The organism is Lonsdalea quercina subsp. quercina (assembly GCF_000688695.1).
GTDB lineage: Bacteria > Pseudomonadota > Gammaproteobacteria > Enterobacterales > Enterobacteriaceae > Lonsdalea > Lonsdalea quercina_D.
The window spans coordinates 345,102-402,135 of record NZ_JIBQ01000005.1; the positions used below are offsets into that span (position 1 = coordinate 345,102).

A 57,034-nucleotide genomic window follows, 5' to 3' on the forward strand; every position below is an offset into this window, starting at 1 on the left:
ACTTACAACTTAATGTGCGTACGCATTAAGGTTGCCCGGTAACCGAGTGCAAACGCACTGTAATGACGACTAACCGGCGAAGAAGTTACTCCCCTTTGCGTGACTAAAGATAGGTGAAATATTGACCCCGGTCAAACTGACTTCGTCCTCTCTCGGCGGGCGCACGGCCGCGCTCCCGCCGGCTGTACTCACACAAGGGAAACGCAATGATGAGAAAAGCATTTACTGACGCGTTCTTTTAGGGGATAAACAGCGCAAATTTGCATTTTTACAGGAGAGGCTATGAGCCAACTCGATCTGGAAACGAGCACCTTGACGCTGGTGCGCTATCCCCTTTCGGCTCAGGAGACCGCACTGCAGGCCTGGGAAGCGGCCGACGAATATCTGTTGCGCGAACTGGCGGAAATGCCGTTGGGCGATGGACCCCGCCTGATTTTTAACGATGCGTTCGGCGCGCTGGCCTGTGGGTTACAAGCGCAATCGCCTTGCAGCATCAGCGATTCGACCCTCAGCCAACTGGCGACTCGGCACAATCTGGCGCTCAACGGTTTCGACGCCCAAGCGGTCACTTTGCTGGATAGCCTGTCGGATCTGCCCGCCGCTCCGGCGCTGGTCGTCATCAAAGTCCCGAAGACGCTGGCGCTGCTGGAGCATCAACTGCGGATGCTCAGCAAGGTGGTGACGCCGCAGACGGTTATCATTGCCGGGGCGAAAGCGCGCGACATTCATACTTCTACGCTTGCGTTGTTTGAACAGATCCTGGGGCCGACCCGGACCTCTCTGGCCTGGAAGAAGGCGCGCTTGATTCATTGCCAGCCCGACGGGCGGGAAGCCAGCGCCCCCTTGCCGCTAACGGAATGGCCGGTGCCCGAACACGGTTTCCAGATAGCCAATCACGCCAACGTCTTCGCGCGCGGCGGTCTGGATATCGGCGCGCGACTCTTCATGCAGCATTTACCGCAGGCGCTGGAAGGCAAGATTGTCGATCTGGGTTGTGGCAACGGCGTGGTAGGGCTGACCGCCCTTGATCTTAATCCGCAGGCCACCCTCAGCTTCCTGGATGAATCTTATATGGCGGTCGCCTCCAGCCGTAAGAATGTGGAGCTGAACCGGCCGCAAGATCTCGATCGTTGCGGGTTTGCGGTAAATAATTCGCTGTCCGGAATCGCCGACGGGAGTCTTCAGGCCGTACTGTGCAATCCGCCGTTTCATCAGCAGCAGGCGATTTCAGGCGATATCGCCTGGCAGATGTTCACGGATGCGAAGCGTTGTCTTAGCGTCGGCGGGGAGCTGCGGATTGTCGGCAATCGCCACCTGAACTATTTCCAGAAGCTGAAGCGCCTGTTCGGGAATTGCGAAACTATCGCGAGCAATCCGAAATTCGTCGTGCTGCGTGCTATCAAAAGCGCCGCCAAACGCCGCTAGCCCGGTAAACGAAGCCTGAGCCTGAATGGGCGATTTGTGGTCAAGTGAGACTGTCATTATAATTCGCGGGATATTCAGGCAAAGGAACCTCTATGTGTATTGATGAGTGGGAAGCGCGACTGGACAGTGCGCTGCAGGCGCTGGAGTCCAGCGTGCAGCAACAGCAGCAGCATTGGCGCGAGCATGTTCAGCAGCTCAATGCGCAATTGACGCTGGCCCGGGAGCAGGAAGCGGAACTGAGAGAGCAGATAGAAACGCTGGTGGCGCGGATGAATTCGGTTAGCGCGTCGCCGGAGCGCAATCCTCTGCTACAGAAGGTCAATGTGATCCGTACCCATATCGATGCGCTAGCCAAAGACGCCGAGGCGTTCTGCCAGTCTTTGCCCTGACAGGGGAAAGGAGAGGCGTCAGGCACTCTCCTTTATCTCTGCATCATTCTGTTAATCTTAATTTTTGCTTACGTAATTTTATCGCTCTGCCCACAAATGGCGGTTTTATCGCCGATTCTCCTTTCAAAGTTTTACCCTTGCTCTCATTACCTTAAGTTCTGTGACCTATACTCATCCCTGACAACGAATGATGAACAGCGTTAATGCTGATAAACCATATATGAGGGAAGTCTATGTCTAAATTAACCGCTATCGTGATTGCTTCCGCACTGGCTTTTGGCGCGGCTGGCTTTGCTAACGCACAAGACACTAAACCGGCGATGCCGCATGGCGAGCACATGATGAAGCATCATGGTTCGGGCGAGGGGATGGAACATGGCATGATGTTCAAAGGCCTGAACCTGACCGCAGATCAAAAGCAGAAAATTCACGAGATCATGGAGAGCGCCCGTAAAGATGCGCCTCGTCCGGCGCCGGAAGACCGCACCGCAATGCATGACGTCATCGCTGCCGACAGCTTCGATGCGGCCAAAGCCGAAAGCGTGGTAGACAAGATGGAAGAGGCCAGCAAAGCGCGTACGCTGAAGCATCTCGAAACGCAGAACAAGATTTATAATGTGTTAACGCCGGAACAGAAAAAACAGTTCAACGCGAACTTTGAAAAACGTCTGGCTAAAGGCGAACACGCGCCTAAAGCCGAACAATAATCATCGGCTCGTCAACCGCCGGAGTGACTTTTTCGTCACTCGGCGGTTTTTTTTGCCTGTCGTCTCACGCATGATCTGCGAGACGGCGGTTTTTTCGCGCTGCCGACGACATTTTCGCGCGGTGCGCCTTGACCTTTCCCCCGATGACAGGGGATATGTTTTTCTTTCTTCCACCATGATGAGGTCCTAGATAATGAAACATCGTCACTGGCTGTTAGTGGGTTTTCTTCTGGCTCCGTTAAGCGCGTTGGCGGCTGAAAGCATGCACGACGGTAACCACAAGTCCACGGATTCAACGGGGTTTGAGCAGGCTTATCAGCAAGATATGGAAAACATGCATCGCGATATGATGAAAAGTATGTCGACCCAGAACCCGGACGCCGCCTTTGCGCAAGGCATGATCGCACACCATCAGGGCGCGATCGCGATGGCGAAAACACAGCTGCGATTCGGCAAAGATCCTGAGCTGCGTAAATTGGCGGAAGACATCATCAAGGCGCAACAGCCGGAAATTGAACAGATGCAAAAATGGCTGGAGCAGCACCCAGGCCAATAATTGATGAGGCCAGACGGNCCGGATTGGTCCGTCTTTCCTTGCATGGCTAATAGGTCACCGTCACGGTAACCGTGTCGCTGTAGGCTCCCGCCGGTACATTGCTCTGATTCGGGTTGATTTTCGCGGTGTAGCTGATGTTTTGCGAATCCCCCGTTCCCGTCGCCCCGTAATGATTCTCGCTGGTCCACACGGTGCCGTCCGATCGGTAGAACTGATATTGCAATGAGTAGGTTGAGCCATTGATGAGCGCGTTCATCTGGCGCCAATTACCGCTGCCGGCGTTAAGGCTGCTGAGGCCGACGGTGTAGGTGGCATTGCGCGTACACCGGACGCTGAGCGCATTGCTGATGGTGGAAAAACTGCTGGGAAGCGCTTGGGTGCCGAAGTTAACGTCCGGCGCGCTGTCGATATAGCAGTCGTTGGTGACGACCATGGAGACCGGGACGACCGATGTATCCGTCCCCGTGGTATAGGCGCAGATGCCCAGCACTCCCACAAAGCAGATCTTGTAGTACCAGGACAGCGTAATGTTATCGGTGTAGGTGCCCGCGGCCACATTGGCGCCTGTCGACGTCCTGAGATAGATAGGCAGAGTCCCGTCGCTGGAGTTGAACAGCCCTAGCAACCCGAGCAGCGTGGTACTGCTCCATTTGATGGTATCCCCAATCGGATAGGTGGCGCTGCAGCCGGAGTCCTTGCAGATGGCGTAGGGAATGTATTCACCGGTACTGGCGTTATACAACTGCGGCGTGGAGCCGGAGGCGTTGCTGGTCGACGAAATGGTGGCGGTCACGGTGTTGGTGCTGATCAGCGAGAGCAGGCTGCCAGAGCAGGTAAACCCGCTGCCGGATTCCACCGTTTGCGCGGTGCTGGCGAGCGTAAATGAACTGATGGAACCGAACGACGAGCTGCTGGACGACGAGCTACAGCCAGCATAGGCGCTGGACAGGCCCGACATCCCCAAAAACAGCATCATAAGTAACCGAAACATAGTCATGTTATTCATCCTTTGAGGGCGCGGTATCCGGCCTCATTTCTGTAGCTGTACACACTTTCTCTCCCAGAATGGCGATGCCTGGCTTGTTATCCGGCAAATCGATATTCAATACGCAGGTACCACTGTCTGAACGCTGAACGCGCAGTTGGATGTGCGGCGTAACCTGTTCCATGAACACCTGACCGTCATAGCCGACGAGGGCGGTTTGTCCGCTGATGACATCCGTGACGTAAGAGCCCACCGGCAGCGGCGCTTTCTTGTCATCCACCAGATTGAGGTTGAACGAATGGACCTGCCGAACGTTGAATTTCACCAGCGCGCCGCTGCCTTCTTTGACTGCCACGCGTCGTTCAGTCTCGGGAGCATCGATCCCCAAAGGGAGTTCCAAGGTATCGATTTCAACGCGGGCCGGATAATAGGCGCTGACCCAAGGCACAAGGATGTGGCCGGTATTGCTGGTTGTGCCTACCTGCTGGTTTTCATATTTGACCGGAACATCGGGATAGCCTTCGGTGCTGACGACGATAAAGGCGTCGTTAATCTTATTGGCCGCAAAAAACGTGTCGTCCATGTACAGTACCGAACCGCTCAGATCGCCCCAGTAGTTGTAAGCCGAGGTAGCGCCGTACATGCCTGCCTGATAGGTCGCCCGCTGTGTTTTCCAGGTGAAGCTGGCCTGCCGGTCGTGGCTGTCGCCGCCCGAGTAGGCGAGGTTCCAGCCCAGACCGCCTTCTGTCGGCGTGGTGCGCGTCATTGACACGCGTTCGGTATATTCATCCATCGAGTTTTTTTGCACGCTGGCGGTAGCGGAGATGCCGTTGTCCAGCGGAACGATCATTTGCAGGAGCGCGCCGTAGCCGTGACTCCCGATGTTTTTATTCAATGAGAAGTACATGCTGGCCCTATCCCAAATTGACCAGCTGTAAGAGAGGTTGGCCAGACGAGTTCGGGTATCGTCATGCGCGCGAATGTCAAAATAGCCCAGTCCTAGCGTGCCGTTGCCGAGCCCGAAAGGCGTCGTACTGAAGGTTATCTGATCGGACTGTTTACTGAGGTGGCCGCCGCTGGAGGCCACGCTCAAATCCTGGTAGCGGGAACTGCGTTCGGCATGCTGCGCCGCAATCCCCATCGTATTCGCATAATAGGAGTAGCCCACGACGTACTGCTCGCCCTGACCGTTGTCCTGACTATGGCTGTAGGCGCTGCTCAACGTGCCCCAGTGGCCGATGGCGAGATCGCCGCCAACGCCGCCCAGCAGCAGATTTTCCGAGGTTTCGAGATGGCTCGACAGGGTTAGCCAGTTAGTCAGACCACGACGATAAATGCCGCTGGCCGCCGACTGACCGTAATCCGCGTCTTTCACGCCATAGTTGCGGCGCAAAATGCCGAGAGAGACATCGAAGTCATCCAATCCTTTACGTAATAAGGTGTTGGATACATAAAAGGGGACGCTGGTGGAAACCTGTCGTCCCAGCGCATCGGTAGTGATGACTGTCGCTTCGCCCGCCCCGTTGATATACGGCACATTGGTCAGCGTAAAAGGACCGGAATTCAGCGAGGTACTGCTGGCCTTGTAGCCATTGATAAACAGATCTACCGTGCTCGGCAACGGGTTCGCCCCGGCGTACTGAATCAACGGGTAGGTGACGATATCCGGGCGTACTGCAAAATCGCGGCTAAATCGTACGCCGCCCATCCGCACTGAATTGCTCCAGGTCAGCGAATTACTGATGAAATCTCCCGCCTGGAAGGTGTACATATCGTCGATATCGTTGTAGCGCCAAAAGGTGTCGTAGCGCAGATAGCCTTTGTTGCCGGTGTCCGTTTCAGTGTGGCCGAAGTAGTGTGAATAGGTCCCCGTGTTGGAGATGAGGGCGTAATCGTTAAACAGCCGCTGTTCCAGCCAGGTGGTCACGCTTTGCGAGGACTGATAGCCTTTGAAGTAATACGCATCGTAGTTGAACGCCAGACCGGGCGTGCTCTGCGCTTTTGTCGCCTCAACCATCATTCCGCTGTTGGCCGACTGCTCTGGCAGCCACTCGAGTGGAACGGTGAGCTTTAGCGACTGATTGCCGGCGTCATAATAAACCTTCACCTCGGGGAGCGCGTTGACGTCGACCCAGCCGGAGCGTTGCGTTCCGATATGAATGTAGTTTTTGGCTAAAACGCCCGACTCCACCGAGAAGTGCCCGCGATTGTACTGCACCGGAACCACCTGACGGTCGGAAACGCCGTTCACGATCAACGTCAGGTAATACGTGGTGTTCTCGACGGCGGGCGCAATCTGGGGCGGTTTGGGCAAATCGCCATACTCTTCCGCCGCGGCCGGCGGCCCGCCATAGGCTAAAACGAGAAGGGGGATGACCCCAATATGGCGCCGCAGCCAATATCCGTGGCATAAAATAAGCATTCTGTTCCCTCATTAAGGCGCGGGGCTGATGAGCGTTGGCTGGCGGTTATCGGCTAATTGGGCGTAGAGATGGCTTTGCATTGCAGGGCGTTTATTCGCAGGCAGCGGCCAGCGGACCTCCTGGCCTGGAAGGACGTAAGCGAAAAAGCCTTGAGCCAGCGAAATGGATGACTTGGTCGCGCGTGGCTTATCGCCGAAGAAGGTATTGCTCAGGCGTGCGTGGACGATGCCGCTATTTTTGATGGCGAGTTCAGTCTGATCGCCTTTGTGAATGAGGCGCCAACTGAGTAACGGCCGGGTCAGCATCGAGTCGTCCGCATGTTTATTTTTAGGCGGCTTGAGCTTGATGCCGTCGCCGGTCATAAACAACGGCAACAGATAACGCATCTGCAGCTTCAGTCCCGACTGTGTTTTATCGGCGGTGTTAAGCGTCGGGATTTCATCAATCACGATGCGATAAGTGCGTTCGGTTTGCGGCGCCACGGAGATCGTTTTCATGAGTCGGATCATCTGGCGCTGATTAGGCTGGACGGTGGCGAAAGGTGGGCTGGCGATAGCATCGGTCTGATTCGCGTAGCGATCCTTGCTGTCCTGCTGTTGCCAGGCCAGAACGCGGATCTGAAGTGTCACCGGCGATGAACCGCGGTTCTCCAGCCAGAGGGCGGATCCCTTTTCATCCGACTCGATGACCTGATAAATCGGCCAGACCAGCACCGAGCTGGCCGCCAGTGCGGAAGAGGTGAACAAACCGAGCAAAACTGCAAAGAGCGCTAAATGCCATTTTGTGAGTGTTTTTTCCATATTATCTATTTTTTCAATAAGTAAGTGTCACTGTAACCGTGTCCGTGTATGTGCCTGCCGAAGGTTGGTTGGTGGATGGAAATAGACGGCCATAGACCGGATAACTTTGCGTACCGCTGGGAAAGGACGAAACGCCATAGGCCAGGGAGCCGGTTCCCCAGACGATGCTGCGTCCGGCATCTTGATAGAGCTGATAGGCAATGGTGTCGCTGCTGTTGCTTCCCACCAGGTAGCGTGACGAACTGTTTCCGCCATTCACCCCATAGTCCATCGCAATGCTGATGGCGAGCCCAGGCGTGCAAGTCACGACGATAGAGCCGCCGCCGGTGGTGCTGGTGACGTCAATGTTGCTATCTAAAAAGGCCCTTTCGCCGAAGTTCAAGGTGCCTAAACTGGTGGTCGAACTGCTGGCGCTGCTGCCAAAGACGCAACCGCTGTCGGTGACCGCCGCTACCGTAAACTGTTTGCTGACGCTACTGGCCGTGGTACAGGGAGATGCGAACAGGCTGGCGAGGAGCGGCATCCACTGCCATAGACGCTTCCCCAAACTTGTTTCAAAAGTGAATCTCAATGCGTCTCTCCCTGGCTACATGTATTACCAGGACAGTGTGGCAGTCACAGTATCTGTATAAGTACCGGATGCCGGCGCGGTAGTAGACTGATCCGCCGGAGAAATACGGCCATAGATCGGGATGTTCTGCGCACTGCCGTCGGCATTCAGGGACAGAGAGCCGTTAATCGCGATTTCGGAGCTACGCCCGCTGTCGGAGTAGAGGTGGTAAGGAATGACGGTGCTGCCGCCGTTGGATGACAAATTACGAACCGAGGAAGTACCGTAGAGCCCGCCATCTAAAGCCAGGGAAGGGGACAGGCCATTACTACAAGTGATGGACACCGTGCTGCTGCCATCTTTACCGATAACGGTACCGTTGACGGCGTTGGTCAAGTCGGCGTATTCACCAAAGTTCAAGGTTCCCCATTCGTTCGTTCCGCTGGACGAATTATTGTTGGAAACCGTACAACCTTCACCAATGGTCAGCTGGACGCCGATCTCACCGGTTAATGAGCCGGTAGCCGCATGAGCTGCGCCAACAACAGACAACGTTAGCGCAGTGCTCAGTAGGGAAAGAGCAAGAGAACGTACTGTTTTCATATTATTCCTCAGTCATAGGTGACCACTTCTTTATATGTATCCTTATGACAAAGAGACATATATAGGTAGGGTAATTGAAATTTACAGCGCTTGTTATTAATAATGGTAAGCGATGATAGACGTTAAACAATTAAATGGCAGTATATTAATAACTATAGATTCATTATTAGTTGGATGAGTTTGCTCACTGCTCCTATTTTGTTTGGGTATATTAATTCAAATTATAGGGGGTCTGAGTACTAAGCCAAATTTAGAGGCTAATTAATTTTAATGTATCGTTTAATGCCGTACTTTTGATTTTAGATGCTGGTTTTTTGATCTTTTCTGGTTTAAAAGACTGACTTTTAGTATGGAATTAGAGTTGTAATCCCCTGCGTTTTTTCCTTGTTATGTACCGGCTAGCGGCCTTACTGCTCCGCATAGGGTGGATAAATGTTATTTATTGAAGTATTGAACTAAAAATAGTTAAGTTGGTTCATTAATCATCCTGCTTAGATAATGTTATATTCATGAGTCTAGATAACTATAGGATAAACTATCCTATTTCCCCCGTTATTTAATTCACGGTGGCTTACGATATATCAGCCATTCAATAATGGGACGGTGTCAAAAGACACCCTAAGTAAACAAGGTGAGGGAGGTGAGGAATCAATACCTGGACTTAATTTAATGCATCGCAAAGTCTATGCCCGTTTTATTCTCCGTTAAGCCGGAGACTTTCCCGTCTTATCCATTGCATTTATTTCTTCCTTATTATGAAGATGTTTATTTAACATGGACGGCATAGGGTTGCGCGCCACGTTTTCATTCTCACGCTCTCTTTACGGCAGCGTCGTGGCGAGTTGAGGTGTTGTTCGCATGGGTGGGGTAAATTCTGAATCAAGCACGCTTGGCGCCTCAGCTTGATTGATCTGCTACGCTCAGTTAGCCGTCCCCCGGCCAATATGATTCGAAGCGACTGCAGACGCATTGCCTGATGGATCGCTGCTATCGATCGAAATCGAGAAATTGATCTGAGGAAACGTTTATAGAATGAATAGAACTGATGCTTTCCCCATTTGCGTACCGCTATATCCAACCACCGGTTTGCGTTTTTTCCTAGCATATCGTTTATCTACATCATAACGAGTTGCGTAGGGAATATCTGCGCTTCACAGGGATAGTAAATATTTTCAAAAAGGATCGAAAGATCCTGTTCTGTAAAATTGTCCCTGAGTCGAATATTATTCAATTTTGCGTTATATCATGGCATAGATTAGGCAGGGATGAGTTATTTCACGTTTTTTACGAATAAAAAAGACGTTTTCATTTTTCAGAGAGGATTAATCATCCTCTCTAATGGTTACTTCGAATTTTTGAAAAGTGGTAAGCCTTGCGGTTTTCGCCATTCTTTTATGTATTTAGTTACACCATCAGGGGTGCATTGGTCATCTTCAAGTGTGTGAAAGAAAAGATCCGAAGCATCAGGATGAGATGTTATTTTTTCAAAATGTTCAAGTGGTTCATCAAGTTTTTCATCATTTTCTGCGATATTTTTACGGAAAATATCGTTTATAAATAGCTCAAATCATGTTCGGTATAGTCACTCAATTTGTTTTTAATACACATGATTACTGCTCTCTATGAATATAATTTTTGGCGCTGTGATATCTTGTCTGGGGTGACTACCAACATATAAAGTCTTAGGGTGTATGGGGGCTGACAGTGATTTGTCAGCCCTACATGATCATTTCGAGTCTTTAAATAACGGAAGGCCTTGCGACTTTCGCCATTCTAATACAAATTCAACTATTCCTTCGGGCGTCCCATCACATCCATTTTCTGGATAATATATAATTCCATTCCCACTGGGATGACCTACGATTTTTTCGAAGTGATGAACCCAAGCATAATGTTCATCTTCAGTTGATGAATTCGCCTCTACAATATCCTTAACAAATTGAAGGAAATCATCCTGCGTATAGTCATTTAAGTTTTGATATATGATTGTCATTTTCCCCTCTTAGAATGAATTATGCTATGCAGTTTCGGAAAAACGATAGACATATTATCCATGTCGTAAACAGCCCCTCCGTCAACTATACGTTCAATATGATGAATCTCAAATACAGCTCTTTTCCCTAACTGCTCTGAAGGTATTGCATAGGGAGATCGCCCTTTTGCGATCAGAGCTTTGTTAGCTGGCATGAATTGCTCTATTAGCTCGGGATTCTCAGCGACAACAAGCCATAGCGCCTTTCTGAATGCGTCAAATGTTTTAAATTCTCTTCCTCGTAGTTTATCGGCAACTTGGGCCGGTATTGGCGCACCTAGCTCCGAACTGGCGGCTTCCAGCCATTTCCCTTCGCTGGTCAGTACTTTTCCTTGTCCAGTCACGATGCCCGGCTCATCTCTTGCTGTCGATTTCAGGTAAACATAAATCGGCTTTATGCCTGAGTCCGCTGGGAATACCAGTATCCAGTCATTGAAGTCCCGCTCATCCGGCATCGGGAACGGCGGAGTTGTTGTCTCCTCTGTGCCGTCCGGGATCGGGTTTACCAGGATGGTCGGTTGATCGATAGGGGCGACCGGCGTCTCTGTCTGCGATATTGGCTCAGAGCCCTCCGGATTGGCGGGCGNCCAGGTGATTTTGGGGCCGTCGACGCCCGGTGAGGGCGTAAATTCATAGCGGCTTTGCTCGGGTTTCCACACCATATTCGCGACGCGCACACCTTCGTACGGCGTGCCTTCGCCGGTATGCACGCCGTAGACCTGCATATTACCGTGAATGTCGGGACGCCAGAAAAAACGCACGCGGGTCGTAGCGGTTTCTCCTGCCCAGCCTTTCTGCCGTAGTATGTCTTCCAGCCAGTGCTCATCACGTCCCGGTACCTTGTCGCTACCTTCGCCAACGGCAGGGCTGTACAACGCGGAAACCAGCACACCGAGTAAAGGCACCGTAGTTGATGCTGCCAGTGTGCCTTCAGTCAATGTCACTTGCCCCCAAACCTGCGTCATCGTGGTGACGGCGACTCGAGTTGCCACCGTATTTCCGGCAGACATCGTAGCGACGGGGACTGCTGCGGCGGCAACTGGCGTGATGGCTGATTTAGCCAATGGCGTCGGCGTTACTGCTATTTCCTTTGAGGACATCAGGTAATAAAGCGTTTTATACCAGGGCTCCGAGCCAGTGAGTTTACACTTTTTGGTGCTGTGATATCTTGTCTGGGATGACTACCGACATATAAAGTCTTAGGGTGTATGGGGGCTGACTGTGATTTGTCAGCCCAACATGATCATTTTGAGTCTTTAAATAACGGAAGGCCTTGCGATTTTCGCCACCTCTTTATCTCGTTGATCACACCTTCAGGTGAATCATCTCGATCATCGGGTGGGTTAAAAATTAGACCGTTACCTTCTGGGTGCTCGACAATTCTGTCAAAGTGAGAAACTAATTTCTCTATGTGATTTTTTAATTCTTTACCTTTCATATTTTTAGGGTTTTCAAAAAATTCTTTCAAAAAATCGATGAATTCATTCTCTGTATAATCGTTAATATTTTCTTTGAGTTTCATTTTTTATACTCTCATTTATGTATATCAATATGATTTCTAGGTGTGTTAACTCTCAGGTTATCGACGTCATACACTGGGCCGTCATATTGTATGTTTTTAACATGATGGAGCTCGAATGTTTTTCTTCCCCCGACTTGCTCTGACGGAATGGGGTAAGGTGCGTTTCCTGCCTGTATCAAAACCTGATTAGATCTTTTGAATTGTTCTAATAATTCAGGACATTCTGAAACAGCTAACCAAAATGCTTCTCTGAATGCGTCAAATGTTTTAAATTCTCTTCCGCGTAGTTTATCGGCAACTTGTGCCGGTATTGGTGCGCCCAGTCCTGAACTGGCGGCTTCCAGCCATTTTCCTTCGCCAGTCAGTATTTCTCCTTGTCCAGTCACGATACCCGGCTCATCTCTTGCTGTTGATTTCAGGTAAACATAAATCGGCTTTATGCCTGAGTCCGCCGGGAATACCAGTATCCAGTCATTGAAGTCCCGCTCATCCGGCATTGGGAACGGCGGAGTTGTTGTCTCCTCTGTGCCGTCCGGGATCGGGTGTACCAGGATGGTCGGTTGATCGATAGGGGCGACCGGCGTCTCTGTCTGCGATATTGGCTCAGAGCCCTCCGGATTGGCGGGCGGCCAGGTGATTTCGGGGCCGTCGACGCCCGGTGCGGGCGTAAATTCATAGCGGCTTTGCTCGGGTTTCCACACCATATTCGCAACGCGCACACCTTCGTACGGCGTGCCTTCGCCGGTATGCACGCCGTAGACCTGCATATTACCGTGAATGTCGGGACGCCAGAAAAAACGCACGCGGGTCGTAGCGGTTTCTCCTGCCCAGCCTTTCTGCCGTAGTGTGTCTTCCAGCCAGTGCTCATCACGTCCCGGCACCTTGTCGCTACCTTCGCCAACGGCAGGGCTGTACAACGCGGAAAACAGCACACCGAGTAAAGGCACCGTAGTTGATGCTGCCAGTGTGCCTTCAGTCAATGTCACTTGCCCCCAAACCTGTGTCATCGTGGTGACGGCGGCTCGGGTTGCCACCGTATTTCCGGCAGACATCGCAGCGACGGGGACTGCTGCGGCGGCAACTGGCGTGATGGCTGATTTAGCCAATGGCGTCGGCGTTACTGCTATTTCCTTTGAGGACATCAGGTAATAAAGCGTTTTATACCAGGGCTCCGAGCCAGTGAGTTGAACGGGGGTTGATGCCGCGGCCGGTTCAGTGAACTGAGAGGGCTTTTTCTTCTTCGCAGCTTGTGCGTGCTGCACCACCGGTTTGTTTGCGTGAGGGGGACGATACCCACAGCAATCGTCGAAGACAGGCTGAGCAAATAACGCCATCTGCCCAAAGTTATCAACCGTCTCTTTCTCCGTTCCCGCGTCTGTGCAGCCTTCACCGCGCAGGCAGGATTTCGCGAAAACCGGCGGGGTGGTCAACATAGGCGATAAAGCGAGGAGCGGATCACGCCGCTGGGCGGATTGTTGAGCACAGCCCGCTACCGGAGATTGATAAGGGGTATTCCCGATAATGACGTTACTGCTTCCGCTCACGATATTGCCGCCGCAGTTGATCTCGTCGCCGATACGGGCGGCTTGCTTACCGTTAATGATGACGGTAGAAGAGCCTGCAGCTATTTGACGCGGATGAAGACCGTGGGGCACGTTGGGGCAGGGGCAACCGTGGAGCTGAACGGCGTCACCTTGTCGTGCGGCGGGCTGGCCATTGATGATAACGTCATGACTACCTTCGACGACGGGAGTGGCTGGAAAACACGCGTGACCACTCCCTATATCGTTTAGACGGGCGGCTCCCGGCATAGTAATAATCCTTTTACTATAAAATTAACGATATCAATAGAATAGGGTGTTGTGTTGGAAAGGCTTGAGCCGTCCTGGCATAACCGGCGGCGTTGCATCATAGACCGATGATCAATTATTACACGGCTACCTATGTCCTGCCAGTGTGTCATGATTAAACGCTGCTGCGGGATATTGCCTGCTTTGCCAAACCGCCGCCTATGCCAAGAACAGCTGCTCTATCTCACGTGAAACGAATGGACTTTATCACCAGTGCCAGAATGTTAATTGTGGCGCCACCTTTGTGAGTCATGAAACCGTCGTGCGCTCCATCGTTGCTCCGGGGTTGATGAACATACCTCTCCGCATCCATCAAATGATGGCCAAGGGCATATGAATTTCTGACAAATGAATTCGCTACGGCGGGATGTTTATTGGGCTTGGGAAATTTTCTGCTGCCATTTTGTTGCCAATCTATATTTAAGCAACAAAAAAACCACTCTGAATGGAGTGGTTTAATTTGATGATTTTAGAGCTAAAATTTGGTGGCCCCTGTTGGGTTTGAACCAACGACCAAGCGATTATGAGTCGCCTGCTCTAACCACTGAGCTAAGGGGCCAGCGGGTGCTGATTATACGTTACCCTTTATAGGTAGGTCTATAGATGTACGGCCAGGTGGCGGTTTTCTACACAGGGCTAGTCTGTTGTTATTACTGCTGGAATTTGTCATAAACATCCGAGGCAACATAACGAGGTTGAGATGATTACGGATATTCTGGCTTCACATCTGCAGGTGGTTTTCTGTGGTATCAATCCGGGGCTTTCTACGGCTCATCACGGCTATCATTTCGCGAATGCCAACAATCGTTTCTGGCGGGTGATTTACCAGGCGGGGTTTACCGATCGCCAATTGGCGCCGGAAGAAGAGAGTCTCCTGCCGGATTATGGCTGTGGAATCACTATGCTAGTAGAGCGACCGACCGTAGAAGCCTCGGAGTTGGCTCGTCACGAGTTAAAGCAGGGTGGGGAGCTATTACGTGAAAAGATCATGCGATATCAGCCGCGAGCGCTCGCTGTGTTGGGCAAGCAGGCATATTCTCAGGCATTTGGTCGAAGTAAAGTGGACTGGGGTCGGCAAGACACTTCTCTGGGAGAGACTCAGGTGTGGGTTTTGCCGAGTCCAAGCGGCTTGAATCGCGCGACGCTGGACTCGCTAACGGCATCTTACCGGGAGCTATATCAGGCGTTGCATGCCTAGCGGCGGGATGAAATAAAGAAAACCCGGTCGCGCAGAACGCAGGACGATATGCAGGCAACCGGGGGATGCTGAATTAGTGGTTAAGCTCTTCCTGAGCCTGTTTCAGATCATGACGCGCCTCTTCCAGTTTGGCGGTTTTCTTACTCACTTTATCCGCTTTACCAGACTGTTTAGCCTCCTGAACTTCGCGTTCGAGCTCCTGAATCTTGTGCTGCTTCTCATCGACGTTTTGCTGACGCTTATGGAGCAGCGCGCTATCCGTGCAGTTCGCCTTTGCTTCCTTCAGCGCTTTTTCCAGTCCGGCAATACGGTTTTGATTACCGTGCGCTTTGGCCTGAGAGATTTCCTGCTCGATGTTGTGCTCTTTTGCCTGACAACCGCTCAGTGCGTGGTTGGCGGCGAAGGAAGAAAAGGAGAGTAATGCCGCAAGAGCGATGCCTGCGTTGAGGTAGTGGGTTTTCATCTGTTTTTGCCTGTATGTCTGTTGGAAGGGTAAGTATAGGATCGGCAAGCCGATCCTATACTTAAACAGACAGAATTAGTCGTCCAGGAAGCTGCGAAGCACTTCAGAACGGCTGGGGTGGCGCAGTTTACGCAGCGCTTTAGCTTCAATCTGACGGATACGTTCACGCGTCACGTCAAACTGTTTGCCGACCTCTTCCAGCGTGTGGTCAGTGTTCATGTCGATACCGAAGCGCATACGCAGCACTTTCGCTTCGCGCGCCGTCAGGCCCGCCAGAACGTCGTGCGTTGCAGAGCGCAGGCTTTCAGACGTGGCTGAGTCCAGCGGCAGCTCCAGCGTGGTATCTTCGATGAAGTCACCCAGATGCGAATCTTCGTCATCACCGATCGGTGTTTCCATCGAAATCGGCTCTTTAGCGATTTTCAACACTTTGCGGATCTTGTCTTCCGGCATCAGCATACGTTCCGCCAACTCTTCCGGAGTCGGTTCACGACCCATTTCCTGTAGCATCTGACGCGATATACGATTGAGTTTGTTGATGGTTTCAATCATATGCACCGGGATACGGATGGTACGCGCCTGGTCTGCGATGGAACGGGTGATGGCCTGACGAATCCACCATGTGGCGTAAGTTGAGAACTTGTAACCACGACGGTATTCGAATTTGTCTACGGCTTTCATCAGACCGATGTTCCCTTCCTGAATCAGATCCAGGAACTGCAGGCCGCGGTTGGTGTATTTCTTGGCGATGGAGATCACCAGACGCAGGTTAGCTTCGACCATCTCTTTCTTGGCACGACGCGCCTTCGCTTCACCAATTGACATACGACGGTTGATGTCTTTGACTTGTTCGATCGTCAGTCCGGTTTCTTCTTCGATCTGCTGCAGTTTCAACATGCTGCGATGAACGTCGTCCTGCACTTCGCGCAGTTTTTCGGACCAAGGTTTATTCATGGCCAAAGCGGCGTCGAACCACTTATCGTTGGTTTCGTTGCCGCCAAACAGCGTCACGAAGTTTTTCTTCGGCATTTTACACTGCTCGATGCAGTACTTCATGATCAGACGTTCCTGCGTACGCACGCGATCCATCATGGTGCGCATGCTGTTGACCAGGAAATCGAACTGTTTAGGTACCAGACGGAACTGTTTGAAGACCTCGGACAGATTCAGAATTTCCAGTGCGGCTTTAGCATGACTGCGACCGTTGGCCTTAATGGTCTGACGGGTCACTTCATACTGATCGCGCAGCTCGGTGAATTTCTGGCGAGCCAGTTCTGGATCGATGCTGTTGTCGTCATCGCTGTCGTCATCATCATCGTCGTCATCGTTATCATCGAGTTCTTTGCTAGGAAGCTCAGAGCCCACATGAGTCGCGGTAGGCGCGATGTCTTCTTCCGCATTGGGATCGACGAAGCCGGTGATCAGATCGGACAAGCGGCTTTCGCCTGCTTCAACGCGATCGTATTGATCCAGCAGATAAGTAATGGCTTCCGGATACTCGGCCACAGAGCACTGAACTTGGTTAATACCATCTTCAATGCGTTTGGCGATGTCGATTTCACCTTCACGGGTCAAAAGTTCAACGGTGCCCATTTCACGCATGTACATGCGCACTGGGTCGGTCGTGCGGCCAATTTCGGATTCAACGCTGGATAACACCTGCGCAGCTGCCTCTGCCGCATCTTCGTCTGCGTCATTGGTATTTTCTGCCAGCAGAAGATCATCTGCATCCGGTGCTTCTTCCATCACCTGGATGCCCATGTCATTAATCATCTGGATGATGTCTTCGATCTGGTCGGAGTCGATGATATCTTCCGGCAGATGGTCATTGACCTCAGCATAGGTCAGGTAGCCTTGCTCTTTACCACGGGTGACAAGAAGCTTGAGCTGTGACTGCGGGTTTTGCTCCATAAGACGGTATCCACACTTCAGAGTATTTGGGTTGGTGTCGGTCAGCGTAATCGCTGACAATAACAGTAGGGGTTTTTGCTATCGCCGCAGCCCCCGTCACGGCACTCTGTAGGGTTCAACCCTACTATTCATCGGCAATTAAGCCTCGGTAATCAGTTTTTTCTTGTAAGGGCCAGCTGCAATGACCAGAGTTCCTTTCGTTCTTCCGCGCTGAGCCCATGTGTTCTGTCTCGGGCTATCAGCGTGTCCAGACGAAGCTGCAGCAGTTGATCGTAAAGTTCAGCCAGGCTGATCCTGAATTTTTCCTCGATCTCCTCATCTACGATCATATGGTTCCAGGCGGCCATGGTTTCAAGCTGTTTGCGATATTGACTGTCGCGATATTTTTCCAACAACAGTCCCATGCTCATGCCTGGACTTTCATTGCAGGTCTGAACCAGATCGAGGAATAAGCCCAGTCCCGCCATTTTACTTTCGTCGCTGCCTTCCAGCGCCAGCGCCGGCACCTCGGCCGCCAGCCGGGGATTTTGTACTAAAAGCCCTATCAGTATACGCATAGTTGTGACTTTTAGCCGTGGAGGCTGATAAGACGATGAGTGCTCCGTCGTCTTGGGCATCAAACGATCAAGCTGAGAATCATCCAGAAATCCCATCTTTTTGCCCAACTGCTGGCGTAAATATAACCGCAGCGTTTCGCCCGGCACCTGACCGATCAGCGGCAGTGCCAACTTACTCAACTTGAAACGGCCATCCGGCGTGCTCATGTCGACCTGTTGCAACAGCGTGTCGAACAGGAATGAAGATAGCGGCATTGCCTGTTCGATACGCTGCTCAAAAGCGGCCTTTCCTTCCTGCCTCACCAGCGTGTCCGGGTCTTCGCCATCAGGTAAAAACATGAACAGCAGCTGGCGTCCATCGTCCAGATAAGGCAGGGCGGTTTCCAGCGCGCGCCGTGCCGCATCCCGCCCGGCTCTATCACCGTCGTAACAGCAGACAACACGGTCGGTGGCGCGGAAGAGCAGCTGAATGTGATCAGCGGTCGTTGACGTCCCCAGCGAAGCCACGGCATAGTCAATGCCGAACTGCGCCAGAGCGACGACGTCCATATACCCTTCAACCACCAGTAGCTGTCTGAGCTCGGGGTGTTTTTGCTGGGCTTCATACAGGCCGTAAAGCTGGCGACCCTTATGAAAGATTTCCGTTTCCGGCGAGTTAAGGTATTTGGGAACGCCGTCCCCCAATACTCGACCGCCAAAAGCGATCACGCGTCCTCGCTTGTCCCGGATAGGAAACATGACGCGCTCGCGGAAACGATCGTAAGTGCGCCCTTGATCGTTAGTCACCAACATGCCCGCATCGTTCAGCGTTCTTTTATCTTCGCTGCTGCGGCCAAAACGTTTTAACGCGTTATCCCAGCCGGGCGGCGCGCATCCAATCGCAAAATGCCTGATGATGTCGTCACTTAGACCACGTTTCGCCAGATAGGTTTTGGCTGGGGTGCCGGCGGGCTGATGTAGAGTATGTTGGTAATACGCGCTTAATTGTTCCATCAGCTCGTACAGGCTTTGCCGCTGATGACGTTCAAGCTGAGTGGGCCCCGAACCTGCCTCGTAAGGCNCCTCAAGGCCGTGCATGGTCGCCAGTTCCTCAATGCTTTCAACAAATTCCAGCCTGTCGAAATTCATCAAAAAATCGATGGCGTTACCATGGGCGCCGCAACCAAAGCAGTGATAGAACTGCTTATCGCCGTTAACGGTGAACGAAGGGGTCTTCTCGTGATGAAATGGACAACACGCGTGATAATTTTTGCCCTGTTTCTTCAGCTTCACGCGCGCGTCGATCAAGTCGACGATGTCGGTGCGAGCCAACAGGTCACCAATAAATACGCGTGGGATTCGTCCAGCCATAAGCCCCTGATTCATAGCTTATAAACGACAACAAGCCGCGCATTCCTTTCGGAAATGCACGGCCTTCGTATGCAACTGCTAAGTCTGCGGATTAATCACGCGATCGGAGGCGGCACCTCCTAAAATTAATACAGACGAGTGCGGCGTGCGTTTTCTCGAGCCAGTTTCTTCGCGTGGCGTTTTACTGCAGATGCTTTAGCGCGTTTACGTTCAGTAGTCGGTTTTTCATAAAACTCACGACGACGAACTTCGGCCAAAACTCCTGCTTTTTCGCAGGAACGCTTGAAGCGACGCAGAGCTACGTCGAACGGCTCGTTTTCACGTACTTTAATTACCGGCATGTGCCTCTCNCCTCAATAAATTCGGTTTGTCGCTGACCTGGTGCCAGCCTTTTCAAAATGGTGCGGAATTCTACTGCAACTACGAGGCCGTTGTAAAGCACTGCGGCAATAACAAACCTCGCGGTCTTATGTCCACGCTCAAATGGGAGCGCTTATGGTAGACTATTCGCCGCTTGAAGCAAGCCGCTTGTTAACCGTAACCGAGAGTGAAAAAACAGCAATGCGCGTATTGGGTATTGAAACGTCCTGTGATGAAACGGGAGTCGCGATTTATGACACTGAAGCCGGTCTACTGGCAAACCAGCTCTACAGCCAGGTAAAACTGCATGCGGATTATGGCGGTGTTGTTCCTGAGCTGGCGTCCCGCGATCACGTCCGTAAAACCGTACCCTTGATTCAGGCAGCATTGCAGGAAGCCGGGCTGCAGCGTAAAGACATCGACGGGATCGCCTACACCGCTGGCCCTGGACTGGTCGGCGCGCTGCTGGTTGGCGCGACGGTCGGGCGCTCCTTAGCGTTCGCGTGGAATGTGCCGGCCATCCCGGTACATCACATGGAAGGGCACCTGCTTGCCCCCATGCTGGAAGATAATCCTCCGGCGTTTCCTTTCGTTGCGCTATTGGTCTCGGGTGGGCACACCCAGTTAATCAGCGTGACGGGGATCGGCGAATATCGCTTGCTGGGTGAGTCAATCGACGATGCCGCTGGAGAAGCGTTTGATAAAACAGCCAAGCTGCTGGGACTTGATTATCCCGGCGGCCCATTGTTGTCAAAAATGGCACAGTCCGGGCAGGCGGGACGCTTCACGTTTCCACGCCCGATGACTGACCGGCCTGGGCTGGATTTCAGTTTTTCCGGGCTGAAAACTTTTGCTGCAAATACTATCCGGGCACAGGGCAAAGACGAGCAGACCCAGGCGGATATCGCGCGCGCATTTGAAGATGCGGTGGTGGACACGCTGGCGATTAAGTGCCGACGTGCGCTGGATGACACCGGATTTAAACGACTCGTCATCGCTGGCGGCGTCAGCGCTAACCGTACGTTGCGGGAAAGGCTGGCAGAGGTCATGGCTAAGCGCGGTGGCGAAGTGTTTTATGCCCGTCCTGAGTTCTGTACGGATAATGGTGCGATGATCGCCTACGCGGGCGCCATCCGTCTGCAGCAAGGTGGGGCGACGTCATTGGGGGTAACGGTGCGGCCGCGATGGCCGCTGGCGGAGTTGCCGTCTCTCTAAGTCGGCCTAGAGCTCTTGTTCAAACAAAGAGAGAATGGCTTCGTAGAGCTGCTTCACGCTGAACCCCTTTGCCGGGGTGGTGAATATGGTGTCATCCCCGGCAATCGTCCCGAGAATACCTTCCGATTTTCCTAGAGAATCCAATAGCCGAGCGATGAGCTGCGCAGCACCGGGGCTGGTGTGGATGACGACGACGGATTCATTGAAGTCCACGTCTCGCACCAGATTCTTCAACGGACTGGATGTGGTTGGCACGCCAAGTTCGGCGGGGAGGCAGTAAACCATCTCCATCTTGGCGTTACGCGTACGGACTGCGCCAAATTTCGTGAGCATTCTCGACACTTTGGACTGGTTAATGTTTTCGAATCCCTCGTCCTGCAATGCCTGCACAATCTCGCTCTGAGAACTGAATTTTTCTTCTTTTAATAGCGCATTGAACGCCTTAACCAAATCTTCTTGCTTTGTTGAATGACGCATTTGGCTGCGGTCCATCATTGTTATTCATGACTATATTATGCGATTGAATGAATTTTTATGCAATATAGGCGCCTAACCAATCGATGGGATAGCCATTATTGTGGAAAAAGTTGCTAGTCGAAAATAAAACTGGAGAATGTGCGCCTGCTCACACATAGGTGACCATGGTGTTACGCGAATGCTGCGGATTGTTATTTTTTTGCCATGATTAATCTGTATGTGCTCAGGTAATGAGCAGGGTGAAGTCTGTGTGTCATCGCGCCCTGTTACTTTAGTTACCTTAGTTACAATTTTGTAACCTGTGTGGATTTTAATTTATTATGAGCCTCGATGCGCTCTCGACGCGTTGATTGGCTGCCTGATTCTACTTTTTATTATGAGCACGGACGTTTGTAACGAAACAAATCCACGGCATATTTAACTAATGATAATAAAATAAGGAGTTTAAGATGAAAGTTGCTGTTCTTGGAGCCGCCGGCGGTATCGGTCAGTCTCTGGCACTTCTTCTCAAAACCCAGCTTCCTTCAGGCTCAGAGCTATCGCTTTATGATATTGCGTCCGTAACGCCAGGTGTTGCTGTAGATTTAAGTCATATACCCACAGCGGTAAAAATCAAAGGTTTTTGCGGTGAGGATGCGACTCCCGCCCTGGATGGGGCTGACGTCGTTTTGATCTCCGCCGGCGTTGCGCGTAAGCCGGGCATGGATCGTTCTGACCTGTTTAATGTGAATGCCGGCATCGTCCGTAATTTGGTTGAACAAGTCGCTCGTGTTTGCCCTAACGCCTGTCTCGGCATTATCACCAATCCGGTAAACACCATCGTTGCTATTGCCGCAGAAGTGTTGAAAAAGGCTGGCGTTTATAATCGAAACAAACTCTTCGGTGTGACAACGCTGGATATCATTCGCTCCAATGTCTTTGTCGCCGAGCTCAAAGGCAAACACCCGCAGGACATCGAAGTGCCTGTGATTGGGGGACACTCCGGCGTGACTATTCTGCCGTTGTTGTCGCAGATCCCTGGACTCAGCTTTACCGAACAGGAAGCGGCTGAGCTGACGGATCGCATTCAGCACGCGGGCACGGAAGTGGTTGAAGCTAAAGCCGGAGGAGGCTCTGCTACCTTGTCTATGGGGCAGGCAGCCGCACGTTTCGGCGTCTCTTTGGTTCGCGCGCTGCAAGGCGAAAGCGATATTGTGGAATGTGCTTATGTCGAAAGCGACGGCGAATACGCCCGCTTCTTCGCTCAGCCGCTGTTACTGGGCAAAGAGGGCGTTGCCCAGCGTATGCCTATTGGGTCTCTTAGCGACTTCGAGCAGCGTTCTCTGGATGAGATGCTGGAGACGTTAAAAGAAGATATTGCGATGGGCGTCGCCTTCGTCAATAAGTAGCCATTACTGTACGTCTAAGATCTGAACATAAGCCGGAGAATTCTTTCTCCGGCTTTTTTGTTCACTGCGGCCGAATCAATTTTTTCCGATCGATCAGTTCATTGGTTTCAGGATCGTAGTACCGACTGGGCCAGATTTCGGCAGGGTGAACCCCTAACGCATCCGCAATCAGCCACTCTCCTTTCGGCCATGGGCGAGATATAGCATTAGCAAGCGTGGACGAACTTAATCCGGCAGACCGTGATACCGCGGCAAGGGTGGTACCTTTTTTCTTTAACGCCGCAATGATATCAGCAGGGTGCCAGTCATGTTTCCTTGAATTCATAATCCTTCCCTTAGTGCTATAAGACGACAGTGTATTAGTGGTATAACTAACGAATTGGGTTAAATGGTTTCATTAACTAAAAAACCATTATTTGGAAATAATATATCATCAGTTTTCTAATTATTTCCAAATTAATTTCCCAATAAATCTTTTTTTGTAATGAGTAGCACTATCGGGATGAAATGGACATGAAAAAAGAGTGGTTTGCGACCAGCGAGTTGGTTGGCATCGGCGGACTCCCTAAATCACGGCAAGGATTGAATAAACGTGCCCGAGAAGATGGTTGGGAAAAACGTCGCAGAAAAGGTGTGCAAGGGCGCGGAGTTGAATATTCTATTCACAGCTTGCCTGAATCTGTACAGCAGTCCTTATTGCTGATGCAAGAGACACCCGGAGAATATTCAGCGAAGCCATCGGATATGCTACCGGTGTGGATGCAGATATATCAACAGCTTTCAGTCTCTGAACGTGAAAAGTTGATTAGCTACATTATGCGGGAAGGCGTCTATGCGACTCTTAAGCAGTTAGGGTTGTGCTCACCTTCTACCTCACCCATTACAAACGAGACCTCTGAATGATCTTCCTGCCATTCCTGTTGCAGGAATGGCAGCGCTTCTTGTGCTTATACCCTTGGTAATTCCCGCCTGACTCCTCGTTTTATACTGCGTTAACGCATTACATCTCTTCTTATGCTTAATGATTAGAGCTTTCCTTTATGTTGATCTATTATGTGGAAACTTTATGTAATTTTGTTGTCTACTCTCGTCCTATTGGGAATTATTAAGCATGGAATGTCAGGCCAACTCGGAGGGATATATGGATAAGAAGTGGTTTGCGACTAAAGAATTATTGGGTGTGGCTGGATTGCCAACGTCCAGACAAGGGCTGAATAAGAAGGCTAAAGAAAACGGCTGGGAGAAACGGCGTCGTAAAGGCGTTCAGGGGAAAGGCGTGGAATACGCTATCTGGAGCTTACCCGACAGCGTTAAGCATTCGCTGATGATGGAGGAGTCGCCTGTCCCAGAGTACGCCACCCCGGCAGAGACTGAGTTATTGGCGACCTGGATTCAGGTTTATCACCAGTTGACGGGAAGTGAACGCACGCGGCTGATAAATCATATTCTGCATGAAGGCGCTCTGGCGATGTTGGCTCGGCTGGGCAGCTCGCCGCAAGCGAACGATGCCCAAAGGGGCGATCAGAACTCTCGCTGAACGGCCATGTGCGCCAACCCTTCTAAGGCTAGGCGATAAGGGGTTTCTGGCAGACATTGCAGGGCGCTGATGGCTTTGTCTGCTTCTTCTTCCGCTCGCTGGCGTGTGTAGCCGAGCGAACCGCACTCCTGCATCGCTGTGAGCACCGGGGCCAGCAAATGACGGCCATTGCCTTGTTCAATTGCTTCTCGGATCATCGCGCTCTGCTCTGGGTTACCATGACGCATGGCATGGAGCAGCGGTAGGGTAGGTTTGCCTTCATTAAGGTCGTCGCCGGTGTTTTTGCCCAACGTTTCGCCGTCAGCGCTGTAATCCAGCAAGTCGTCAATCAGCTGGAATGCGGTTCCCAGATAACGTCCGTAATCCTTCAACGCTTTCTCTTGCTCTGCGGTTGCGCCAGCCAGAATAGCGGAAGACTGAGAGGCGGCTTCGAATAAGCGTGCTGTTTTGCTGTAGATTACGCGCATGTAACTGTCTTCGGTGATGTCAGGATCGTTACAGTTCATCAACTGCAGTACCTCGCCTTCCGCGATGACGTTGACCGCATCGGACATCACCGTGAGAACCTGCAACGAACCAAGCCCTGTCATCATCTGAAAAGCACGTGTATAGATAAAGTCGCCGACTAAGACGCTGGCAGCGTTGCCAAAGGCGGCATTTGCCGTTGCTTTTCCCCGACGCATGTCGGATTCATCGACAACGTCGTCGTGCAGCAGGGTAGCGGTGTGGATGAATTCGATTAACGCCGCAACGGTAACGTGCTTGTCGCCCTGATAGGCTAGAGCTCTGGCAGACAGAACAGCAATCATCGGGCGAATGCGTTTCCCACCGCCGCTGACAATGTAATGACCCAACTGATTGATAAGCGCGACATCGGATGATAGATGTTCCAGGATAATTGTATTAACGGCGGACATATCCTGGGAGCTCAACGCTGTGATTTGTTCTAGATTCATTGTTTCTGCCAGCTGATTTCTTCAACGCTATCGCCGTACTGATGTTCTTGATCGGCGTTAAATAAGAAAAGGTTGTGTTGATTGTACTTGAAAAATGACGCAGATAAACGGCAGTTAATGGCTTGTATCCTTTTTCTTCATGTTGCTCAATTCTGCACTTGTCATGCTTCGGATTTTTGCGTAGAATTCGCGCCCTATTGTGAATATTTATAGCGCACTTCCAAAATCAATAGGGTGCGCGGAAAGCGGAGTTTTATATGTACGCAGTTTTCCAAAGTGGTGGTAAACAACACCGAGTAAGCGAAGGCCAGACCGTTCGCTTGGAAAAGCTGGATATCGCAACTGGTGAAGCCGTTGAGTTTGACCAGGTTCTGATGATCGCTAATGGTGAAGACATCAAAATCGGCGTTCCTTACGTCGATGGCGGTAAAATCAAGGCTGAGGTTGTTGCTCACGGTCGTGGCGAGAAAGTTAAAATCGTTAAGTTCCGTCGCCGTAAACACTACCGTAAACAAGCTGGTCACCGTCAGTGGTTCACTGAGGTGAAAATCACCGGCATCAGCGCTTAAGTTTTAGGAGAGCGAATAATGGCACATAAAAAAGCTGGCGGTTCCACTCGTAACGGCCGTGACTCAGAAAGTAAACGCCTGGGCGTAAAACGTTTCGGCGGTGAATCCGTTCTGGCAGGCAGCATCATCGTTCGTCAGCGTGGTACTAAGTTCCATGCTGGTACTAACGTTGGTTGTGGCAAAGACCACACGCTGTTTGCACTGTCTAACGGTAAAGTTCAGTTCGAAATCAAAGGTCCTAAAAACCGTAAATTTATCAGCATCGTTGCTGAATAATTACAGTTTCTAAGTCTTTTAAAAGCCCTGCACATGTTGCAGGGCTTTTTTCGTTTGGCAATACTGTAAACATCATCCGCTGCGGATAACACTATGAAACAGAATGCAGGCTTAGGGCTCTCTCTGGCTTTAACCACGGCTGTTTGCTGGGGCGCTTTGCCCATCGCCATGAAGCAAGTTTTAAGTGTTATGGATCCGTATACCGTTGTTTGGTATCGATTTCTGATGGCTTCGTTCGGGCTTTTTATCCTTCTCTACTTTAGAGGAACGATGCCCCGATTGCGTTTGCTACGGCGTCGGCGTTGGTGGATATTGCTGCTTATCGCAACATGCGGTCTGCTGGGCAACTTTGTCCTATTCAGCTCGTCATTAAAGTATCTTAGTCCCACAGCTTCTCAAGTTATCGGCCAACTCTCCCCCGTTGGGATGATGTTTGCCAGCGTTCTCATTCTGAAAGAAAAAATGCGTGTGACTCAGGTGATTGGCGCGATTACGCTATTGAGCGGTTTGTTGATGTTTTTCAATACCAGCCTAATTGAGATTTTTACCCGTCTGAGTGACTACACGTTGGGCGTGCTATTAGGTGTGGGGGCCGCGACGGTTTGGGTCACTTATGGAGTCGCTCAAAAAGTCCTTTTACGACGACTGTCATCCCAACAGCTCCTGTTTCTGCTCTACGTACTGTGCGTGATTTTTATTACGCCGGTAGCAAAACCTGGCGTCGTGTTGCAACTGAATAGTTGGCAACTGGTATGCCTGGTATTTTGCGGCGTAAACACGGTTGTAGGATATGGCGCGCTGGCAGAAGCAATGGCGCGTTGGCAGGCGGCGCAGGTCAGCGCCATTATCACACTAACCCCTTTGTTTACATTGATGTTTTCCGATTTGTTGGCATTAGGATGGCCTTTGGTCTTTACTCCTCTCTCGCTAAATTTTATTGGTTACATCGGTGCTTTTGTGGTCGTGGCTGGGGCGATGTTTTCAGCGATTGGGCATCGTTTTTTCCCGATAAAACAGCAGGTAAGCGAAATCCCAGGCATCAATTCAGACGGTAAATGAGCTGGCTTGTCGGTCAATCCTCACGGGGCGTGATGGCTGTTTATTTTTAATACAGGTGAAATCTTCGCGCTAAGCAGGTACAATCAGCGCCCATTTTACCGTGATGGTTCTGACTGCGTCGTTTTCAGTGACGGATGGCTTCAATAGCTGTCCTTTATAAAATCAAAGAGTTACGCCAAAGAGAACCAATAACAGTTAAAAAAAGTCAATTATTCTCTATTGGTTTTTTTGCGGAGAGAGTCCATGAAGTTTGTAGATGAAGCCAACATTCTGGTGGTGGCTGGCGATGGTGGTAATGGTTGTGTCAGCTTCCGTCGTGAAAAATATATCCCTAACGGCGGCCCTGATGGTGGGGACGGCGGCGATGGCGGTGACGTTTATCTCGTTGCCGATGAAAACCTGAACACCCTGATCGACTATCGCTTCGAAAAATCGTTTCGCGCAGAACGTGGTCAGAATGGTCAAAGCCGCGACTGTACCGGCAAACGGGGCAAGGATATCACGATCAAAGTTCCTGTCGGGACCCGTATTAAAGATACTGGTACAGGAGAGATCCTGGGGGATATGACCCGTCATCAGCAACGCCTGATGGTAGCGAAAGGGGGATGGCACGGTCTCGGCAATACCCGCTTTAAATCTTCGGTTAACCGGGCGCCTCGTCAAAAAACGAACGGCACGCCGGGTGAAGAGCGCGAACTGCTGATGGAGCTGCTGCTGCTCGCCGATGTAGGGATGTTGGGTTTGCCGAACGCGGGTAAATCAACGTTCATTCGTGCTGTTTCTGCGGCTAAACCTAAAGTGGCAGACTATCCGTTTACAACACTGGTTCCGAGCCTTGGTGTTGTGCGTATGGACAGCGAACAAAGCTTCGTCGTCGCTGATATTCCGGGTCTGATTGAAGGTGCTTCCGAAGGAGCGGGTCTGGGTATCCGGTTCCTGAAACATTTGGAACGTTGCCGCGTGCTGCTTCACCTGATTGATCTGGCGCCGATAGACGAGTCCGATCCGATCGAAAACGCGAAAGTCATCATCAACGAACTTCATCAATACAGTGAGACGCTGGCTGAGAAGCCGCGCTGGCTGGTCTTCAATAAAAGCGACTTGCTGGATAAAGCAGAAGCAGAGAAACGCGCGCGTGATATCGCCGCCGCGCTGGCTTGGGAAGGTAATTACTACCTGATCTCCGCCGCGAGCCATGATGGCGTCAATGCGCTTTGCTGGGATGTCATGAGCTTCCTGAAGACGCAGCCGAAAACGCAGGCGGAAGAAGAGAAAGCGACCCCAGAGAAAGTTGAGTTCATGTGGGATGACTATCATCGCGAACAGCTTGAAACGGTCAAAGACGAAGCAGAAGAAGAGTGGGACGATGACTGGGACGAAGAAGATGATGATGGCGTAGAGATTATCTACCAGCACTAAGCCTGACGCTGTTCACGAATAATAAAAGTTTGCTTGTTGTATCAATTACCCTTATCTGCTCATGCAGATAAGGGTGTTTTTTATCCAGGCTTCCACGCGTTTTAATTGTTCTGATAAATATCTTTGTAGAGTCTGCTTTCAAAGCGAACCAGAGGAACACGACGCGTTTTTTGGTCATCCGCGGAGTACCCCGAGAGATACTGTACGAAGGCCATTCTCTGACCGCTGGACGTTGTGATAAAGCCCGCCAGATTGTATACGCCCTGCAATGCTCCCGTTTTTGCTGAAACCTTGCCGTCTACGCCTGCTTCATGTAATCCGCCTCGATAGCGAAGCGTGCCGTCATATCCCGCCAACGGCAGCATTTTGATGTAGTTCAACTCATTATCGTGCTGAGCGATATATTGCAGCACCTGCATCATGGTAGCGGGCGCAAGGAGGTTGTGGCGCGACAACCCGGAACCATCCACGATGACGCTGTTGCCAAGATCGACGCCCGCTTTCTGCCGTAAGATCTGACGCACCGCATCCGAGCCTGCACGCCAAGTGCCAGGCACATTGAACCGTTCATGCCCGATGGTGCGAAAGACGGTGTCCGCGATCATGTTGTCTGACTTTTTCAGCATGGTGGTCAGGAGTTCATGCAGTGAGGCGGACTGCGTCTGTGCCAAAACTGTTCCCGTTATTCCCGGCCGGGTTTGCCTGCGCAGGCTACCGCCGGTATGGATATCCGCTTCCAGCAATTCATCTTTCACGATTGCGCCGGCATAACTACCGCCATCCTGAATGGCAAACGCCAAGGGGAGGGGGTCTGAACGCTGCGTTAAGCAGCCGGTGAGGGTAAAGCGATTTAGTTCACCCGGAACAACATCAAGTTCGCAATATTGCGCGTCGGGTGAGCCTTTCGCGAGCGTTCTAACTTCGCTAAACATTTGAACAGGGTAATAAGAGGCTACGCGAATGAAAGCATTGTCACCGGCGTTAGGGGCGCTGTAGAGCGATACCGAGAAGCAGTTTCTATCGACGATGGCGGCGGCAGGGGGCGCGCTAAAACACTGCGTCATATCGTTCCACGGCCAACCGGGCGCTTTGTCATGACTGGCGAATACAGAGGTGTCGATTAGCACGTCGCCGGTAATTTCGCGGATACCATTTTTTTTCAATCCCTGTACCATGGAACGAATCTGCTGGCGTTTCAACGTTGGATCGCCGCTGAAACGCACAATCAGATTTCCACGCAAAATGCCGTTACTGACAGAGCCAGTGCTTTCCATTGTGGTCGTAAATCGAAAGTCAGGACCGAGCTGGAGTAATGCCGCCAATGCAGTAATGACTTTTTGCGTACTGGCCGGGAGCGCCATTTGTTGGCTGTGATAATCAAGCGCGGGAGATGGCGCCCCCACTTTCTGCACCACTAACGCCAGATTGGCGCCGTCAGGCAGGTATTGTATATAGTCCTCTACCGGGGCGGCAGCCGAGGCAGTATGCAGAATACAGGTGCAGAAAAGGCCGGTAACAATAGATAAAAAACGCATAATCTCGGTTTAGCACAGGGTAACGTGTGGCAATACTACGGCCCAAGGTGGGCTAAAGTAAACGATGATCCCCATGGAACTCTGGGGTAAAATACGTATCAAAATGCAAAACCGAGCCTGCCCTGGAAAAACCTATTTCCGGGTTGGGCCGCTTTTGTTTGAATTGTCAGGGTACGCTGCAGAAAAAAGACACCCCGTCGCACGTTAATTCTATCGCGTCAGGAAGACGGTGATTTAAGTCCTATGGATTTTTAGAGGTATAGACAATATGAAACAGTTTCCGATGACGTTACGTGGTGCTGAAAAGTTACGCGAAGAGCTTGAGTATCTGAAAATGGTTCGCCGACCAGAAATCATTTCGGCGATTGCTGACGCGCGCGAACATGGTGACCTGAAGGAGAATGCGGAATACCACGCAGCCCGTGAACAGCAAGGGTTCTGCGAAGGCCGTATTCAGGAAATTGAAGCGAAGCTTTCAAACGCTCAGGTGATCGACGTCACCAAAATGGCCGCTAACGGTCGTGTTATTTTCGGCTCCACTGTTACAGTGATGAATGTCGATACAGAAGAAGAACAGACCTATCGCATCGTTGGCGATGATGAGGCTGACTTCAAACAAAACCTGATCTCGGTTAACTCGCCCATCGCGCGCGGCTTAATCGGCAAAGAAGAAGACGATATCGTCGCCATCAACACCCCTGGGGGACTGGTGGAATATGAGATTTTGAAGGTCGAGTACCTTTGATTGCTCGTGATATCGACAGTATTTGTAAAGAAAAGCAAAAGGCCGCATGCGGCCTTTTCTCTTACCAGAGGTCATGGCACTTTGCAGTCAATGCAAAGTAACCTGAGGTAAAAAATGTTATCGTGGCAATACGATTTTCCGTTCTTTAGCGGCACGATAGAGCACTAAGGTGTGGCCAATGACCTGGACTTTGACGGCTTTGGCTTCGCGCAGGATCGCTTCGACGATTAACCCTTTGGTTTCACGATCCTCAGCGGCGATTTTTACTTTGATCAGTTCGTGATGTTCTAAAGCCTGCTCGATCTCAGCCAGTACACCCTCGGTAAGGCCGTTGTTGCCTAACAGGACAACCGGTTTTAGTGGATGTGCCAAGCCTTTCAGGTGCTGTTTTTGTTTGTTACTCAGATTCATGGTCTTTTTTGCTTAGGTTGGGATTGAAAACGGGTCATTCTACCGCCATCTCACCATTATCACCATTGTAGAGTGGTTGGTTGGCGCTCAATGAGACGTTTGGTACGACAAAAGCGCCTTAATTAAGAATAGTTGGAAAATAGATGGCTAACAAAAAGCGTTCTGCGAGTTCCAGTCGTTGGTTGCAGGAACACTTTAGCGATAAATATGTGCAGCAAGCGCAGAAAAAAGGGCTTCGCTCACGCGCTTGGTTTAAACTTGATGCTATACAACAGAGCGACAAACTGTTCAAACCCGGTATGACCGTGGTGGACCTGGGGGCCGCTCCAGGCGGTTGGTCGCAGTATGTCGTCAGCCAAATCGGTGGTAAAGGTCGGATTATTGCCTGCGATCTTTTACCGATGGATCCTATCGTGGGCGTCGACTTTCTTCAGGGCGATTTCCGCGATGAAATGGTACTGAAAGCGTTGCTCGAAAGGGTGGGCGATCAGAAAGTTCAGGTGGTGATGTCCGACATGGCCCCTAACATGAGCGGTACACCGGCAGTCGATATTCCGCGTTCCATGTATCTGGTGGAACTTGCGCTGGAGATGTGTCGAGATATCTTGGCTCCGGGCGGCAGTTTCGTCGTTAAAGTATTTCAGGGAGAAGGCTTTGACGAGTATTTGCGTGAAGTACGATCCCTGTTTACGACGGTGAAGACGCGTAAGCCTGAATCCTCCCGGGCCAGGTCCCGCGAGGTGTACATTGTAGCGACAGGGCGTAAACTGTAGTACCCTTACGCTATTTTTTAACACAGTTGTAATATGAGGTTAATCCCTTGAGTGACATGGCGAAAAACCTGATTCTCTGGTTAGTCATCGCAGTTGTGCTGATGTCTGTATTCCAGAGCTTTGGGCCCAGCGAGTCGAATGGCCGTAGGGTGGATTATTCAACCTTTTTAACTGAAGTGAATCAGGATCAGGTCCGTGAAGCACGAATCAATGGGCGTGAGATCACTGTGGTCAAAAAAGACAGCAACCGATACACGACCTATATTCCTGTCAACGATCCCAAGTTGCTGGATAACCTTCTGACTAAAAACGTAAAAGTAGTCGGCGAACCCCCAGAAGAACCGAGCCTGCTGGCTTCGATCTTTATCTCATGGTTCCCGATGCTTCTGCTGATCGGCGTTTGGATTTTCTTCATGCGTCAAATGCAGGGCGGTGGTGGCAAAGGCGCCATGTCGTTCGGCAAAAGCAAAGCACGCATGCTCACCGAAGACCAGATCAAAACGACGTTTGCGGACGTTGCCGGATGTGATGAGGCCAAAGAAGAAGTAGCCGAGCTGGTTGAGTATCTGCGTGAGCCTAGCCGTTTCCAGAAGCTGGGCGGCAAGATTCCGAAAGGCGTGCTGATGGTCGGCCCTCCAGGTACCGGTAAAACCTTGTTGGCAAAAGCTATCGCGGGCGAAGCTAAAGTCCCATTCTTTACGATTTCCGGTTCTGATTTCGTCGAAATGTTCGTGGGCGTGGGCGCATCCCGCGTTCGTGACATGTTCGAACAAGCGAAAAAAGCGGCGCCTTGCATCATCTTTATCGATGAAATCGATGCTGTCGGTCGTCAGCGTGGCGCCGGTTTGGGCGGCGGTCATGACGAACGTGAGCAGACGCTGAACCAGATGCTGGTGGAAATGGATGGTTTTGAGGGCAATGAAGGTATTATCGTCATTGCTGCAACGAACCGCCCGGACGTGCTGGATCCTGCATTGCTGCGTCCTGGTCGTTTTGACCGCCAGGTTGTTGTAGGGCTGCCGGATGTCCGTGGCCGTGAACAGATTCTGAAAGTCCACATGCGTCGCGTTCCACTATCACCGGATATTGATGCCTCTGTGATTGCTCGCGGCACACCTGGATTCTCCGGTGCCGACTTGGCTAACTTGGTCAACGAAGCAGCATTGTTTGCCGCACGCGGCAGCAAGCGTGTCGTCTCCATGGTCGAGTTCGAGAAAGCCAAAGATAAGATCATGATGGGNGCAGAACGTCGGTCTATGGTGATGACGGAATCTCAAAAAGAGTCGACCGCCTATCACGAAGCGGGTCACGCCATCATCGGACGCCTGGTGCCAGAGCACGATCCTGTGCATAAAGTGACTATTATCCCGCGTGGCCGCGCCCTGGGCGTGACCTTCTTCCTGCCGGAAGGCGATGCCATTAGCGCGAGTCGTCAGAAGCTTGAAAGTCAGATTTCAACGTTGTACGGCGGTCGTCTGGCTGAAGAGATCATCTACGGCTCTGAACATGTTTCAACGGGGGCTTCCAACGACATCAAGGTTGCGACCTCTATTGCTCGTAACATGGTGACGCAATGGGGCTTCTCAGAAAAACTGGGACCGTTGCTCTACGCGGAAGAAGAAGGGGAAGTCTTCCTCGGACGCTCCGTGGCGAAAGCGAAACACATGTCAGACGAAACCGCTCGTATCATCGATCAGGAAGTTAAAGCCTTGATTGAACGCAACTATCAGCGTGCTCGCGAATTGTTGATGGCGAACATGGATATCCTGCATTCCATGAAGGATGCATTGATGAAATATGAAACCATCGATGCGCCGCAGATTGATGATCTGATGGGGCGCAAGGATGTTCGTCCGCCTGCTGGCTGGGAAGAACCTTCGTCTAACAATAACAATTCTGATGATAGCGGAACGCCTAATGCGCCGACCCCGGTTGATGAACCGGAGAAGCCTGGCACGGGCAACTCTATGTCAGGTCCGTTGAGCGACAAGTAAGCGCGGTGTGACAGCGTGTTGTTGAAACTGACACCAGTAGTTTATAAACCCCGGCTTGCCGGGGTTTTTTGCTGATTACGTCCAGGCATAGCGGCATGGGCGGGCTGTGGTTTTGAGGAAGAAGGAATGAAATTGAACGCTCGGGGATCAGTCATTGATCTCTCCTGCCCGCAGGTGATGGGCATCTTGAATGTGACGCCGGATTCGTTTTCCGATGGCGGACAACACAATACTCTCGATAACGCGCTGTTTCATGCACAGGATATGGTGATGGCTGGCGCAACGTTCATTGATGTCGGCGGCGAGTCAACTCGGCCTGGTGCGGATGAAGTCAGCGTCGCGGAAGAGCTGGATCGTGTCGTCCCCATCGTAGAAGCATTGTCGCAGCGCTTTGAGGTATGGATTTCCGTCGACACCTCAAAACCGGAAGTGATCACCGCGGCGGCTGCCGCTGGAGCGCATCTCATAAACGATGTGCGCTCTTTGCAGGAAACGGGCGCGTTGGATGCCGCTGCCGCGACTCAACTGCCCGTATGCCTGATGCATATGCAAGGATTGCCGCAAACGATGCAACAGGCTCCGCACTACGATGACTTGATGAAGGATGTTTTCACCTTTTTTGAGCATCATCTTAGTCGCTGCACCGCTGCAGGAATTCCTCGCGAGCAAATATTACTCGACCCCGGATTTGGGTTCGGCAAAAACCTGCAGCACAACTATAGCCTGCTGGCTCAAATGGAAAGCCTGCACCAATTTGGTTTACCCCTGTTGGTGGGGATGTCCAGAAAATCAATGATTGGCCAACTGCTTAACGTTCCGCCCAAAGAACGTGTTTATGGCAGTGTCGCCTGCGCAGTAATTGCTGCGCTAAAGGGAGCCCGAATCATTCGAGTTCATGACGTAAAAGCAACCGTGGATGCTATGCGTGTTGTTGAAGCTACACTTTCAGCTAAGGAATAAAAGATGACGAGCAGCCGTAAATATTTTGGTACTGACGGTATTCGTGGCAAAGTCGGTGACTCTCCCATTACTCCCGATTTCGTATTAAAGCTGGGCTGGGCGGCCGGAAAGGTTTTGGCTCGGCATGGCTCCAGAAAAATCATCATCGGTAAAGACACCCGAATTTCGGGTTACATGCTCGAATCTGCGCTGGAAGCCGGACTGGCTGCCGCAGGGTTGTCGGCCTCCTTCACGGGGCCGATGCCAACGCCCGCCGTAGCCTATTTGACTCGCACCTTCAGGGCTGAAGCCGGCATCGTGATTTCGGCTTCCCATAACCCATTCTACGATAATGGCATCAAGTTCTTTTCCATCGATGGCACCAAATTGCCTGACGAAGTTGAGGAAGCGATCGAAGCCGAAATGGAGAAGGCAATTACCTGCGTTGAGTCTTCTGAACTCGGCAAAGCGAGCCGAATTGTGGATGCGGCAGGTCGTTACATCGAATTCTGCAAGGGCTCCTTCCCGAGCGAGCTTAACCTTAATGGCCTCAAAATTGTGGTGGATTGCGCCAACGGCGCGACGTATCACATTGCGCCCAGCGTGCTGAGAGAATTGGGCGCGACGGTGATCACCATTGGTTGTAATCCTAACGGGATGAACATCAATGAAGAGTGTGGTGCAACGGATGTAAGACAGCTTCAGAGTCGGGTTCTAGCGGAAAAAGCCGATGTGGGCTTGGCCTTTGACGGAGATGGCGATCGCCTAATTATGGTCGACCACCAGGGTAATAAGGTCGATGGTGATCAAATTCTGTACATCATCGCACGCGAAGGCCTACGTCAAGGCCAACTCCGCGGCGGTGCTGTCGGTACGCTGATGAGCAATATGGGTCTGGAGCTTGCTCTTAAGCAGCTTGGCATTCCGTTCGCCAGAGCGAAGGTCGGGGACCGCTATGTGTTGGAACTGATGCAGTCCAAAGGCTGGCGCATTGGCGCTGAAAATTCAGGCCACGTCATTCTGCTGGATAAAACGACCACGGGGGACGGCATTATCGCGGGGTTGCAGGTTTTGACCGCAATGGCCCGCAACCACATGACGTTGCACGATTTGTGTAGCGGCATGAAACTGTTTCCGCAGGTGCTGGTCAACGTCCGCTTCGCCGGCGAACATGATCCGCTGGAAAGCGACTCGGTTAAACAGGCTGTGCTGGATGCGGAGTCACAGCTCGGCGGTCGCGGTCGTGTCCTGTTACGTAAGTCGGGCACCGAACCGCTGATCCGGGTTATGGTTGAAGGTGAAGATGAGACTACGGTGACGGCTCTAGCCAATGCGATTGCCGATGCCGTGAAAGCGGTGGGGTAATTTCATCCTCTTAAATGGTAACGCCATCGGCGATATTTATGCATTTTCCGACGGCGTTAATTCCGAAGAATCAGCCAGATAGTTTAAGGCTTGTCGGTGTACTCGATTCTGTCGCTGGTTTTTTCCTCAATCAATCATTGCGAGCCAAATTAGCCTTGCTTAGACAGAATGCTTTGGTTAGTATTCAAACCCGCTTTATAAGGGATAGCTTTTATATTCCGACTGCGGATAGCGAGCGGTTAAGCCGCAAGAATTCAGCATCCTCATGAAAGAGTTGGGGATAAAGTAATAGGTACATCTATGTACGAAGCGCTTTTAGTTATTTTCCTGCTGGTATCTATTGGTCTGGTTGTTTTGATCATGCTGCAGCAAGGTAAAGGTGCCGATATGGGTGCCTCGTTCGGAGCGGGTGCGTCAGCTACTCTGTTTGGCTCAAACGGCTCCGGCAATTTCATGACTCGGACGACGGCTGTCTTGGCAACGCTATTTTTTGTCATCAGTCTGATTCTGGGCAACATGAGCTCCAACCACAGCCAAAAAGGCAGTGAGTGGGAAAGTTTAAGCCAGCCTGAACCGGCTAAAACTCAGCAGAATACGGCACCAGCTACGCCGTCGAGCGATATTCCCAAGTAATACAGCGTTACCGGCAACAGACATTGTTGCCAGCTTAAGAAGTAAGAAGTGATGCCGAGGTGGTGGAATTGGTAGACACGCTACCTTGAGGTGGTAGTGCCCAAATTGGGCTTACGGGTTCAAGTCCCGTCCTCGGTACCAATCCTAGAGATAACTTGCATTTTTGCGGTTATCAGCGTAGTATTTGCCACGTTTTCGGACGCGGGGTGGAGCAGCCTGGTAGCTCGTCGGGCTCATAACCCGAAGGTCGTCGGTTCAAATCCGGCCCCCGCAACCAATTAACTTTCCTGTAGGTTTTCTTTCAAAGCTGCTCAGTAAGTTTCTATTGATTCCACAGTCGGTTTTGAAAGAATTCTTAACGGTAAGTTATACCGCGGTTATCCGTGGTAATAGGGTCCAGTTGCATAAAGCCCCGTATATCGGGGTTTTTTGTTATCTGACAACAGAATTACTGGGCTATTAAGCCCTTTTTTTATGTCTTGGGGGTGGGCTTGTCCACATTAGAGCAAAAGTTAACAGAGATGATTTCAGCACCCGTTGCAGCATTAGGCTTTGAGCTGGTGGGCATTGAGTTCGTCCGGGGTCGCCAATCGACGCTGCGTATCTATATTGATAGTGACGATGGGATCACTGTTGATGATTGTGCTGATGTCAGCCATCAGGTCAGTGCGGTGCTGGATGTTGAAGATCCGATCACCGTGGCTTATAACCTGGAAGTATCTTCGCCAGGTCTGGATCGTCCTTTATTCACGGCCGAACACTACGTGCGTTTCCTCGGTGAAGAAGTGAGTCTGGTATTGCGTATGGCTGTCCAGAACCGCCGTAAATGGCAAGGAATAATCAAAGCCGTTGAAGGTGAGATGATCACGGTAACGGTGGAAGGCAAAGATGAAGTGTTCGCGCTGAGCAACATCCAGAAAGCGAATCTGGTACCCCACTTTTAAAGTTTGGATGAGGCAACTAGGATGAACAAAGAGATTCTGGCTGTTGTTGAAGCAGTTTCCAATGAGAAAGCTGTTCCGCGTGAAAAGATTTTTGAAGCATTGGAAATCGCACTGGCAACGGCAACCAAGAAAAAATACGAGCAGGAAATTGACGTACGTGTCTGCATCGATCGCAAAACCGGCGATTTTGACACGTACCGCCGCTGGGTAGCCGTCAATGAAGTGACGCAGCCCACCCGTGAAATTACGCTGGAAGCAGCGCAATTCGAAGACCCAAGCATTGAGCTGGGCGGCTATGTTGAAGACCAGATCGAATCTGTGACCTTCGACCGCATCACCACCCAAACCGCCAAGCAGGTTATCGTACAGAAAGTACGTGAAGCTGAACGTGCCATGGTGGTCGATCAGTTCCGCGAGCAAGAAGGTGAAATCGTTACCGGTGTTGTTAAGAAAGTCACCCGCGATAACATCTCTCTGGATCTTGGCAGCAACGCCGAAGCGGTGATTGGCCGTGAAGATATGCTCCCGCGTGAAAACTTCCGTCCTGGCGACCGTATTCGCGGCGTACTGTATGCAGTTCGCCCTGAAGCGCGCGGCGCTCAGCTGTTCGTCAGCCGTTCTCGTTCGGAAATGCTGATTGAACTGTTCCGCATTGAAGTTCCGGAAATCGGCGAAGAAGTTATCGAAATCAAAGCGGCGGCCCGCGATCCAGGTTCACGCGCTAAAATCGCTGTTAAGACTAACGACAAACGCATCGACCCCGTCGGCGCTTGTGTGGGTATGCGCGGCGCGCGCGTTCAGGCCGTTTCCAGTGAACTGGGCGGTGAGCGTATCGATATCGTTCTGTGGGATGACAATCCTGCTCAGTTCGTTATCAACGCTATGGCGCCCGCAGATGTTGCCTCTATTGTGGTAGATGAAGACAATCACACCATGGACATTGCCGTAGAGTCAGGAAATCTGGCTCAGGCAATCGGCCGTAACGGTCAGAACGTTCGCCTGGCATCACAGCTCAGCGGCTGGGAACTGAACGTGATGACGATTGAAGACCTGCAGGCCAAACATCAGGCCGAAGCGCATGCGGCGATTGATGTCTTCACTAAGCATCTCGGCATCGACGATGAGTTCGCCACCGTACTGGTGGAAGAGGGCTTCTCTACCTTAGAAGAGCTGGCCTATGTGCCGATTAAAGAACTGCTTGAAATCGACGGGCTGGATGAAGAAACGATTGAAGCGCTGCGTGATCGTGCGAAGGCAGCGTTGACAACATTGGCGCTGGCTCGCGAGGAAAGCCTCGGTGACGGTCAGCCAGCCGATGATTTGCTAAACCTGCCTGGTTTGTCCCGTGAGCTGGCGTTTGCTCTGGCTGCACGCGGCGTATGTACGCTGGAAGATCTTGCTGAGCAGGGTGTCGATGACCTGACAGATATTGAAGAGCTTGATGAGAAGCAAGCCGGTGAGCTGATTATGGCCGCGCGTAATATCTGTTGGTTTGGCGACAACAACGAATAACGAACTGTAGCAGGAAAGGAACAGCATGACAGATGTAACCGTAAAATCGCTGGCCGCAGAGATTCAGACTCCGGTTGACCGCCTGATACAGCAGTTTGCTGATGCCGGTATAACCAAGTCCGCATCAGACTCTGTGACCCAGCACGAGAAAGAAAGCTTGCTGGCGCACCTGAACCGTGAACGCGGCAGTGCGCCGGGTAAATTAACGCTGCAGCGCAAAACGCGCAGCACATTGAATGTTCCAAGTACCGGTGGTAAGAGTAAAGCGGTACAGATCGAAGTCCGCAAGAAACGCACTTATGTAAAACGCGATTCTCTGGATGGTCAGCAGACCTCCGAAGAAGAGCTGGCGCGGCGTGAAGCGGAAGAACAGGCACAACGCGCTGCTGAAGAGCAGACTAAACGCGAGGCGGAAGAAAAAGCCCAGCGCGAAGCTGCTGAAAAAGCGAAGCGNGCCGCTGAAGAGCAAGCCAGACGTGAGGCCGCCGACAAAGCTAAGCGCGACGGAGCGGAAAAAGAAAAAGTGACCAATCAACAAAACAACACCATGACCAAACCAGCTCAGGCTGAGAAAGCGCGTCGCGAAGCCGAAGCGGCTGAGCTCAAGCGCAAAGCGGAAGAAGCGGCACGCCAGAAGGTTGAAGAAGAAGCCCGCCGCGTGGCAGAAGAAGCTCGCCGCATGGCCGAAGAAAACGCCGGTCGTTGGGAAAATCAGAAAGACGAAACCGAAACTTCTGATTACCACGTAACGACATCGCATCATGCACGTGAAGCCGAAGATGAAAACGATCGCAAGGTCGAAGGCGAACGTCGTGCTCGCACTCGCGGCGGCAAAGCGACCAAGCAGAAGAAAGGCAACCGCCTGTCTGAATCTAAAGCCGATCGCGAAGAGGCACGCGCTGTCACTCGCGGCGGTAAAGGCAAACGTAAACCAAGCACTCTGCAGCAGAGCTTTAACAAGCCTGCCCAGGCGGTTAACCGTGATGTAGTGATTGGCGAAACTGTTACGGTGGCTGAACTCGCGAACAAGATGGCCGTTAAAGGCTCTCAGGTCATCAAAACGATGATGCGCCTGGGCGCAATGGCGACTATCAACCAGGTTATCGATCAGGAAACGGCTCAGCTCGTTGCGGAAGAAATGGGTCACAAAGTGATCTTGCGCCGTGAAAATGAGCTTGAAGAAGCGCTGATGAGCGATCGTGATACCGGTGCCGCTGCTGAACCGCGCGCGCCTGTCGTCACTATCATGGGTCACGTCGACCATGGTAAAACCTCTCTGCTCGACTATATTCGTTCGACCAAAGTCGCTTCCGGCGAAGCGGGTGGTATTACCCAGCACATCGGTGCCTACCACGTAGAAACTGATAACGGCATGATCACCTTCCTGGATACCCCGGGACACGCCGCGTTTACCGCAATGCGTGCACGTGGTGCTCAGGCGACAGATATCGTCGTCTTAGTGGTTGCCGCAGATGATGGCGTGATGCCGCAGACTATCGAAGCTATTCAGCATGCTAAAGCCGCCAAAGTGCCGGTTGTCGTTGCTGTAAACAAAATCGATAAGCTGGAAGCCGACCCGGATCGCGTTAAAACCGAACTGTCTCAGCACGGCATCATGCCGGAAGACTGGGGCGGCGAAAGCCAGTTCGTACACGTGTCCGCCAAATCGGGTACGGGTATTGATGAACTTCTGGACGCAATCTTGTTGCAGTCGGAAGTCCTGGAGCTGAAAGCAATCCGTAACGGTATGGCAAGCGGCGCGGTAATCGAATCCTTCCTGGATAAAGGTCGTGGTCCGGTTGCGACTGTCCTGGTCCGTGAAGGTACCTTGAACAAAGGCGATATCGTCCTGTGTGGCTTCGAGTATGGTCGTGTTCGTGCGATGCGTGACGAGTTGGGGCGTGAAGTTGCCTCAGCGGGCCCCTCTATTCCTGTCGAAATCCTGGGCTTGTCCGGCGTGCCGGCAGCAGGTGACGAAGCGACAGTCGTTCGCGACGAGAAGAAAGCACGTGAAGTTGCACTGTATCGTCAGGGCAAATTCCGCGAAGTTAAACTGGCTCGCCAGCAGAAATCTAAACTGGAAAACATGTTTGCTAACATGAGCGAAGGCGAAGTTTCTGAACTGAACATCGTGTTGAAGTCCGACGTACAGGGTTCTTGCGAAGCGATTTCCGACTCTTTGATGAAGCTGTCCACCGACGAAGTGAAAGTCAAAATTGTCGGCTCTGGCGTGGGTGGTATCACTGAAACGGACGCTACGCTGGCCGCGGCATCCAACGCTATCCTGTTGGGCTTCAACGTGCGCGCAGACGCTTCCGCTCGCCGAGTTGTCGAAGCAGAAAGTCTGGATCTGCGCTACTACTCAGTTATCTATGACCTGATTGATGAAGTGAAGCAGGCGATGAGCGGTATGCTGGCGCCTGAGTACAAACAGGAAATCATTGGTCTGGCTGAAGTTCGCGACGTGTTCAAATCACCGAAATTTGGCGCAATCGCAGGCTGTATGGTGACCGAGGGTGTGGTTAAACGTCATAACCCGATCCGTGTACTGCGTGATAACGTCGTTATCTACGAAGGCGAACTGGAATCCCTGCGTCGCTTCAAAGATGACGTCAACGAAGTTCGTAACGGCATGGAATGTGGTATCGGCGTTAAGAACTACAACGATGTTCGTTCTGGCGATATGATCGAAGTGTTTGAAATCATAGAGATTAAACGCTCTATTGCGTAATACTTCCATTGCCGCACTATTCTACTTTTCCATTGAGGGGGCCTTGTGCCCCCTCATTTTTCCGTGAGGTTTATCATGGCAAAAGAATATAGCCGCACACAGCGTGTGGCGCAGGAAATGCAAAAAGAGATCGCCATTATTCTTCAGCGCGAAGTGAAAGATCCTCGCGTGGGTATGGCGACCGTCTCCGGGGTTGAAATGTCCCGCGACCTGGCTTACGCCAAAGTTTTTGTGACCTTTCTGAACGATAACGAGCCCGAGCAGGTGAAAACCGGCATCAAAGCGTTGCAAGACGCCTCCGGATTTATTCGCGTACTGCTGGGTAAAGCGATGCGCCTGCGCGTGGTGCCTGAACTGACTTTCTCCTACGACAATTCGTTGGTTGAAGGTATGAGGATGTCGAATCTGGTGACCAATGTCGTCAGAAAAGATGCCGAGCGTCGCTCTTCTTCCTCTTCGGATGAAGATCGGGAGGACTGATGGGGCGTCCTCGTCGTCGCGGCCGGGACGTTCATGGCGTTCTGCTGCTGGATAAACAGCAGGGAACATCGTCCAACGATGTGCTGCAAAAAGTTAAACGTCTCTTCAATGCTAACAAGGCCGGACATACTGGCGCCCTGGATCCGCTTGCGACGGGGATGCTGCCGATTTGTCTGGGTGAAGCGACCAAGTTTTCCCAGCATTTGCTGGACTCGGACAAACGTTATCGCGTTATTGCTCGGTTGGGCCAGCGGACGGATACGTCGGATGCCGATGGTAACGTCGTCGAAGAGCGTCCCGTTACATTTACCCTCGAAGCGTTGGCACAGGCTTTGGATGGATTTCGCGGTACGACCCCGCAGGTCCCGTCCATGTTTTCTGCTCTGAAATATCAGGGAAGGCCGCTATACGAATATGCCCGTCAGGGTCAGACCGTTCCTCGTGAAGCGCGTGAAATCACGGTCTATGAGCTGCAGCAGATTCGTTGGGAAGGGGATGAGCTGGAACTGGAGATCCACTGTTCTAAGGGCACCTATATCCGTACGATCATTGACGATCTGGGTGAAAAACTCGGCTGTGGCGCACATGTGATTTATCTGCGCCGCCTCCAGGTGGCAACGTATCCGATAGAACGGATGGTGACGTTGGAGCAGCTGCGAGCATTGGCCGAGCGTGCCGCTGAAGAAGAACAGCCAGTCGGCGCGCTGCTTGATCCCTTACTTCTGCCGATGGACAGCGCTGTTCAGGAATTTCCTGAGGTTAATTTGCCGGAAGTCGTTGCCGGATACCTGAAATTGGGACAGGCGGTACGTGCCGCTAACGCACCGGATTCGGGGATGGTACGCATCACAGAAGGCGACGCGCGGAAATTTATTGGTATGGGCGTTATCGACGATGAAGGCCGCGTTGCACCTCGCCGTCTGGTGGTCGAATACCCCGAGCCTGAGGTCGTTTGACCGCCTTGCTATCCCCTTATACTGCGGGTAGAATAGCGCGGCTCAAGTACCGGGTAGCTGAATTAGAGATCGGCACCCTTTTTATCTTATATAATATTATTGGAGTTCTACTATGTCTCTAAGCGTTGAAGCTAAAGCAAAAATCGTTGCAGATTTCGGTCGTGATGCTAACGACAGCGGTTCTACCGAAGTTCAGGTTGCACTGCTGACTGCACAGATTAACCATCTGCAGGGCCACTTTGCTGAGCACAAAAAAGATCACCACAGCCGTCGTGGTCTGCTGCGCATGGTCTCTCAGCGTCGTAAGCTGCTGGACTACCTGAAGCGTAAAGAAGTAGCGCGCTACACCAGCCTGATTGAGCGTCTGGGTCTGCGTCGCTAATCCGACGAGTTTCAGTAGAAAGGGGCCTATTATGGCCCCTTTCTTCTAGGATGCGTTGCTGAAACAGAGTAATGTATTGTTGAAGTAAAAAATGGTCCGTTATTACAGCTATTCGCGCGGCTAATGAGAGACTTTATTCTGCAGGAGAGTAGATTGAAGATTGTCATTAGTCGCGAGGATGTAGTGACTGGATCGGGTGTAAACTGGTCTGTGGCGTCCGAGATAAGTGGCGCAGCAACCCTTCGTGACACAAGGATATAATTTTGCTAAATCCGATCATTCGTAAATTCCAATATGGTCAGCATACCGTCACTATCGAAACCGGTATGATGGCTCGTCAGGCCACTGCTGCCGTTATGGTTAGCATGGACGACACCGCGGTATTCGTTACCGTTGTCGGCGCTAAACAGCCTAAACCGGGTCAGGGATTCTTCCCGCTGACCGTCAACTATCAGGAGCGTACGTACGCTGCTGGCCGTTTCCCGGGTGGTTTCTTCCGTCGTGAAGGCCGTCCGAGCGAAGGCGAAACGTTGATTTCTCGCTTGATTGACCGTCCTATTCGTCCTCTGTTCCCGGAAGGTTTCCTGAATGAAGTTCAGGTTATCGCTACTGTTGTTTCTGTGAACCCGCAGGTAAACCCGGACATCGTCGCGATGATCGGTGCATCTGCTGCGCTGAGCCTGTCCGGCATTCCGTTCAACGGCCCGATCGGCTGCGCTCGCGTCGGTTACATCAACGACCAGTACGTGCTGAACCCGACTACTGATGAGCTGAAAGAAAGCCGTCTGGATCTGGTTGTCGCGGGTACCGAAGGTGCTGTGCTGATGGTGGAATCAGAAGCTGACCTGCTGAGCGAAGATCAGATGCTCGGCGCGGTTGTGTTCGGTCACGAACAGCAGCAGGTTGTGATCGAGAATATCAATTCTCTGGTCGCTGAAGCTGGNAAGCCGAAATGGGAATGGCATGCGCCAGAAGTGAATGAAACGCTGTACAGCCGTGTTAAAGCGCTGTCCGAATCCCGTCTGGGTGACGCTTACCGCATCACCGAGAAGCAGGAGCGTTACGCTCAGGTCGATGTCATCAAAGCTGATGTCGTTGCCACGCTGCTGGCCGAAGATGAAACGCTGGATGAAGGTGAAATCAGCGACATCCTGGGTAGTATTGAGAAGAATGTCGTTCGTAGCCGTGTTCTGAGCGGCGAGCCGCGTATCGATGGTCGTGAAAAAGACATGATCCGTGGTCTGGACGTTCGCACTGGCGTTCTGCCGCGTACGCACGGTTCCGCACTGTTCACCCGCGGTGAAACTCAGGCGCTGGTGACAGCCACTCTGGGTACCGAACGTGACGCGCAGACGATTGACGAACTGACTGGCGAGCGTACTGACCGCTTCCTGCTACACTATAACTTCCCTCCTTACTCTGTTGGTGAAACGGGTATGGTCGGATCGCCGAAGCGTCGTGAAATTGGTCACGGTCGTCTGGCGAAACGCGGCGTGTTGGCCGTTATGCCGAAGGCGAGTGAATTCCCGTACACCGTACGTGTGGTTTCTGAAATCACAGAATCCAATGGTTCTTCATCTATGGCTTCCGTATGTGGTGCTTCTCTGGCGCTAATGGATGCAGGCGTGCCGATCAAAGCGGCTGTTGCCGGTATCGCGATGGGTCTGGTGAAAGAAGGCGAGAATTTCGTCGTACTGTCTGACATTCTGGGTGATGAAGACCACCTGGGCGACATGGACTTCAAAGTTGCTGGTAGCCGTGATGGTGTCACCGCGCTGCAGATGGACATCAAGATCGAAGGTATCACCCGCGAAATCATGCAGGTGGCGCTGAACCAGGCCAAAGGCGCGCGTTTGCACATCCTGGGCGTGATGGAAGAAGCGATCAGCACGCCGCGTGGCGATATCTCTGAATTCGCACCGCGTATCCATACCATTAAAATCAGCACTGATAAGATCAAAGATGTGATCGGTAAAGGCGGCTCAGTCATCCGTGCTCTGACCGAAGAAACCGGCACGACGATCGAAATCGAAGATGATGGTACGGTGAAGATTGCTTCTACCGACGGTGAAAAAGCTAAACACGCGATTCGCCGTATCGAAGAAATCACGGCTGAAATCGAAGTCGGCCGCATCTATCAGGGTAAAGTCACCCGCATCGTTGACTTCGGCGCGTTTGTAGCCATCGGCGGCGGTAAAGAAGGTCTGGTTCACATCTCTCAGATCGCCGACAAGCGTGTTGAGAAAGTGACTGATTATCTGGAAATGGGTCAGGAAGTTCCTGTTAAGGTATTGGAAGTCGACCGTCAGGGTCGTGTCCGCCTGAGCATGAAGGAAGCGACTCCTCAGTCTCAGGAACCTGCGGCAGCCTCCGACGAAGAATAACGGATAATCCTTTAGCAGCTCCTTACCGAGTTAGGGAGCTGCGTGTATGATAGGGATCGGATATCCTTATAGAAACCGTCGCGGGACAGGATGTTCATCCTTTGTTTGTCTTCTTCGGGAGTGGGTAATGAAGCCTTTCTTGCGCTGGTGTTATGTCGCGGCAGCACTCATGCTTGCAGGATGCAGCAGCATGGATTGGCGCAAAAATGCCGTTTTGGCGGTCCCGTTGCAGCCTACGCTGCAGCAGGAAGTCATCTTGGCTCGGATGGAGCAAATCCTGGCCAGCCGAGCGCTCACTCCTGATGAACGAGCACAGCTGTTATATGAGCGCGGAGTGCTGTATGATAGCTTAGGGTTACGGGCATTGGCGCGAAATGATTTTTCACAAGCGCTTTCTATCCGTCCCGACATCCCAGAGGTTTTCAATTATCTGGGGATTTACTTAACGCAGGCAGGCAATTTTGATGCTGCCTATGAAGCGTTTGATTCTGTACTAGAGCTTGATCCAACTTACAATTATGTGCGTCTCAATCGGGGGATCGCCTTGTACTACGGCGGTCGGTACCAATTGGCGCAGGATGATCTGCTAGCGTTTTATCGAGACGATCCCAATGATCCTTTCCGTTCCTTGTGGCTGTATCTGGTCGAAAGAGAAATCGACCCGGATAAGGCCGTAAGCGCATTAAGAACGCGCTACGAAGGAGCAAAGAAAGGNGTGTGGGGATGGACTATTGTCGAATTCTACCTGGGCGATATCAGTGAAAAGACGCTGATGCAGCGCTTGCAGGAAGAAGCAAAGGATAACACTTCGCTCGCTGAGCATCTCAGTGAAACTGACTTCTATTTAGGTAAGCACTACCTAAGTCTGGGGGACAAGGACACCGCTTCGGCGCTGTTCAAGCTGACGGTAGCTAACAATGTTCATAACTTTGTTGAGCACCGCTATGCATTGTTGGAATTGGCGCAGTTAGGCCAAGAGCAAGACGACCTATCAGGATCGGACCAGCAATAGCTGACGAACAATATTCAGCCTGGAATCAAAACGATTTCCATCGCCTTAACGGGTGAGGGCTTTTTGTTCGCTTTTTAATCCAATTTGAGCCGGTTCACACTTTTCAATGAAAATGACTGAAAATTTTCTCGACGAGTTATGTAGACTGGCCGCCATCTACGAGGCACGTGTACATGACTAAGCTTGAAACCTCTTTTGCCGATTTGGGGCTGTCTGCTCCGATTATTAATGCCTTGACCGATCTGGGCTACGAAAAGCCTTCGCCGATCCAGGCGGAATGTATTCCTCACCTGCTGAATGGTCGTGATGTGCTGGGTATGGCACAGACCGGCAGCGGTAAAACTGCCGCATTTGCGGTTCCGTTACTGAATAACCTGAAACCTGAACTGAAAGCACCGCAGATTCTGGTGCTGGCGCCGACCCGTGAGCTGGCGGTTCAGGTATCTGAAGCCTGTAATGACTTCGCTAAACACATGCATGGCGTCAACGTGGTTGCCCTGTACGGCGGCCAGCGCTATGACGTACAGCTGCGCGCTTTGCGCCAGGGACCGCAGATCGTGGTCGGTACGCCGGGTCGTTTGCTTGACCACCTGAAACGCGGCACGCTGGACCTGTCCAACCTGAGCGGTCTGGTTCTGGATGAAGCCGATGAAATGCTGCGTATGGGCTTCATCGAAGACGTAGAAAACATCATGGCGCAGATCCCGGCTGAACATCAGACCGCGCTGTTCTCCGCCACGATGCCGGAAGCGATTCGTCGTATTACTCGTCGTTTCATGAAAGATCCGCAGGAAGTGCGTATCCAGTCAAGTCTGACGACGCGTCCGGATATCAGCCAGAGCTACTGGATGGTACACGGCGTGCGTAAAAACGAAGCGCTGATCCGTTTCCTTGAAGCGGAAGATTTCGATGCGGCGATTATCTTCGTACGTACTAAAAACGCGACGCTGGAAGTGGCTGAAGCGCTGGAGCGCAGCGGTTACAACAGCGCAGCGCTTAACGGCGACATGAACCAGGCTCTGCGTGAACAAACGCTGGAGCGTCTGAAGAACGGTCGTCTGGATATCCTGATTGCAACTGACGTTGCTGCACGTGGTCTGGATGTTGACCGCATCAGCCTGGTCGTAAACTACGATATCCCGATGGATGCGGAATCTTACGTTCACCGTATCGGCCGTACCGGTCGTGCGGGACGCGCTGGTCGTGCGATCCTGTTCGTTGATAACCGCGAACGTCGCCTGCTGCGTAACGTTGAACGCACCATGAAGCTGACTATTCCTGAAGTGGAACTGCCGAACGCAGAACTGCTGGGCGAACGCCGTCTGGCCAAGTTTGCCGCCAAGGTTCAGGTTCAGCTGGAAAGCAGCGACCTGGATATGTACCGCACGCTGTTGGCTAAACTGCAGCCGCAGGAAGAGCTCGATATGGAAACGCTGGCTGCCGCACTGCTGAAAATGGCGCAGGGCGAACGTCCGCTGATTCTGCCGCCGGATCCGGTATTCGACCGCCGTCCGCGTCGTGAAATGCGCGATCGTGACGACCGTTTCGACCGTCGTCGTGAAGGGGGCCGTGATGGCGACCGTCCGCAGCGTCGTGAACGTCGTGATGTAGGCGACATGGAACTGTATCGCATCGAAGTAGGCCGTGATGATGGCGTTGAAGTTCGTCACATCGTGGGCGCGATTGCGAATGAAGGCGACATCAGCAGCCGTTACATCGGTAACATCAAACTGTTCGGTACTCATTCCACGATTGAGCTGCCGAAAGGGATGCCGGGCGATCTGCTGTCACACTTCACTCGCACGCGTATTCTCAACAAACCGATGAACATGCAGCTTCTGGGCGATGCTCAGCCGCACGAACGTCGTGAAGGTGGCCGTGGTGGCCGTTCATTCGGCGACCGTCCTAACGGTGCTCGTCCGGGTAACGGTGGCCGTGGTCGCTCTTTCAGCGGCGAACGTCGTGAAGGCGGTGGTGAACGTCGCGGTAACCGTGCGCCACGTCAGCCGTCCAACTCGTAATGACGTTGGACTGACGTGGTAACACGTATTAAGCCAGCCTTCGGGCTGGCTTTTTTTATGTCAATCGATCCGCGCTTCCCTCATCACTTCCTGCTGTAATCCCGCCACAATTTCAAATGAACGCAGTCTGGCCTGATGGTCGAAGATCGAGGCGTTGATCATCAGCTCATCTGCTTGGGTTTGCCTCAGTAGCATCTGCAATCCATGACGTACCTGCGTGCGATCGCCCACGACGGAGAGCCGCAATGTCTGCTCAACAGAAAGTTGTTCGGCCGGTGTCCAGATACCATCCATTTCTTGGACCGGCGCAGGCAGTGGCCCCGGCACGCCACGGCGTAAATTGATGAACTGCTGCTGTTGCGACGTAAACAGGAAACGCGCATCGGCAATGCTCTCCGCGGCGACGACATTGACGCAGACCATCGCATAGGGCTGCGCCTGTTGCTCTGACGGCTGGAATTTATCGCGATAGAGTTGCAGGGCCTGAATCAGCATATCCGGCGCAAAATGAGCGGCGAAGGCAAACGGCAGCCCCAGCGCGGCGGCCAACTGCGCGCTGTACAGGCTAGAGCCCAACAGCCAGATCGGTACGTTAAGTCCCTGACCGGGTACGGCCTGTACCGCCTGATCCGGCTGTGCGGGGGCCAGATAATGCTGTAACTCTTGAACATCCGCAGGGAAATCATCCTCTTCCCCGTTTAAATGACGGCGCAGCGCTATCATGGTGCGACGGTCGCTGCCCGGCGCGCGTCCCAGTCCCAGGTCGATACGTCCCGGATAGAGTGATTCCAGCGTTCCGAACTGTTCGGCGATGACCAGCGGCGCATGGTTGGGCAGCATAACGCCGCCGGAGCCCAGTCGGATATGTTCGGTACCTGCCGCCAGATAGCCGAGCAGAACGGAGGTGGCTGCGCTGGCGATACCGGTCATATTGTGATGCTCGGCGAGCCAGTAGCGATGATACCCCCATTGCTCAGCATGTCTGACCAAATCCAGAGAGCGGTGAAAGGCGTCGCGCGGGGTTGCCCCAGCAGGAATGGGGGCCAGATCCAGTACGGAAAAAGTGACGGGCTGTTGTGACATAGGCTTGGCTCACCGGATTGAGGGTCAACCCGTTAGCAGGCTAACCGCAGAATAGTATTGAATAATCATAGTACGCAATATTCAGCGGCAGTAGCGGATGAGGAGTGCGGATGCCCCGAACTGTGGGGCATCCGGAAAGATCAATCTACCAGCTCCAGGCCGGGCAGGCGGCGCCAGTAGCCGTTGCACTCCCTCTCTTGATGAAGCGGCAGCGGCCGCGCGCCGTGTTCGTTGGCGCGGAACTGCTCCAGTACATCCAGCGTTTCCAGCCCTAGAGGCGAGAGCCGGATGATATCCACGAGGCCCTCCATGGAGGTCAGCTCGTTGCCGAGGTTGTAGCAATATCCGCTCTGGGTCTGAATACCATTGAGTACGAAGACCTGCTGATTTTCTTGCGACATCACCTTACGGCCCTGCGGATAATGAATGCAGCAGGTTTCACACTCATCCTTGGGGCGATTTTCGGAGCGCGCGGTAAAACAGCGGGCGGAGTAGGCCAGCGGCAGATGGCCGTAGCTCAGCACTTCGACGTCGAACTTATCGCGGAAGCCGAGTTCGTCGCACTGATTGAGCAGATGCTGCAGCCAGTCGCGTGATAACTCAACCGGCATACACCAGCGGACCATCCCTTGTTTGTGCAACAGCCGCAGCGTATAGGCGTTGTAGCAGTTCAGAGCATGTCCGGCGACAAACGGCAGGTGGTGCTCCTCTGCCATGTTGACGGCGCCGAGATCGTTGGCCTCAAGCAGAAAGTCGCCGTTTTCGACGTAACGCTTGAGTTCGTTCAACTCTGAGGGCGCTTGCAGCAAAGCCAGCGTGGAAATGACCACCTGTTTTCCGCTGGCGGAGACCTGACGGGCGNCCTCCAGCCAGTCATTAACCTTCATGCCACGGCGTTTGCTGCAAACGGTCTCCCCGAGATAGACGATATCCGCGCTGCTGGACATGGCCGCCTGATAAAAAGCCTCAATATCTGCTTTGGGCCAGTAGTAAAGGATGGCTCCCAATGCATACTTCATAGTGTTCTCCTGACTACTGCCATTCACGATGATAAGCGCCCAGCGTGGTTTGAGTCCCTTCGGCGACGGCGCCCAGGGCGTCCATCCATTCGGGGTTGGGGGCATAGCGTTCGGGCGATGCCTTGCAGTGGTCGATAGCCTCACGCCACACCCGCGTGACCTGGCTGACATAGGCCGGACTGCGCTGGCGGCCTTCGATTTTCACTGAGGCGATATTCGCCGCCATCAGCTCCGGCAGCAGTGAGAGCGTATTCAGGCTGGTCGGTTCTTCCAGCGCATGGTAGCGCTTGCCGTCCACCAGATAACGACCTTTGCACAGCGTGGGATAACCGGCGTTTTCATTATCCTGGTAGCGATCAATCAGCACATTGTTCAGACGAGACTCCATCCCTTTGTCGGTCTGCTGCCAACGGACAAAACGCGCCGGAGAGCAGGCGCCCACGGTATTGGGCGATTCCCCGGTCAGATAAGAGGAGAGGTAACAGCGTCCTTCCGCCATGATGCACAGGCTGCCGAAGGCGAAGACCTCCAGCGGCACCGGGCTGGTGCGAGCAAGCTGTTTGACTTGATGGATAGACAGCACGCGCGGCAGGACGACGCGCGCCACGTCGAAATGTTTTTGATAGAAACGGATAGCCTGTTCGTTTGTGGCCGAGGCCTGAACGGACACGTGGCGTTCGATATGCGGATAGCGTTCCGCGGCGTATTCCAGCGTCGCCAGGTCAGCCAGGATCAGGACGTCGGCACCGGCATCTGCGGCGCTATCCACGGCGCGTTGCCAGCGTTGGAAACCATCTGGATGGGCGAAGGTATTGATGGCGATATGCAGTTTGCGCTTATGCTGATGCACGTAGCTACGAGCTTCCTGCAGTTTTTTATCGTTAAAGTTTAGTCCGGCGAAATGTCGTGCGTTGGTATCATCTTTTAGCCCGATGTACACCGCGTCTGCACCATTATCAATAGCGGCTTTTAGCGCCGGCAAGTTACCGGCAGGGCAAAGCAGTTCCATACCTATTCCTTCACTCATCAAGGCCTTCGTTATATTTAAACGGAGGCGATCAATGATGTTGTCTGATTGATGAAGCAGGTTATCAGTCAATTAAAAATTCTGACGAAAAGGCATCTTAGTTAACCCGCTGTGGCAACACTTTGATTTAAACCAGTATATAGTGTGATGAAATTAATATAGCAGACGCGCGTATTTCGTGATTTGAGCGATAACCGGCTACATTGTTGATGTAAGCCGCTGTCGCGAGTCTGCAATGTGGCAAAATGATGCAAGAATATCGTGTCGTCTGTATCGCTTTAGCTTTAGAGGAGTACGCCAGTGCTGGAACAACTACGTGCGCAAATTGTGCGTCAGGGGCCGGGATTTTTGGGCAAACCGTTAGCATTAACGCCCTTTTCCGTGCAGCGCCGGATATTGGAACAACTACTGAAGTGGCAGTTCCGTCAGGCGCTGGAAGATGGCGATCTGGAATTTCTGGAAGATCGCTGGTTGCAGATTGAAGTCCGGGACATGGGACTGCGTTGGTTTATGACGCAGCGCGAGGGTCGCCTGCTGGTGAGTCGCAATGAAATCGCGGAAGTGACTTTCAGCGCCGATGCCAACGATCTGATTCTGATCGCGGCGCGTAAAGAAGATCCCGATACGCTGTTCTTCCAGCGTCGTCTGCGTATCGAAGGCGATACGGAGCTGGGCCTGTACGTGAAGAATCTGATGGATGCCGTTGAGCTGGAAAGCATGCCGACTCCGCTGCGTGTTGCGCTGCTGCAGTTGGCGGACTTCGTCGAGTCGGGACTGCGGGAGGGCGCGGATCAGGCTCCGGCACACGCGCCGGCGTCATGCTAATCCGTGTTGAAATTCCCGTCGATGCCCCGGGAATCGATCGCCTGCTTCGACGGTCATTCCCGACATCGGCTGAAGCTGAACTGGTGCAAGAACTGCGTGAAAACGGCCAGCTGACGCTGGGCGTGGTGGCGACGGATGACGAAGGCGGCGTGGTGGGCTATGCCGCCTTTAGCCCGGTCAGCATTGAAGGGGAAGATCTTCAGTGGGTCGGACTGGCGCCGCTGGCGGTCGAGCAGCGTTTAAGAAAACAAGGTTTGGGTGAGCAACTGGTGTATGAAGGTCTGGACTCGCTCAATGAATTTGGCTACACCGCGGTGGTCGTTTTCGGCGACCCGGCTTACTTTTCCCGTTTTGGTTTTGTCGCGGCGTCGGAACATCAGCTCAGCTGCTGCCGGGAAGATTCTACCTCCACCTTCCAGATCTACCCGCTGGCGGACAATCACTTCCAGGGCGTCAGTGGAAAAGTGAAATTCGCCGATCCGTTCAATCGCGTTTAAATTCGTCTAAAAAGCGGGCGACAGACTCAGGCTGGTCGTGAACCAGCCGCTCTTTCTGCGTTTTACTCAGCTGTTTAATGCGATATTCCCACTGCAGCGCGACAGAGCGACTGCTCGCCTCACATCTATACACTAATGAGAGTTCGCCCTTTCCGCGCAGCGCGCGGGCGCCTTTGCCCGCCTGATGCTGGGCTAAACGACGCGCGGTATCGGTGGTGATGCCGGTATACAGCATGCCGCCGGCTGTACGCAGCATATAGACAAACCAGCCTGGTGATGGAGCATCTTGCATCGTCGTGACTTTCTCGTTCAAAGAAAAATTCATCGTTTATTTTACGGTGTCTTGCGTTTAAAGGTGAATGTCTGTCGCTAAGTGGGGCACGGATAATGATGAATTGCCAATAAAGTTCATGATGGCAGGAACGTCATCGCTTATTTATTGCCGCGACATAGGTGTCTTTTCCATTATTTCATGACAGAAAAACTAAAATTTCATGATCATTTTAGGGATGTTCAATAAAACAGAAAAACAGAGTGGTCAATATTTTGAAGATATAGGGTAAATCAGGTGGGGTGGAAATATTTTCTGTCTGTATCAGTCAACGTATAAATGTTATTGAGGGTTTCCAATGAACACTTTTCTTCACCGCGTTATCCTGACTTTGTCATTATCTTGAACAGCGCGATTAACGATATAAGCTTTTGTCCCTGGGGATAAGAAGAGGCGCAGCGTCGAAGCTTTATGCGGCGTCATCCGAAGCGGTATCAAGCGTTCTCTGGCCTGGAATGGATGAAGAGGCCAGATAGGCCTCTTCATCGCATCAGTAAATCAAGAGCAGGGGAGGCACTCATCAGCGATACAGCACATCGCCGAATCATCCTTAGGTTTATTAATTACGAGCCCACTTTTTGCTGCCATAACGGGACCAGCGACGGTGGAGAGCAGCAATAAACCACAAATAGAGAGAGTGATTTTTTTCACGAATAACATCCTTATTGAAATATCCCGGGAATGGAACGGCTATTAAATACTGTTAATCTGAATGGGTGTCAAGATTTATGATCGGCGATTTTGGGAGCCATAAACCCCTGGTCTCAACGTATTTCTGTCACATCGCCTGTGGATATAAACGTGTTCTAAACAGGTCATGTTCACGGCGGATGTAAATCATCTGAAAAAAGCGCGGGACAACTCCTTATAAAACTTTAAACACGCGGTTTTTTGTTGCGCAAACAGAGATAGCGAGTCTTCGTTTTGTGGCTTATTGTTATTTCTGGGAAGCATCAGCACAAATTATTCACGTTACTGTGGTCCAATAGCGGCAGTAGCAAAGCTTCCTTTTTTATCGGTGATGCGATGTTCGCTCTCTTTCTGTAGATAAACGTTACAGGCGGGACGAGAGGCTTGAAGATCACCGTCGACTTTCAATTGGAGTGGCGACATGACTGATTTAACCGCTGCCGCGCAGCGCGCACTAGGGCTAATGGATCTGACGACCCTGAACGACGACGACACGGACGAAAAGGTCAGCGATCTCTGTCGGCAGGCTAACAGTCCCGCCGGGCAGACGGCGGCAATCTGTATTTACCCCCGTTTTATTCCGCTGGCGCGCAAGACGCTGCGAGAACAGGGCACGCCGGAGATCCGTATCGCGACGGTGACCAATTTCCCTCACGGCAACGATGATGTGGCGATAGCGCTGGCGGAAACCCGCGCCGCGATTGCCTACGGCGCCGATGAAGTTGACGTGGTATTTCCTTACCGCGCGATGCTGGCTGGCGAAACGCGGCGCGGTTTCGATTTGGTGCAAGCCTGTAAGCAGGCGTGCGTAGAACATCAGGTATTGCTCAAGGTCATTATCGAAAGCGGTGAGCTTAAAGAAGACGCGTTCATTCGACAGGCCAGCGAAATCGCGATTAACGCGGGTGCCGACTTCATTAAAACGTCGACCGGCAAAGTGCCTGTTAACGCCACCTTGCACAGTGCGGAGGTCATGCTGAACGTGATCAAAGACATGCACGTCGGCGATCGGGTGGGATTTAAAGCGGCTGGCGGTGTGCGCACCGCTGAAGAGGCGGCACGGTATTTGCAGCTGGCAGATAGCATTATGGGCACGGGCTGGGCGGATGCGCGGCACTTTCGTTTCGGGGCTTCCGGACTGTTAAGCAGCTTGCTGAACACGCTCGGGCGCACTACCGAAACCGCTCGCAGCGATTATTAGTCATCACCGTCGGCCAACGCCGCCGGCGGCACCCCGCTCAGTACAGCGATACAGTACGGCAGAGCGGGTTGGAGGCGCTACCTTGTTGTTAATCCCTGAAATTATTCGTAAGAAACGTGATGGACACCCGCTCAGCGAAGATGAAATTCGCCATTTCGTTAACGGTATTCGCGACAATACCGTGTCGGAGGGGCAGATTGCGGCGCTGGCGATGACGATCTATTTCCATGATATGACCATGGATGAGCGGGTGGCGCTGACGTTGGCGATGCGCGATTCCGGCACGGTGCTGGACTGGCGATCGCTCAATCTGAACGGACCGCTGGTGGACAAACATTCAACCGGCGGCGTGGGTGACGTTACCTCGTTGATGCTGGGGCCGATGGTGGCTGCCTGCGGCGGCTACGTGCCGATGATTTCCGGCAGAGGCTTGGGGCATACCGGCGGTACGCTCGACAAACTGGAATCCATTCCCGGTTTGGATATCTACCCTGACGATGATCGCTTTCGCGAGATGATTAAGCAGGTTGGAGTCGCGATCATCGGGCAAACCCACTCACTGGCGCCCGCGGATCGGCGCTTCTACGCCACGCGCGACACGACCGCCACCGTGGATACCATCCCGCTTATCACCGCCTCTATTCTGGCGAAAAAACTGGCGGAAGGGCTGGATGCACTGGTGATGGACGTCAAGGTCGGCTCCGGAGCCTTTATGCCGACCTACTCGGCGTCGGAACAGCTGGCGCGGGCTATCGTCGGCGTCGCCAATCACGCCGGGTGCCGAACCAGCGCGCTGTTGACCGATATGAATCAGGTGCTGGCATCGAGCGCCGGAAATGCGCTCGAAGTGCGGGAAGCCGTGCGCTTTCTGACCGGTGCGCAGCGAAATCCGCGGCTGTTCGAGGTCACGATGGCGCTGTGCGAAGAGATGCTGGTGGCGGGAAACCTGGCCGCCTCGGCGCAAGAT

General features: G+C 52.3%; 56 protein-coding genes, 3 tRNA genes and 1 pseudogene (1 of these 60 running past the window's edge). 36 read left to right on the forward strand and 24 right to left on the reverse strand.

Annotation, left to right across the window (positions count from 1 at the left end):
- Positions 1-282 precede the first annotated feature (282 nt).
- The 4 genes from rlmG (at position 283) to copM (ending at position 3,077) form a co-directional block, all read left to right on the forward strand.
- Positions 283-1,425, forward strand: a complete 1,143-nt coding sequence (gene rlmG, locus SB13_RS06650) for a 23S rRNA (guanine(1835)-N(2))-methyltransferase RlmG (RefSeq protein WP_026739607.1) — start codon at positions 283-285, stop codon at positions 1,423-1,425.
- 92 nt (positions 1,426-1,517) lie between these two features.
- The gene (locus SB13_RS06655; protein WP_026739608.1) at positions 1,518-1,814 is read left to right on the forward strand and encodes a hypothetical protein; all 297 of its coding nucleotides are present in this window, start codon (positions 1,518-1,520) and stop codon (positions 1,812-1,814) included.
- 233 nt (positions 1,815-2,047) lie between these two features.
- Entirely contained in the window at positions 2,048-2,521 is a 474-nt protein-coding gene (gene spy / locus SB13_RS06660) for an ATP-independent periplasmic protein-refolding chaperone Spy (protein ID WP_026739609.1), read from the forward strand.
- Between the two features lie 193 nt (positions 2,522-2,714).
- Positions 2,715-3,077 carry a CopM family metallochaperone gene (copM, locus tag SB13_RS06665; protein WP_026739610.1) on the forward strand — a complete coding sequence of 121 codons (363 nt, stop codon included), beginning with the start codon at positions 2,715-2,717 and terminating at the stop codon, positions 3,075-3,077.
- Positions 3,078-3,123: 46 nt separating this feature from the next.
- On the opposite strand, the gene SB13_RS06670 is transcribed toward copM, so the two are convergent.
- The 10 genes from SB13_RS06670 to SB13_RS06705 form a co-directional block, all read right to left on the reverse strand.
- Positions 3,124-4,074, reverse strand: coding sequence for a Csu type fimbrial protein (locus SB13_RS06670; protein WP_026739611.1), 951 nt, complete (start codon positions 4,072-4,074; stop codon positions 3,124-3,126).
- A gap of 1 nt (position 4,075) precedes the next feature.
- Positions 4,076-6,484, reverse strand: coding sequence for a fimbria/pilus outer membrane usher protein (locus SB13_RS06675; RefSeq protein ID WP_152545768.1), 2,409 nt, complete (start codon positions 6,482-6,484; stop codon positions 4,076-4,078).
- 12 nt (positions 6,485-6,496) lie between these two features.
- Positions 6,497-7,285 (reverse strand): fimbrial biogenesis chaperone, encoded by a 789-nt coding sequence (locus SB13_RS06680; protein ID WP_026739612.1) that lies wholly within the window; start codon positions 7,283-7,285, stop codon positions 6,497-6,499.
- Positions 7,286-7,298: 13 nt separating this feature from the next.
- A complete protein-coding gene (locus SB13_RS06685; RefSeq protein ID WP_081821831.1) occupies positions 7,299-7,808 on the reverse strand; it encodes a Csu type fimbrial protein in 510 nt (169 codons plus the stop codon).
- A gap of 72 nt (positions 7,809-7,880) precedes the next feature.
- Complete coding sequence (locus SB13_RS06690) at positions 7,881-8,387, reverse strand: Csu type fimbrial protein (protein WP_235202382.1); 507 nt, start codon at positions 8,385-8,387, stop codon at positions 7,881-7,883.
- Between the two features lie 1,393 nt (positions 8,388-9,780).
- The gene (locus SB13_RS17230; RefSeq protein ID WP_081821833.1) at positions 9,781-9,993 is read right to left on the reverse strand and encodes a bacteriocin immunity protein; all 213 of its coding nucleotides are present in this window, start codon (positions 9,991-9,993) and stop codon (positions 9,781-9,783) included.
- 171 nt (positions 9,994-10,164) lie between these two features.
- Positions 10,165-10,431 carry a bacteriocin immunity protein gene (locus SB13_RS17235; RefSeq protein ID WP_072000215.1) on the reverse strand — a complete coding sequence of 89 codons (267 nt, stop codon included), beginning with the start codon at positions 10,429-10,431 and terminating at the stop codon, positions 10,165-10,167.
- On the reverse strand, positions 10,428-11,570 hold the full coding sequence (locus SB13_RS06695; RefSeq protein ID WP_081821832.1) for an S-type pyocin domain-containing protein: 1,143 nt from the start codon (positions 11,568-11,570) through the stop codon (positions 10,428-10,430). The genes SB13_RS17235 and SB13_RS06695 overlap by 4 nt, the downstream gene beginning before the upstream one ends.
- Before the next feature lie 143 nt (positions 11,571-11,713).
- Positions 11,714-11,992 (reverse strand): bacteriocin immunity protein, encoded by a 279-nt coding sequence (locus tag SB13_RS06700; protein WP_026739615.1) that lies wholly within the window; start codon positions 11,990-11,992, stop codon positions 11,714-11,716.
- Positions 11,993-12,003: 11 nt separating this feature from the next.
- Positions 12,004-13,803, reverse strand: coding sequence for an S-type pyocin domain-containing protein (locus SB13_RS06705; protein ID WP_036151494.1), 1,800 nt, complete (start codon positions 13,801-13,803; stop codon positions 12,004-12,006).
- Between the two features lie 220 nt (positions 13,804-14,023).
- Here SB13_RS06705 and SB13_RS17240 point away from each other — a divergent pair, with 220 nt between their 5' ends.
- On the forward strand, positions 14,024-14,179 hold the full coding sequence (locus SB13_RS17240; RefSeq protein WP_394296366.1) for an ogr/Delta-like zinc finger family protein: 156 nt from the start codon (positions 14,024-14,026) through the stop codon (positions 14,177-14,179).
- A gap of 146 nt (positions 14,180-14,325) precedes the next feature.
- Here the strand turns inward: SB13_RS17240 and SB13_RS06710 are convergent.
- Positions 14,326-14,401, reverse strand: a tRNA-Ile gene (locus SB13_RS06710).
- A gap of 141 nt (positions 14,402-14,542) precedes the next feature.
- Here SB13_RS06710 and mug point away from each other — a divergent pair.
- Positions 14,543-15,040 (forward strand): G/U mismatch-specific DNA glycosylase, encoded by a 498-nt coding sequence (mug, locus tag SB13_RS06715; protein ID WP_026739616.1) that lies wholly within the window; start codon positions 14,543-14,545, stop codon positions 15,038-15,040.
- 73 nt (positions 15,041-15,113) lie between these two features.
- On the opposite strand, the gene SB13_RS06720 is transcribed toward mug, so the two are convergent.
- The 4 genes from SB13_RS06720 to rpsU all read right to left on the reverse strand — a co-directional run bounded on the left by SB13_RS06720 (position 15,114) and on the right by rpsU (position 19,662).
- The gene (locus SB13_RS06720; protein ID WP_026739617.1) at positions 15,114-15,503 is read right to left on the reverse strand and encodes a DUF1090 domain-containing protein; all 390 of its coding nucleotides are present in this window, start codon (positions 15,501-15,503) and stop codon (positions 15,114-15,116) included.
- Between the two features lie 75 nt (positions 15,504-15,578).
- The gene (rpoD, locus tag SB13_RS06725; protein ID WP_026739618.1) at positions 15,579-17,414 is read right to left on the reverse strand and encodes an RNA polymerase sigma factor RpoD; all 1,836 of its coding nucleotides are present in this window, start codon (positions 17,412-17,414) and stop codon (positions 15,579-15,581) included.
- Between the two features lie 152 nt (positions 17,415-17,566).
- Positions 17,567-19,321 (reverse strand): DNA primase, encoded by a 1,755-nt coding sequence (gene dnaG, locus SB13_RS06730; RefSeq protein WP_026739619.1) that lies wholly within the window; start codon positions 19,319-19,321, stop codon positions 17,567-17,569.
- A 125-nt stretch (positions 19,322-19,446) separates the two neighbouring features.
- Complete coding sequence (rpsU, locus tag SB13_RS06735) at positions 19,447-19,662, reverse strand: 30S ribosomal protein S21 (RefSeq protein ID WP_001144069.1); 216 nt, start codon at positions 19,660-19,662, stop codon at positions 19,447-19,449.
- 220 nt (positions 19,663-19,882) lie between these two features.
- On the opposite strand from rpsU, the gene tsaD reads away from it, so the two are divergent.
- Entirely contained in the window at positions 19,883-20,896 is a 1,014-nt protein-coding gene (gene tsaD / locus SB13_RS06740) for a tRNA (adenosine(37)-N6)-threonylcarbamoyltransferase complex transferase subunit TsaD (RefSeq protein WP_026739620.1), read from the forward strand.
- Positions 20,897-20,902: 6 nt separating this feature from the next.
- Here the strand turns inward: tsaD and argR are convergent, their stop codons facing one another.
- A complete protein-coding gene (gene argR, locus SB13_RS06745) occupies positions 20,903-21,373 on the reverse strand; it encodes a transcriptional regulator ArgR (protein WP_026739621.1) in 471 nt (156 codons plus the stop codon).
- Positions 21,374-21,822: 449 nt separating this feature from the next.
- Here argR and mdh point away from each other — a divergent pair, with 449 nt between their 5' ends.
- Positions 21,823-22,761: a malate dehydrogenase gene (mdh, locus tag SB13_RS06750; protein ID WP_026739622.1), complete on the forward strand. Its 939-nt coding sequence runs from the start codon at positions 21,823-21,825 to the stop codon at positions 22,759-22,761.
- A gap of 61 nt (positions 22,762-22,822) precedes the next feature.
- Here mdh and SB13_RS06755 read toward each other — a convergent pair whose 3' ends face one another.
- The gene (locus SB13_RS06755; protein ID WP_026739623.1) at positions 22,823-23,086 is read right to left on the reverse strand and encodes a helix-turn-helix domain-containing protein; all 264 of its coding nucleotides are present in this window, start codon (positions 23,084-23,086) and stop codon (positions 22,823-22,825) included.
- Between the two features lie 188 nt (positions 23,087-23,274).
- Here SB13_RS06755 and SB13_RS06760 point away from each other — a divergent pair, with 188 nt between their 5' ends.
- Both SB13_RS06760 and SB13_RS06765 read left to right on the forward strand, forming a co-directional pair.
- Positions 23,275-23,664 carry a DNA-binding protein gene (locus SB13_RS06760; RefSeq protein WP_026739624.1) on the forward strand — a complete coding sequence of 130 codons (390 nt, stop codon included), beginning with the start codon at positions 23,275-23,277 and terminating at the stop codon, positions 23,662-23,664.
- Between the two features lie 238 nt (positions 23,665-23,902).
- Positions 23,903-24,298, forward strand: a complete 396-nt coding sequence (locus SB13_RS06765) for a DNA-binding protein (protein WP_026739625.1) — start codon at positions 23,903-23,905, stop codon at positions 24,296-24,298.
- On the opposite strand, the gene ispB is transcribed toward SB13_RS06765, so the two are convergent.
- Complete coding sequence (gene ispB, locus SB13_RS06770; RefSeq protein ID WP_026739626.1) at positions 24,283-25,254, reverse strand: octaprenyl diphosphate synthase; 972 nt, start codon at positions 25,252-25,254, stop codon at positions 24,283-24,285. The two genes, SB13_RS06765 and ispB, sit on opposite strands and share 16 nt — an antisense overlap.
- A gap of 257 nt (positions 25,255-25,511) precedes the next feature.
- Here ispB and rplU point away from each other — a divergent pair, with 257 nt between their 5' ends.
- The 4 genes from rplU (at position 25,512) to cgtA (ending at position 28,577) form a co-directional block, all read left to right on the forward strand.
- Positions 25,512-25,823, forward strand: a complete 312-nt coding sequence (gene rplU / locus SB13_RS06775) for a 50S ribosomal protein L21 (RefSeq protein ID WP_026739627.1) — start codon at positions 25,512-25,514, stop codon at positions 25,821-25,823.
- An 18-nt stretch (positions 25,824-25,841) separates the two neighbouring features.
- Positions 25,842-26,099, forward strand: a complete 258-nt coding sequence (rpmA, locus tag SB13_RS06780; protein ID WP_026739628.1) for a 50S ribosomal protein L27 — start codon at positions 25,842-25,844, stop codon at positions 26,097-26,099.
- A 93-nt stretch (positions 26,100-26,192) separates the two neighbouring features.
- On the forward strand, positions 26,193-27,158 hold the full coding sequence (locus SB13_RS06785; protein ID WP_026739629.1) for a DMT family transporter: 966 nt from the start codon (positions 26,193-26,195) through the stop codon (positions 27,156-27,158).
- A gap of 243 nt (positions 27,159-27,401) precedes the next feature.
- The gene (cgtA, locus tag SB13_RS06790) at positions 27,402-28,577 is read left to right on the forward strand and encodes an Obg family GTPase CgtA (RefSeq protein ID WP_026739630.1); all 1,176 of its coding nucleotides are present in this window, start codon (positions 27,402-27,404) and stop codon (positions 28,575-28,577) included.
- 101 nt (positions 28,578-28,678) lie between these two features.
- On the opposite strand, the gene dacB is transcribed toward cgtA, so the two are convergent.
- On the reverse strand, positions 28,679-30,112 hold the full coding sequence (gene dacB / locus SB13_RS06795; RefSeq protein ID WP_026739631.1) for a serine-type D-Ala-D-Ala carboxypeptidase: 1,434 nt from the start codon (positions 30,110-30,112) through the stop codon (positions 28,679-28,681).
- 268 nt (positions 30,113-30,380) lie between these two features.
- On the opposite strand from dacB, the gene greA reads away from it, so the two are divergent.
- Positions 30,381-30,857 (forward strand): transcription elongation factor GreA, encoded by a 477-nt coding sequence (gene greA / locus SB13_RS06800; protein ID WP_026739632.1) that lies wholly within the window; start codon positions 30,381-30,383, stop codon positions 30,855-30,857.
- A 117-nt stretch (positions 30,858-30,974) separates the two neighbouring features.
- Here greA and yhbY read toward each other — a convergent pair whose 3' ends face one another.
- A complete protein-coding gene (gene yhbY, locus SB13_RS06805; RefSeq protein WP_026739633.1) occupies positions 30,975-31,268 on the reverse strand; it encodes a ribosome assembly RNA-binding protein YhbY in 294 nt (97 codons plus the stop codon).
- Positions 31,269-31,411: 143 nt separating this feature from the next.
- Here yhbY and rlmE point away from each other — a divergent pair, with 143 nt between their 5' ends.
- The 17 genes from rlmE to SB13_RS06885 all read left to right on the forward strand — a co-directional run bounded on the left by rlmE (position 31,412) and on the right by SB13_RS06885 (position 49,394).
- Positions 31,412-32,041 carry a 23S rRNA (uridine(2552)-2'-O)-methyltransferase RlmE gene (gene rlmE, locus SB13_RS06810; protein WP_026739634.1) on the forward strand — a complete coding sequence of 210 codons (630 nt, stop codon included), beginning with the start codon at positions 31,412-31,414 and terminating at the stop codon, positions 32,039-32,041.
- A 47-nt stretch (positions 32,042-32,088) separates the two neighbouring features.
- Positions 32,089-34,035 carry an ATP-dependent zinc metalloprotease FtsH gene (gene ftsH / locus SB13_RS06815; protein WP_072000218.1) on the forward strand — a complete coding sequence of 649 codons (1,947 nt, stop codon included), beginning with the start codon at positions 32,089-32,091 and terminating at the stop codon, positions 34,033-34,035.
- Positions 34,036-34,161: 126 nt separating this feature from the next.
- Entirely contained in the window at positions 34,162-34,995 is an 834-nt protein-coding gene (gene folP, locus SB13_RS06820; protein WP_026739636.1) for a dihydropteroate synthase, read from the forward strand.
- A 3-nt stretch (positions 34,996-34,998) separates the two neighbouring features.
- Positions 34,999-36,339, forward strand: coding sequence for a phosphoglucosamine mutase (gene glmM, locus SB13_RS06825; protein ID WP_026739637.1), 1,341 nt, complete (start codon positions 34,999-35,001; stop codon positions 36,337-36,339).
- 300 nt (positions 36,340-36,639) lie between these two features.
- On the forward strand, positions 36,640-36,972 hold the full coding sequence (secG, locus tag SB13_RS06830; protein WP_026739638.1) for a preprotein translocase subunit SecG: 333 nt from the start codon (positions 36,640-36,642) through the stop codon (positions 36,970-36,972).
- A gap of 53 nt (positions 36,973-37,025) precedes the next feature.
- Positions 37,026-37,113 (forward strand) — tRNA-Leu (locus tag SB13_RS06835).
- Positions 37,114-37,172: 59 nt separating this feature from the next.
- Positions 37,173-37,249 (forward strand) — tRNA-Met (locus tag SB13_RS06840).
- A gap of 214 nt (positions 37,250-37,463) precedes the next feature.
- On the forward strand, positions 37,464-37,916 hold the full coding sequence (gene rimP, locus SB13_RS06845; protein ID WP_026739639.1) for a ribosome maturation factor RimP: 453 nt from the start codon (positions 37,464-37,466) through the stop codon (positions 37,914-37,916).
- A 21-nt stretch (positions 37,917-37,937) separates the two neighbouring features.
- Positions 37,938-39,428: a transcription termination factor NusA gene (nusA, locus tag SB13_RS06850; RefSeq protein WP_026739640.1), complete on the forward strand. Its 1,491-nt coding sequence runs from the start codon at positions 37,938-37,940 to the stop codon at positions 39,426-39,428.
- A gap of 25 nt (positions 39,429-39,453) precedes the next feature.
- Positions 39,454-42,159 carry a translation initiation factor IF-2 gene (infB, locus tag SB13_RS06855; protein ID WP_026739641.1) on the forward strand — a complete coding sequence of 902 codons (2,706 nt, stop codon included), beginning with the start codon at positions 39,454-39,456 and terminating at the stop codon, positions 42,157-42,159.
- Positions 42,160-42,234: 75 nt separating this feature from the next.
- Complete coding sequence (rbfA, locus tag SB13_RS06860) at positions 42,235-42,639, forward strand: 30S ribosome-binding factor RbfA (protein ID WP_026739642.1); 405 nt, start codon at positions 42,235-42,237, stop codon at positions 42,637-42,639.
- Positions 42,639-43,595 (forward strand): tRNA pseudouridine(55) synthase TruB, encoded by a 957-nt coding sequence (gene truB / locus SB13_RS06865; RefSeq protein ID WP_026739643.1) that lies wholly within the window; start codon positions 42,639-42,641, stop codon positions 43,593-43,595. The genes rbfA and truB overlap by 1 nt, the downstream gene beginning before the upstream one ends.
- Positions 43,596-43,707: 112 nt before the next feature.
- Positions 43,708-43,977: a 30S ribosomal protein S15 gene (gene rpsO, locus SB13_RS06870; protein ID WP_026739644.1), complete on the forward strand. Its 270-nt coding sequence runs from the start codon at positions 43,708-43,710 to the stop codon at positions 43,975-43,977.
- A 263-nt stretch (positions 43,978-44,240) separates the two neighbouring features.
- Positions 44,241-46,361 carry a polyribonucleotide nucleotidyltransferase gene (pnp, locus tag SB13_RS06875; protein WP_026739645.1) on the forward strand — a complete coding sequence of 707 codons (2,121 nt, stop codon included), beginning with the start codon at positions 44,241-44,243 and terminating at the stop codon, positions 46,359-46,361.
- 127 nt (positions 46,362-46,488) lie between these two features.
- Positions 46,489-47,373, forward strand: coding sequence for a lipoprotein NlpI (gene nlpI, locus SB13_RS06880; protein ID WP_026739646.1), 885 nt, complete (start codon positions 46,489-46,491; stop codon positions 47,371-47,373).
- Between the two features lie 112 nt (positions 47,374-47,485).
- Positions 47,486-47,554: a protein YrbN gene (gene yrbN, locus SB13_RS18155; RefSeq protein WP_368073407.1), complete on the forward strand. Its 69-nt coding sequence runs from the start codon at positions 47,486-47,488 to the stop codon at positions 47,552-47,554.
- Complete coding sequence (locus tag SB13_RS06885; protein WP_026739647.1) at positions 47,547-49,394, forward strand: DEAD/DEAH family ATP-dependent RNA helicase; 1,848 nt, start codon at positions 47,547-47,549, stop codon at positions 49,392-49,394. Before yrbN ends, SB13_RS06885 begins: the two co-directional genes overlap by 8 nt.
- Positions 49,395-49,454: 60 nt before the next feature.
- Here the strand turns inward: SB13_RS06885 and SB13_RS06890 are convergent, their stop codons facing one another.
- The 3 genes from SB13_RS06890 to ubiU all read right to left on the reverse strand — a co-directional run bounded on the left by SB13_RS06890 (position 49,455) and on the right by ubiU (position 52,505).
- Positions 49,455-50,477 carry a luciferase-like monooxygenase gene (locus SB13_RS06890; RefSeq protein ID WP_026739648.1) on the reverse strand — a complete coding sequence of 341 codons (1,023 nt, stop codon included), beginning with the start codon at positions 50,475-50,477 and terminating at the stop codon, positions 49,455-49,457.
- Positions 50,478-50,617: 140 nt separating this feature from the next.
- Entirely contained in the window at positions 50,618-51,496 is an 879-nt protein-coding gene (locus SB13_RS06895; RefSeq protein ID WP_026739649.1) for a U32 family peptidase, read from the reverse strand.
- Between the two features lie 13 nt (positions 51,497-51,509).
- The gene (gene ubiU / locus SB13_RS06900) at positions 51,510-52,505 is read right to left on the reverse strand and encodes a ubiquinone anaerobic biosynthesis protein UbiU (RefSeq protein ID WP_026739650.1); all 996 of its coding nucleotides are present in this window, start codon (positions 52,503-52,505) and stop codon (positions 51,510-51,512) included.
- A gap of 318 nt (positions 52,506-52,823) precedes the next feature.
- On the opposite strand from ubiU, the gene ubiT reads away from it, so the two are divergent.
- Positions 52,824-53,348 carry a ubiquinone anaerobic biosynthesis accessory factor UbiT gene (ubiT, locus tag SB13_RS06905; RefSeq protein ID WP_026739651.1) on the forward strand — a complete coding sequence of 175 codons (525 nt, stop codon included), beginning with the start codon at positions 52,824-52,826 and terminating at the stop codon, positions 53,346-53,348.
- The gene (locus SB13_RS06910; protein ID WP_026739652.1) at positions 53,342-53,845 is read left to right on the forward strand and encodes a GNAT family N-acetyltransferase; all 504 of its coding nucleotides are present in this window, start codon (positions 53,342-53,344) and stop codon (positions 53,843-53,845) included. Before ubiT ends, SB13_RS06910 begins: the two co-directional genes overlap by 7 nt.
- Here the strand turns inward: SB13_RS06910 and SB13_RS06915 are convergent.
- Complete coding sequence (locus SB13_RS06915; protein ID WP_026739653.1) at positions 53,832-54,137, reverse strand: GIY-YIG nuclease family protein; 306 nt, start codon at positions 54,135-54,137, stop codon at positions 53,832-53,834. The genes SB13_RS06910 and SB13_RS06915 overlap by 14 nt on opposite strands.
- Positions 54,138-55,287: 1,150 nt before the next feature.
- On the opposite strand from SB13_RS06915, the gene deoC reads away from it, so the two are divergent.
- Together deoC and deoA are read left to right on the forward strand one after the other, a co-directional pair.
- Positions 55,288-56,067, forward strand: coding sequence for a deoxyribose-phosphate aldolase (gene deoC, locus SB13_RS06920; RefSeq protein WP_026739654.1), 780 nt, complete (start codon positions 55,288-55,290; stop codon positions 56,065-56,067).
- A gap of 82 nt (positions 56,068-56,149) precedes the next feature.
- Positions 56,150-57,034: pseudogene (deoA, locus tag SB13_RS06925) on the forward strand (thymidine phosphorylase); its annotated part runs 432 nt beyond the window's last position; the annotation flags it as partial.

Excerpts from the sequence above, each read along its gene's own strand:
- rlmG (WP_026739607.1), top strand. The coding sequence starts at position 283 with ATGAGCCAACTCGATCTGGAAACGAGCACCTTGACGCTGGTGCGCTAT.
- SB13_RS06655 (WP_026739608.1), top strand. The coding sequence starts at position 1,518 with ATGTGTATTGATGAGTGGGAAGCGCGACTGGACAGTGCGCTGCAGGCG.
- spy (WP_026739609.1), top strand. The coding sequence starts at position 2,048 with ATGTCTAAATTAACCGCTATCGTGATTGCTTCCGCACTGGCTTTTGGC.
- copM (WP_026739610.1), top strand. The coding sequence starts at position 2,715 with ATGAAACATCGTCACTGGCTGTTAGTGGGTTTTCTTCTGGCTCCGTTA.
- SB13_RS06670 (WP_026739611.1), bottom strand. The coding sequence starts at position 4,074 with ATGACTATGTTTCGGTTACTTATGATGCTGTTTTTGGGGATGTCGGGC.
- SB13_RS06675 (WP_152545768.1), bottom strand. The coding sequence starts at position 6,484 with ATGCTTATTTTATGCCACGGATATTGGCTGCGGCGCCATATTGGGGTC.
- SB13_RS06680 (WP_026739612.1), bottom strand. The coding sequence starts at position 7,285 with ATGGAAAAAACACTCACAAAATGGCATTTAGCGCTCTTTGCAGTTTTG.
- SB13_RS06685 (WP_081821831.1), bottom strand. The coding sequence starts at position 7,808 with ATGCCGCTCCTCGCCAGCCTGTTCGCATCTCCCTGTACCACGGCCAGT.
- SB13_RS17235 (WP_072000215.1), bottom strand. The coding sequence starts at position 10,431 with ATGACAATCATATATCAAAACTTAAATGACTATACGCAGGATGATTTC.
- SB13_RS06700 (WP_026739615.1), bottom strand. The coding sequence starts at position 11,992 with ATGAAACTCAAAGAAAATATTAACGATTATACAGAGAATGAATTCATC.
- SB13_RS06705 (WP_036151494.1), bottom strand. The coding sequence starts at position 13,803 with ATGCCGGGAGCCGCCCGTCTAAACGATATAGGGAGTGGTCACGCGTGT.
- mug (WP_026739616.1), top strand. The coding sequence starts at position 14,543 with ATGATTACGGATATTCTGGCTTCACATCTGCAGGTGGTTTTCTGTGGT.
- SB13_RS06720 (WP_026739617.1), bottom strand. The coding sequence starts at position 15,503 with ATGAAAACCCACTACCTCAACGCAGGCATCGCTCTTGCGGCATTACTC.
- rpoD (WP_026739618.1), bottom strand. The coding sequence starts at position 17,414 with ATGGAGCAAAACCCGCAGTCACAGCTCAAGCTTCTTGTCACCCGTGGT.
- rpsU (WP_001144069.1), bottom strand. The coding sequence starts at position 19,662 with ATGCCGGTAATTAAAGTACGTGAAAACGAGCCGTTCGACGTAGCTCTG.
- tsaD (WP_026739620.1), top strand. The coding sequence starts at position 19,883 with ATGCGCGTATTGGGTATTGAAACGTCCTGTGATGAAACGGGAGTCGCG.
- argR (WP_026739621.1), bottom strand. The coding sequence starts at position 21,373 with ATGCGTCATTCAACAAAGCAAGAAGATTTGGTTAAGGCGTTCAATGCG.
- mdh (WP_026739622.1), top strand. The coding sequence starts at position 21,823 with ATGAAAGTTGCTGTTCTTGGAGCCGCCGGCGGTATCGGTCAGTCTCTG.
- SB13_RS06755 (WP_026739623.1), bottom strand. The coding sequence starts at position 23,086 with ATGAATTCAAGGAAACATGACTGGCACCCTGCTGATATCATTGCGGCG.
- SB13_RS06760 (WP_026739624.1), top strand. The coding sequence starts at position 23,275 with ATGAAAAAAGAGTGGTTTGCGACCAGCGAGTTGGTTGGCATCGGCGGA.
- SB13_RS06765 (WP_026739625.1), top strand. The coding sequence starts at position 23,903 with ATGGATAAGAAGTGGTTTGCGACTAAAGAATTATTGGGTGTGGCTGGA.
- ispB (WP_026739626.1), bottom strand. The coding sequence starts at position 25,254 with ATGAATCTAGAACAAATCACAGCGTTGAGCTCCCAGGATATGTCCGCC.
- rplU (WP_026739627.1), top strand. The coding sequence starts at position 25,512 with ATGTACGCAGTTTTCCAAAGTGGTGGTAAACAACACCGAGTAAGCGAA.
- rpmA (WP_026739628.1), top strand. The coding sequence starts at position 25,842 with ATGGCACATAAAAAAGCTGGCGGTTCCACTCGTAACGGCCGTGACTCA.
- SB13_RS06785 (WP_026739629.1), top strand. The coding sequence starts at position 26,193 with ATGAAACAGAATGCAGGCTTAGGGCTCTCTCTGGCTTTAACCACGGCT.
- cgtA (WP_026739630.1), top strand. The coding sequence starts at position 27,402 with ATGAAGTTTGTAGATGAAGCCAACATTCTGGTGGTGGCTGGCGATGGT.
- dacB (WP_026739631.1), bottom strand. The coding sequence starts at position 30,112 with ATGCGTTTTTTATCTATTGTTACCGGCCTTTTCTGCACCTGTATTCTG.
- greA (WP_026739632.1), top strand. The coding sequence starts at position 30,381 with ATGAAACAGTTTCCGATGACGTTACGTGGTGCTGAAAAGTTACGCGAA.
- yhbY (WP_026739633.1), bottom strand. The coding sequence starts at position 31,268 with ATGAATCTGAGTAACAAACAAAAACAGCACCTGAAAGGCTTGGCACAT.
- rlmE (WP_026739634.1), top strand. The coding sequence starts at position 31,412 with ATGGCTAACAAAAAGCGTTCTGCGAGTTCCAGTCGTTGGTTGCAGGAA.
- folP (WP_026739636.1), top strand. The coding sequence starts at position 34,162 with ATGAAATTGAACGCTCGGGGATCAGTCATTGATCTCTCCTGCCCGCAG.
- glmM (WP_026739637.1), top strand. The coding sequence starts at position 34,999 with ATGACGAGCAGCCGTAAATATTTTGGTACTGACGGTATTCGTGGCAAA.
- secG (WP_026739638.1), top strand. The coding sequence starts at position 36,640 with ATGTACGAAGCGCTTTTAGTTATTTTCCTGCTGGTATCTATTGGTCTG.
- nusA (WP_026739640.1), top strand. The coding sequence starts at position 37,938 with ATGAACAAAGAGATTCTGGCTGTTGTTGAAGCAGTTTCCAATGAGAAA.
- rbfA (WP_026739642.1), top strand. The coding sequence starts at position 42,235 with ATGGCAAAAGAATATAGCCGCACACAGCGTGTGGCGCAGGAAATGCAA.
- truB (WP_026739643.1), top strand. The coding sequence starts at position 42,639 with ATGGGGCGTCCTCGTCGTCGCGGCCGGGACGTTCATGGCGTTCTGCTG.
- rpsO (WP_026739644.1), top strand. The coding sequence starts at position 43,708 with ATGTCTCTAAGCGTTGAAGCTAAAGCAAAAATCGTTGCAGATTTCGGT.
- SB13_RS06885 (WP_026739647.1), top strand. The coding sequence starts at position 47,547 with ATGACTAAGCTTGAAACCTCTTTTGCCGATTTGGGGCTGTCTGCTCCG.
- SB13_RS06890 (WP_026739648.1), bottom strand. The coding sequence starts at position 50,477 with ATGTCACAACAGCCCGTCACTTTTTCCGTACTGGATCTGGCCCCCATT.
- ubiU (WP_026739650.1), bottom strand. The coding sequence starts at position 52,505 with ATGGAACTGCTTTGCCCTGCCGGTAACTTGCCGGCGCTAAAAGCCGCT.
- SB13_RS06910 (WP_026739652.1), top strand. The coding sequence starts at position 53,342 with ATGCTAATCCGTGTTGAAATTCCCGTCGATGCCCCGGGAATCGATCGC.
- SB13_RS06915 (WP_026739653.1), bottom strand. The coding sequence starts at position 54,137 with ATGCAAGATGCTCCATCACCAGGCTGGTTTGTCTATATGCTGCGTACA.
- deoC (WP_026739654.1), top strand. The coding sequence starts at position 55,288 with ATGACTGATTTAACCGCTGCCGCGCAGCGCGCACTAGGGCTAATGGAT.